Annotated in this window: 46 protein-coding genes; 7 read left to right on the top strand and 39 right to left on the bottom strand. The window is 45.2% G+C overall.

All coding sequences use genetic code 11. From position 1 onward, the window contains the following. Positions 1 to 149: 149 nt before the first annotated feature. The 36 genes from G476_RS0100295 to cspD all read right to left on the bottom strand — a co-directional run bounded on the left by G476_RS0100295 (position 150) and on the right by cspD (position 41,065). Positions 150 to 365 (bottom strand): helix-turn-helix domain-containing protein, encoded by a 216-nt coding sequence (locus tag G476_RS0100295; protein ID WP_026688346.1) that lies wholly within the window; start codon positions 363 to 365, stop codon positions 150 to 152. Between the two features lie 9 nt (positions 366 to 374). Beyond that, positions 375 to 851: a DUF2975 domain-containing protein gene (locus G476_RS0100290; protein WP_026688345.1), complete on the bottom strand. Its 477-nt coding sequence runs from the start codon at positions 849 to 851 to the stop codon at positions 375 to 377. A 396-nt stretch (positions 852 to 1,247) separates the two neighbouring features. Beyond that, positions 1,248 to 1,439, bottom strand: coding sequence for an SMI1/KNR4 family protein (locus tag G476_RS24140; protein WP_051314587.1), 192 nt, complete (start codon positions 1,437 to 1,439; stop codon positions 1,248 to 1,250). A gap of 95 nt (positions 1,440 to 1,534) precedes the next feature. Continuing rightward, positions 1,535 to 3,898, bottom strand: coding sequence for an RHS repeat domain-containing protein (locus G476_RS0100280; protein ID WP_026688344.1), 2,364 nt, complete (start codon positions 3,896 to 3,898; stop codon positions 1,535 to 1,537). Positions 3,899 to 4,169: 271 nt separating this feature from the next. Beyond that, positions 4,170 to 5,129, bottom strand: coding sequence for a thioredoxin-disulfide reductase (gene trxB, locus G476_RS0100275; RefSeq protein ID WP_026688343.1), 960 nt, complete (start codon positions 5,127 to 5,129; stop codon positions 4,170 to 4,172). Between the two features lie 171 nt (positions 5,130 to 5,300). Beyond that, a complete protein-coding gene (locus G476_RS0100270; protein ID WP_026688342.1) occupies positions 5,301 to 6,368 on the bottom strand; it encodes a tetratricopeptide repeat protein in 1,068 nt (355 codons plus the stop codon). A 162-nt stretch (positions 6,369 to 6,530) separates the two neighbouring features. Further along, on the bottom strand, positions 6,531 to 7,181 hold the full coding sequence (gene hisIE, locus G476_RS0100265) for a bifunctional phosphoribosyl-AMP cyclohydrolase/phosphoribosyl-ATP diphosphatase HisIE (protein WP_026688341.1): 651 nt from the start codon (positions 7,179 to 7,181) through the stop codon (positions 6,531 to 6,533). Then, a complete protein-coding gene (hisF, locus tag G476_RS0100260; protein ID WP_026688340.1) occupies positions 7,178 to 7,936 on the bottom strand; it encodes an imidazole glycerol phosphate synthase subunit HisF in 759 nt (252 codons plus the stop codon). Before hisF ends, hisIE begins: the two co-directional genes overlap by 4 nt. Continuing rightward, a complete protein-coding gene (gene hisA / locus G476_RS0100255) occupies positions 7,937 to 8,668 on the bottom strand; it encodes a 1-(5-phosphoribosyl)-5-[(5-phosphoribosylamino)methylideneamino]imidazole-4-carboxamide isomerase (protein WP_026688339.1) in 732 nt (243 codons plus the stop codon). It abuts the gene before it with no gap. Beyond that, the gene (gene hisH, locus G476_RS0100250) at positions 8,668 to 9,300 is read right to left on the bottom strand and encodes an imidazole glycerol phosphate synthase subunit HisH (RefSeq protein ID WP_026688338.1); all 633 of its coding nucleotides are present in this window, start codon (positions 9,298 to 9,300) and stop codon (positions 8,668 to 8,670) included. The genes hisA and hisH overlap by 1 nt, the downstream gene beginning before the upstream one ends. Continuing rightward, entirely contained in the window at positions 9,301 to 9,903 is a 603-nt protein-coding gene (hisB, locus tag G476_RS0100245) for an imidazoleglycerol-phosphate dehydratase HisB (RefSeq protein WP_026688337.1), read from the bottom strand. Beyond that, positions 9,900 to 11,177: a histidinol dehydrogenase gene (hisD, locus tag G476_RS0100240; RefSeq protein WP_026688336.1), complete on the bottom strand. Its 1,278-nt coding sequence runs from the start codon at positions 11,175 to 11,177 to the stop codon at positions 9,900 to 9,902. The genes hisB and hisD overlap by 4 nt, the downstream gene beginning before the upstream one ends. Continuing rightward, the gene (gene hisG, locus G476_RS0100235) at positions 11,174 to 11,839 is read right to left on the bottom strand and encodes an ATP phosphoribosyltransferase (RefSeq protein WP_245579617.1); all 666 of its coding nucleotides are present in this window, start codon (positions 11,837 to 11,839) and stop codon (positions 11,174 to 11,176) included. The genes hisD and hisG overlap by 4 nt, the downstream gene beginning before the upstream one ends. Beyond that, complete coding sequence (locus tag G476_RS0100230; protein WP_026688334.1) at positions 11,826 to 13,031, bottom strand: ATP phosphoribosyltransferase regulatory subunit; 1,206 nt, start codon at positions 13,029 to 13,031, stop codon at positions 11,826 to 11,828. Before G476_RS0100230 ends, hisG begins: the two co-directional genes overlap by 14 nt. Positions 13,032 to 13,724: 693 nt before the next feature. After that, positions 13,725 to 14,213, bottom strand: a complete 489-nt coding sequence (locus G476_RS0100225) for an acyltransferase (RefSeq protein ID WP_026688333.1) — start codon at positions 14,211 to 14,213, stop codon at positions 13,725 to 13,727. Between the two features lie 90 nt (positions 14,214 to 14,303). Then, positions 14,304 to 14,978: a pyrophosphatase PpaX gene (gene ppaX, locus G476_RS0100220; protein WP_245579616.1), complete on the bottom strand. Its 675-nt coding sequence runs from the start codon at positions 14,976 to 14,978 to the stop codon at positions 14,304 to 14,306. An 83-nt stretch (positions 14,979 to 15,061) separates the two neighbouring features. Beyond that, complete coding sequence (locus G476_RS20910) at positions 15,062 to 16,018, bottom strand: nucleoside recognition domain-containing protein (RefSeq protein ID WP_035185848.1); 957 nt, start codon at positions 16,016 to 16,018, stop codon at positions 15,062 to 15,064. Positions 16,019 to 16,167: 149 nt separating this feature from the next. Next, entirely contained in the window at positions 16,168 to 17,055 is an 888-nt protein-coding gene (gene lgt / locus G476_RS20905; protein ID WP_035185847.1) for a prolipoprotein diacylglyceryl transferase, read from the bottom strand. A 78-nt stretch (positions 17,056 to 17,133) separates the two neighbouring features. Then, positions 17,134 to 18,072, bottom strand: a complete 939-nt coding sequence (gene hprK / locus G476_RS0100205; protein ID WP_026688331.1) for an HPr(Ser) kinase/phosphatase — start codon at positions 18,070 to 18,072, stop codon at positions 17,134 to 17,136. A 260-nt stretch (positions 18,073 to 18,332) separates the two neighbouring features. Beyond that, entirely contained in the window at positions 18,333 to 18,689 is a 357-nt protein-coding gene (locus tag G476_RS0100200; RefSeq protein WP_026688330.1) for a phage holin family protein, read from the bottom strand. Continuing rightward, complete coding sequence (locus G476_RS0100195) at positions 18,689 to 18,886, bottom strand: PspC domain-containing protein (RefSeq protein WP_026688329.1); 198 nt, start codon at positions 18,884 to 18,886, stop codon at positions 18,689 to 18,691. Before G476_RS0100195 ends, G476_RS0100200 begins: the two co-directional genes overlap by 1 nt. Positions 18,887 to 19,222: 336 nt before the next feature. Continuing rightward, positions 19,223 to 20,335: a DUF4097 family beta strand repeat-containing protein gene (locus G476_RS0100190; RefSeq protein ID WP_026688328.1), complete on the bottom strand. Its 1,113-nt coding sequence runs from the start codon at positions 20,333 to 20,335 to the stop codon at positions 19,223 to 19,225. Positions 20,336 to 20,562: 227 nt separating this feature from the next. Then, entirely contained in the window at positions 20,563 to 23,439 is a 2,877-nt protein-coding gene (uvrA, locus tag G476_RS0100185) for an excinuclease ABC subunit UvrA (RefSeq protein ID WP_026688327.1), read from the bottom strand. Between the two features lie 8 nt (positions 23,440 to 23,447). Next, positions 23,448 to 25,451 (bottom strand): excinuclease ABC subunit UvrB, encoded by a 2,004-nt coding sequence (gene uvrB / locus G476_RS0100180; RefSeq protein ID WP_026688326.1) that lies wholly within the window; start codon positions 25,449 to 25,451, stop codon positions 23,448 to 23,450. A 294-nt stretch (positions 25,452 to 25,745) separates the two neighbouring features. Continuing rightward, complete coding sequence (locus G476_RS0100175) at positions 25,746 to 27,059, bottom strand: PDZ domain-containing protein (protein ID WP_026688325.1); 1,314 nt, start codon at positions 27,057 to 27,059, stop codon at positions 25,746 to 25,748. Between the two features lie 342 nt (positions 27,060 to 27,401). Continuing rightward, positions 27,402 to 28,919 carry a S41 family peptidase gene (locus G476_RS0100170; protein ID WP_026688324.1) on the bottom strand — a complete coding sequence of 506 codons (1,518 nt, stop codon included), beginning with the start codon at positions 28,917 to 28,919 and terminating at the stop codon, positions 27,402 to 27,404. A gap of 262 nt (positions 28,920 to 29,181) precedes the next feature. Continuing rightward, positions 29,182 to 29,565 carry a hypothetical protein gene (locus tag G476_RS0100160; protein ID WP_026688322.1) on the bottom strand — a complete coding sequence of 128 codons (384 nt, stop codon included), beginning with the start codon at positions 29,563 to 29,565 and terminating at the stop codon, positions 29,182 to 29,184. 167 nt (positions 29,566 to 29,732) lie between these two features. Beyond that, positions 29,733 to 31,208, bottom strand: a complete 1,476-nt coding sequence (locus tag G476_RS0100155; protein WP_026688321.1) for a murein hydrolase activator EnvC family protein — start codon at positions 31,206 to 31,208, stop codon at positions 29,733 to 29,735. A 230-nt stretch (positions 31,209 to 31,438) separates the two neighbouring features. Next, positions 31,439 to 32,332 (bottom strand): permease-like cell division protein FtsX, encoded by an 894-nt coding sequence (ftsX, locus tag G476_RS0100150; protein WP_026688320.1) that lies wholly within the window; start codon positions 32,330 to 32,332, stop codon positions 31,439 to 31,441. Then, complete coding sequence (gene ftsE / locus G476_RS0100145; protein ID WP_026688319.1) at positions 32,322 to 33,008, bottom strand: cell division ATP-binding protein FtsE; 687 nt, start codon at positions 33,006 to 33,008, stop codon at positions 32,322 to 32,324. Before ftsE ends, ftsX begins: the two co-directional genes overlap by 11 nt. A 481-nt stretch (positions 33,009 to 33,489) precedes the next feature. Beyond that, complete coding sequence (locus G476_RS0100140; RefSeq protein ID WP_026688318.1) at positions 33,490 to 33,855, bottom strand: c-type cytochrome; 366 nt, start codon at positions 33,853 to 33,855, stop codon at positions 33,490 to 33,492. Between the two features lie 73 nt (positions 33,856 to 33,928). Then, positions 33,929 to 34,786 carry a YitT family protein gene (locus G476_RS0100135; RefSeq protein ID WP_245579620.1) on the bottom strand — a complete coding sequence of 286 codons (858 nt, stop codon included), beginning with the start codon at positions 34,784 to 34,786 and terminating at the stop codon, positions 33,929 to 33,931. A 326-nt stretch (positions 34,787 to 35,112) separates the two neighbouring features. Beyond that, a protein-coding gene (gene prfB, locus G476_RS0100130; RefSeq protein WP_156906478.1) for a peptide chain release factor 2 occupies positions 35,113 to 36,217 on the bottom strand; the annotation gives its coding sequence in 2 pieces (ribosomal slippage) (positions 35,113 to 36,144 and positions 36,146 to 36,217; 1,104 coding nt in all). 126 nt (positions 36,218 to 36,343) lie between these two features. Then, the gene (gene secA / locus G476_RS0100125) at positions 36,344 to 38,878 is read right to left on the bottom strand and encodes a preprotein translocase subunit SecA (protein WP_026688315.1); all 2,535 of its coding nucleotides are present in this window, start codon (positions 38,876 to 38,878) and stop codon (positions 36,344 to 36,346) included. Positions 38,879 to 39,632: 754 nt separating this feature from the next. Further along, positions 39,633 to 40,202 (bottom strand): ribosome hibernation-promoting factor, HPF/YfiA family, encoded by a 570-nt coding sequence (gene hpf / locus G476_RS0100115; protein WP_026688313.1) that lies wholly within the window; start codon positions 40,200 to 40,202, stop codon positions 39,633 to 39,635. A gap of 665 nt (positions 40,203 to 40,867) precedes the next feature. After that, positions 40,868 to 41,065, bottom strand: a complete 198-nt coding sequence (cspD, locus tag G476_RS0100105) for a cold-shock protein CspD (RefSeq protein ID WP_026688312.1) — start codon at positions 41,063 to 41,065, stop codon at positions 40,868 to 40,870. Between the two features lie 364 nt (positions 41,066 to 41,429). Between cspD and asnB the strand changes: the two genes are divergently transcribed. The 4 genes from asnB (at position 41,430) to G476_RS0100080 (ending at position 45,255) form a co-directional block, all read left to right on the top strand. Then, a complete protein-coding gene (gene asnB / locus G476_RS0100100; RefSeq protein WP_026688311.1) occupies positions 41,430 to 43,325 on the top strand; it encodes an asparagine synthase (glutamine-hydrolyzing) in 1,896 nt (631 codons plus the stop codon). A gap of 611 nt (positions 43,326 to 43,936) precedes the next feature. Then, on the top strand, positions 43,937 to 44,596 hold the full coding sequence (locus G476_RS20900) for a transposase (RefSeq protein ID WP_051314586.1): 660 nt from the start codon (positions 43,937 to 43,939) through the stop codon (positions 44,594 to 44,596). Between the two features lie 15 nt (positions 44,597 to 44,611). After that, positions 44,612 to 44,974: a single-stranded DNA-binding protein gene (locus tag G476_RS20895; RefSeq protein ID WP_035185845.1), complete on the top strand. Its 363-nt coding sequence runs from the start codon at positions 44,612 to 44,614 to the stop codon at positions 44,972 to 44,974. After that, positions 44,971 to 45,255 carry a hypothetical protein gene (locus G476_RS0100080; RefSeq protein ID WP_026688309.1) on the top strand — a complete coding sequence of 95 codons (285 nt, stop codon included), beginning with the start codon at positions 44,971 to 44,973 and terminating at the stop codon, positions 45,253 to 45,255. The genes G476_RS20895 and G476_RS0100080 overlap by 4 nt, the downstream gene beginning before the upstream one ends. 126 nt (positions 45,256 to 45,381) lie before the next feature. On the opposite strand, the gene manA is transcribed toward G476_RS0100080, so the two are convergent. After that, positions 45,382 to 46,335, bottom strand: coding sequence for a mannose-6-phosphate isomerase, class I (manA, locus tag G476_RS0100075; protein WP_026688308.1), 954 nt, complete (start codon positions 46,333 to 46,335; stop codon positions 45,382 to 45,384). A gap of 236 nt (positions 46,336 to 46,571) precedes the next feature. Here manA and G476_RS0100070 point away from each other — a divergent pair, with 236 nt between their 5' ends. Continuing rightward, positions 46,572 to 48,353: an alpha-glycosidase gene (locus tag G476_RS0100070; RefSeq protein ID WP_026688307.1), complete on the top strand. Its 1,782-nt coding sequence runs from the start codon at positions 46,572 to 46,574 to the stop codon at positions 48,351 to 48,353. Between the two features lie 1,066 nt (positions 48,354 to 49,419). Then, complete coding sequence (locus G476_RS0100060; RefSeq protein WP_425387194.1) at positions 49,420 to 53,868, top strand: S8 family serine peptidase; 4,449 nt, start codon at positions 49,420 to 49,422, stop codon at positions 53,866 to 53,868. Positions 53,869 to 53,917: 49 nt separating this feature from the next. Here G476_RS0100060 and G476_RS0100055 read toward each other — a convergent pair whose 3' ends face one another. After that, on the bottom strand, positions 53,918 to 54,439 hold the full coding sequence (locus tag G476_RS0100055; protein ID WP_026688304.1) for an acyl-CoA thioesterase: 522 nt from the start codon (positions 54,437 to 54,439) through the stop codon (positions 53,918 to 53,920). Between the two features lie 46 nt (positions 54,440 to 54,485). Further along, a complete protein-coding gene (locus G476_RS0100050; protein ID WP_026688303.1) occupies positions 54,486 to 55,388 on the bottom strand; it encodes an ROK family protein in 903 nt (300 codons plus the stop codon). 627 nt (positions 55,389 to 56,015) lie between these two features. On the opposite strand from G476_RS0100050, the gene G476_RS0100040 reads away from it, so the two are divergent. Beyond that, positions 56,016 to 57,125, top strand: a complete 1,110-nt coding sequence (locus G476_RS0100040) for an IS110 family RNA-guided transposase (RefSeq protein ID WP_026688301.1) — start codon at positions 56,016 to 56,018, stop codon at positions 57,123 to 57,125. Positions 57,126 to 57,671 lie beyond the last annotated feature (546 nt).

Genomic DNA, 57,671 nt, shown 5'->3' with positions numbered 1-57,671 from the left:
AAATTAACAACAAATAGTAAAAGAGGAGACTATTTCTAATTCAGCATTAGCTCTCTTTATTCAACTCTTCTCCCCGTCAGCATCATAACGGACGGAACGGATTCTTCCACTATCTCCCCCCGTTAGTTCCATTGTATTTTTCAGAATGTTTATATTATGTCTTCATCTTCGTATTCTAAAATATCTCCAGGTTGGCATTCTAATGCCTTACATATTGCCTCTAATGTTGAAAACCTAATGGCTTTTGCTTTTCCATTTTTTAATATAGATAGGTTAGCCATTGTAATTCCGACTTTCTCTGATAATTCTGTAACACTCATTTTTCTTTTTGCTAACATTACATCAACATTAACTACTATTGGCATTCTATCACCTCAAACAGTTAAATCATTTTCTGATTTTATTTTAATAGCACTTATTAACAATTCTTGGAGAACAGCAGTAAAGACAGAAATAACAAGCGTTGCAAACACAATAACAATACCAATAATTGCTATTCCAGGGTGTAATGCATTTAAGAAAGCCAAAAAGAACATACCAATAACGTATAGGACAATTATAGAAATTGCACTATTTTTAATTTGTTTTAATGAATTCACAGCTAATTCCGTAAAAACACTTTTACTTTTAATGTAATTTAATAGTTTTAAGGCATGGAACAGAGAAAGGAAAAATGGTATCGCAGTAATGTATATACCAATTAACACAGGAAGTTCCAAAAATGCGTACTCCGGATTCATCTTTGCTGAGTAGTCTGCAAGAGACGGAAGAGCAAAAATACAAAAACAAATCATTATAATGCCAATGATAAAAACAGATACTTTTAAGAAGTTGATTGTTCCAATTTTCATAATTACCCCCCCATTAATTCCATATTAAAACATTTATTATTGAAATTCAATAAATTTTTATCGTTATTAATTATTGGAAACAAGTTTAACAAATAAAACCTCTTTAATATTGGCAATTGATTAAGTTGAAGTTTCCTTCACTAAACTCCCCAATACTTTAAGTACCTTTTTCACAAATTCCAAATTATCTAATTTCATTTTAATATTGAACTTGTAAATTTATCCACAATCAAAAAACAAGATGTATTTTTATGTTTATCTCATCATCTAAAAGTCTTAACTTTTAGACATTTGTATTTAGTTTAAAAAATAGATCCTTAAAAACTACTGAGACTGTCTGAATGCACGGAATCTAAAAATACCAGAGAATTAAAAGAATCCTCTGGTAAAAAAATATCATTTTAAATTCATAATCAAATCTGATAGATTTTGAGCTACCCACGAAGTGCTACTGCTATCATGATCCCAAAGGTATACATCATTATCAACAGCATCACCCATTAATTTAAAACACAATTGATCTCCAGTTCCATTTTGGGCAATGAATAGGCAATCCTCTTGGGATAATACTTCCTTATTTGCTCTCACAACATCATCCCATGTTCTTTTGTGGTTTTGCGGTCTTTATAGGATAAAATTCCCACTCCCCTATTTGAGGAGCATTTGTAAAGAGCATAAGTTCGCTATACTGTTGAGGAAAACATAAATTTAATCCCAACCGCATCATACGTGTACTCGAGCACATCTCCTGTTGGTCTTACTTCTTTTGTAAGCTGATTGCTTTTGTCATAAGTAAAGCTGGCCGTTCCGGATAGAGTTTTCTCCGAAGTCCGGTTTCCTTTCGCATCATAGCTGTAATCAAACGACTCAATGAGGGTGCCGTGAGGATGACTGGTTGCCACCCGAAGCACCTGACCCGCCCCATCATACCCGTAAAGGGTAAAAGTACCATTCTTGTTTCTTAAGCTGGCTAACTCATCGCTTTCGGTGTAGGTAAAGCCCACCTCGGCAGCCCCGCTGGAAATACTCGTTATTTGATCGTTTTTATCTACGGTAATCGCTGCTTCGACTTTATTGGTTCCAGATTGGTACACACTTGACATTAGGTTTCCGTTTTTATCGTATGAATAGGTCACTTTCTTACCTGCAGTATCGCTTTTTTCTTTCAACTTATCGTCCGCATCATAAGTAAAAGTAGAGGTGACCCCTGTTAAGAGATATTTCTCACTCAGTAAATTCCCGTTGGCATCGTATACAAACTCATACCGCTTTACCCCGTTGTAGAAGGCAGCGTTTTTACGATCAACTTTATTATAAGTTGTTTCTACGACACTCCCATTAGGTGAGATTGTTTTGACCGGGTTTCCAATAATGTCATATTCATAATGGATTTTTCTTTCCAGCGCGTCTGTATAGGACGTTTTATTATCCCTTTCATCGAATGTTGTAGAGGTAATATGTCCCAACGCATTTATCGTGGCCGTATGGTTGCCACTTTTATCATACTCAAACCTGGTCGTACGTCGGTGTTCATCAATTACTTTTACTAAATTGTCGTTTGAATTATATTCATAATTTCGTGTATCTCCACCAACGGTTTCCCCTGTCACGTTTCCAATCGCGTCATATGATTTAAAAACTGTATCCCCATTTGCATCCGTTTCATTTATCACATAATTCCCTTTAGGATCGTATGCGGACTTTGATCGGATTGAACCAATCTTCACTTTTGCCGAATCAAACCAAGCGGTACCAGTTTGGTCTTTGAATTGATAGTAAACCGTGAGACTACTGAAATCCTTCACGGGTGCGAACCTTAAGGAGACATGCTGCCAGTCATGAGATTTTGACTTATCAAAGTCTCCATTGACCCACTGTGTGGTTCCGTCTGTGTGGTTAATTGCAACATTCATTTGATAAGGTCCGGCGTTCGGTGTCGGATTATCCACCTTTGAGTAGCCGGAGACGGTGATTTTTTGACCCGCTTTTCCGTTGACTTGCACTTCTTGACGGACAAATTTATCGATGTTTCGCTGTCCGGTAAGCTTGACAGACTGCTTCCTAGCATAAGCGGTTGTCGTGTCTATACCATCTTTTGATGTTAATGTTCCTGGAAAATACCATTGTTCCGGCACGCCGTTTTTATCTTTATCCCATTCAAAATCGCTGTTTTCAATAAGATTATAGGCGCCGAAATATTCTTCTTCCAACTGAAGTCCGTCAAAGAAGAAGTCACCTGAACCACTTGTTGCGTACGCTTTTATCGTAATGTTTGTTGTGGTACTTGGTAAATCACCAGGGTTTACTACTAAATGAATACGTTCAACCCCCGTGGTTCCTGAAAGAGCAGGACTGCTGAGTTCTTTTGTGATCGTTCCGCCGGATGTTTTTCCGGTAACCACAATCTTACCTTGCGAAGATGCATTGGTTGTTTTGATGTAGCCGCTGGCGACATATTTTTTCTTATTGTCATACGGGATGGCATCACTTTCAATTGCAGCATTGGTAGAAGGATTTCTTACCCTTACTTGTTTGTTTCCGAGCTTGCCATTTTGCACTTGGGCGCCACCGTTTAGGTAGCTAAATGTGGCCGTACCAACCTTCCGCCAGTGATCCGGCCAATTATCTTGATTTTGATCAATCTCAAAGCTTCCATTAAGAATGAGGTTCTCTCCGATGCTCACACTGGAAGTGGATTCAATCACGTTCCCATTACTGTCATATTTCATTGCCGAAGACTTCGTAGCTGCGTCCGTTGAAGCAACATTGTTACTATTTATGTCATACTCTTCTGAAAACACATTGCCTTCTGCGTCGATGATTTGTACGGGATTATGATTTTCATCATACTCGAATGTCTCTACTTCACCTAAAGTTGTTGTAAAACTTGTTAGATTCCCTTCCAAGTCATAAGTATAATCGTAAGATGCATTACTCCCTGACTTGTTGGCATTTTCATCTTTCTCCTGAATAATGTTATTTTGATCATCATAGTTAAATGTCCGGGTATAGTTTAGACCACCGGCATCACTAATGGCTTTTATCACGTTTCCGTAAGCGTTATGATGATATTCGGTCTTAACCCCTCGGGCATCGGTTAATACAGTAATTCCTCGAGGTTTTAACGGCTTGCTTTTCTTTTTTCTACAGAACGAATGGGTAATTCACGGTTTCATCTCTTTTTATCACGGCTTCACTACTCCGATTTACGCCTTCCCGCCTCTAATTAACGGTTTGGCCCAAATCGCCCCTCCGCCCTTACCTTTCTGCAAACAAACAAAACGGCCCACCAAGATGATGGGCCGCAGCTAACTAGCATTAGTTATTCGCTTTTTCACTTTCTAGCTCTTCAATAAGGCTTTCAACGTAGTGTTGCACCGCTTGAGCAGCGATACTTCCGTCTCCTGTGGCTGTAACGATCTGACGCAATGTTTTTTCACGAACGTCTCCGGCTGCGTAAATACCAGGAATTTTCGTTTCCATTTCGTCATTCGTTTCAACGTAGCCGTCTTCGTTTGTAATGCCTAGATCCTTAAACGGCTCGTTAATTGGAAGCATACCGATGTAAATGAACACGCCGTCCGTTTTGAACTCGCGCTCCGATCCATCTTTCGTGCTCACTAGGGTCACGCTTCCGACTTTACCGTCCTTATCATTGATTTCTTTTACAACCGTATCCCAGATGAAATCAATTTTATCGTTAGCAAATGCGCGATCTTGGAGAATTTTTTGTGCACGTAACTTATCGCGACGGTGCACTACTGTTACTTTGCTGGCAAAACGAGTGAGGTACACTGCTTCTTCCACCGCAGAATCGCCCCCACCGACAACGACAAGCTCTTTATTTTTAAAGAACGCGCCGTCACATACAGCACAGTAAGATACACCGCGACCGCTCAGTTCTTTCTCCCCATCAACGCCAAGAGCTTTATATTTCGCACCTGTAGCAATGATAATGGAGCGGGTTTTGATTTCCCCGTTTCCTAGTACAATTCGCTTATATTCTTTTCCGTCGATGATTTCTTTAACATCGCCGTATTTGTATTCTGCACCGAATTTCTTTGAGTGCTCAAACATTTTATTAGACAAATCAGGACCGAGGATGCTGTCATATCCCGGGTAGTTTTCAACATCTTCTGTGTTTGCCATTTGTCCGCCCGGCATTCCACGCTCAATCATCACTGTAGATAAATTTGCACGAGACGTATAGACTGCCGCCGTCATCCCAGCTGGTCCTGCTCCGATAATTACAACATCATAAATTTTTTCTTCAGTCACTTTTGTCCACTCCCCTAATACAATAGGTTTGATTTATTCACATCTATATCCTATGAAAAAACAGTCGTTAAGTCCAAAGTTCTGCTCACCGTTTAGTGTTCGCTTCACAAAACCGTTTATACGACCGCAATGGAAAAGCCGAGATCCACCATGACCCCGGCTCCTTTTATCCTATTCTGACGCTAATTCCGGCATGCGGTAGTAAAACCACTCACGTTTTGGTTTAACATCTTCTACCAACTGGTCCATGCACCATTCGGCCAGCTTCTTTTGATGGTGATCAAACTTCGTCACACGCATCCAAAGTTGACGGGCTCTGTCCTTGTCCCCTGCCATCCAAGCAGCCAGTGCCATTTGATGATAAAAGCGAGGGCGTTTGGAGAACGTATGGCGCTGGTACAACCTTTTGAACCAATCGTATGCTTCGTCATAATCCCCTAAGAAGAACCACGTTTTAGCCAAGTGGTAGCCATACCAATCGTTCATCGGGCGCATCACTTTTAGTCGTGAAGCGAGCTGTTCCCACGTTTCATCCCCTGTTTCCTTCAAAAAAACAGCAGCGTTACACTGAGCTAGGAAGTTCTTTTCTTCTTTTTGCAAAAGATCAGCAACGACAGTAAGTGCTTGCTCTTTGTCTCCTTGATAAAATCTTGTTTCAGCCAAGTACGCATAGAGATCCCACTGTTTTGGCTCTTCCGATAACGAGGTGGTTACTTCTCGCTCTGCTTCATCAAACTGACCGCGATCAAGAAGGTCTGCCACTCTTTCTAGTCGACTATGAGCAAGTTGCTCTTCGGTTTCTTCCACGTCTTCCAGATCTTCTTCGTCATCTTCGAGCATTTCCAAGAGCATCTTCGCATCCTCAGCGAATTCACCTTTCGGATCAAGCTCCAAATACGTATTTAAGTGTTTCACTGCCTCTTCGAAGTCGCCTGCATGAGCTAGATTATTAGCCAGGAAAAAATAGCATTCGGCCATCTTGTCATCGATCTCGTTGATCACTTTTTCAAGCCATTCATTCGCTTCATCAAACTGTCCCTTTTCAGAAAGAACAATCGCTAGCTGACACAAAAAAACCGGCTCTTCCGGCTCCAAGCGGATCGCTCTGCGAATGTATTGTGCAGCCTGGTTGATGTTACGACTTTGGTAGGCTTCGACACCTTTTTTATAGTAATATGCACCGTCTTGTAAAAAAGGAATAACCTGTCCTTTTTTCTCTTTTGTATTTATATTACGCACGAATTGTGCCCCCAATCACGTTCACAAACTCAAAAAAACACATATATGCAGTATAACACGCACCACATCTACATTCTACACCATATTTCGCCACTCAAAACAAAGAAAAGGGGTCAGACCCTCTGTGAATTTTTCACAGAGGGTCTGACCCCTTTTTTTACGCTATTCCTTTAAGTGTTGCTTCCCGAATCGGTCTTCGAGTCTCTCAAGTATTCGATCGAGGGGTAGCTTTTGTTCCTCTAGTAGCACCATGAGGTGATACAGAAGATCTGCCGTCTCCCAAGTGAGCTCCTCAGAAGATCGGTTCTTAGAAGCGATGATCACTTCTGATGCTTCCTCTCCGACCTTTTTCAGGATTTTGTCGACGCCTTCATCAAACAAGTACGTCGTGTAAGACCCTTCAGGTCGCTCTTTTTCCCTGCTTCGAATGGTTCGCTCCAACTCTTCCAAAATGGCGAATCGGTTTTGTTCATCCTTGTCTGGCCCGTTCTCACTTTTATAAAGAGTGTCTGAAAAACAGCTCACATCCCCTTTATGACAAGCAGGTCCGTTAGGGGTTACAAGTACTACCAAGGCATCTTGATCACAGTCGTATCGGATTTCCTCGATTCTCTGTGTATTGCCGGAGGTGCCACCTTTGTGCCATAGCTCCTCACGAGAGCGACTGTAAAACCATGTCTCTTTTGTATCCAGGCTCTTTTGGAGGGATTCTTCGTTCATATACGCCACTGTGAGCACTTCTTTCGTAGAAGCATCTTGTACGACAGCGGGAATCAGACCTTTTTCATCAAACGTTAAGTCTTGGATATTCATCGGATGTTCAGACCCCTCTCTTTTAACCAATCTTTCACTTCCGCGACACTCGTCTCTTTATAATGGAATATAGACGCAGCTAGTGCCGCATCTGCTTTACCGGCTGTAAAAGCTTCATAGAAGTGCTCTTTTGACCCGGCACCACCGGACGCAATAACCGGAACGCTAACCGCTTCACTCACGGCACTGGTAAGAGAAATATGAAAGCCTGACTTTGCACCGTCTTGATCCATACTTGTGAGTAAAATTTCTCCGGCCCCAAGCTCTACTGCTCTTTTTGCCCATGAAACAGCGTCCAAGTCCGTTGCCTTTCGACCGCCGTGAGTATAGACACGCCACGATTTCATCCCTTCATCCCACTTCGCATCAATGGCTACGACGATGCATTGTGACCCGAAGTAGTCCGCTCCTTCCGAGATCAGTTCTGGGCGTAAAACGGCAGCTGTGTTTAAGCTCACTTTATCGGCTCCTGCTCGAAGTACCCGTTTCATATCAGCCAAGGCGTTAATGCCGCCTCCGACCGTAAAAGGAATCGCCAATTCGCCGGCAACCTGTTCAATCACGTCAACCATCGTTTTTCGACCTTCATGAGAAGCAGAGATGTCTAGAAACACCAGTTCATCAGCTCCTTGTTCATCGTAAAAAGCCGCGAGTTCTACCGGGTCCCCCGCATCACGAAGGTCCACAAACTGAACGCCTTTTACGACGCGGCCTTCTTTTACATCCAGGCACGGAATAATTCGTTTCGTGAGCATTCAGTCACTCACCTCCGCCAATGCTTCTTGTAAAGTGAATCGCCCTTCGTATAGGGCTTTCCCTACGATTGCGCCTTCAATTCCTTCCCCGCTTCTCTCTTTTAAGCGAGCAAGGTCTTCAAGGCTACTTACGCCACCAGAGGCTACCACTTGTTTTCCTGTGGTGCTACCTAAATGAGCGATTGCATCCACGTTCGGTCCGTTTAACATTCCGTCACGGGCAATGTCTGTCATCACAAACCATTTGGCGCCGTGTTCAACAAGCTCCAAAGCCAGCTCTTCCGCTTTGACCGTTGACGTTTCAAGCCACCCATGAGTGGCTACGTAACCGTCTCTCGCATCAATTCCGATTACAACACGATCTCCTCCATATGTACGAAGCATCTCCTGTACAAAAGCAGGGTCACTGATCGCGGAGCTACCGAGAATCACACGGTCCACCCCTTCATCAAGGTAAGCTGCCGCTGCTTCCAACGTTCGAATACCGCCACCGACTTGTACGCGGGCATCGAGTTCTTTTGCCGTACGAATCACGTGCTCGTGATTGACCGGGGCTCCTTCTTTTGCTCCGTCCAAATCAACCATATGAATCCAGCGAGCACCTTCTTCAGCAAAGGTTTTTGCCATATCAAACGGGCTATCCCCGTAAACCGTTTCTTTATCGTAATCGCCTTGAAGAAGACGTACGCATTTTCCGCCACGCATATCAATGGCAGGGTAAATGGTAAACATTACTTTTCCCCCTCTACTTGTTCGGCAAAATTTCGGAGCATTGCCATGCCGACCGTACTGCTCTTTTCTGGGTGAAACTGCGTGCCCCAGACGTTATCCCGAGTGACCACAGCAGGAATTTGCTCGTGGTAATCAGCGTAAGCCACAAGGTCTGTTTCATCACTCACTCTAACAGCGTAGGAATGGACAAAGTACACATGCCCTTTAGGAACACCGGCGAGGATCGGATGATCAGGCTTTCCGTAACGAAGCTCGTTCCACCCCATGTGAGGTACCTTGTATCGCTCGCCCGTAGGCGATACACCTGTGAGCTTTTCCACACTCCCTTTTAGGAGGGTCAGACCCCTTGTCGTTCCGTTCTCTTCGCTTTTTTCAAATAAAAGCTGCATCCCGAGACAAATACCGAGGAGAGGCTTGCCCGACTGGGCCCATTCTTGGATAAAAGGAATCAGATCGGCTTTTTCAAGTTCAGTCATGCCGTCTCGAAAGGAGCCCACTCCGGGTAAAAGAAGCCCATCAGCTTTTTGAAGTTCTGAGATATTACCTGAGATAAAATACGGATACTCAAGGCGCTCAAGAGCTTTTGACACACTGTGAAGATTGCCCATCCCGTAGTCGATGATTCCAATCATTTATAAACGCCCCTTTGTGGATGGAACCCCTTTTACTCGAGGATCAATCTGTGTGGCTTCGTCCAAGGCGCGACCGAGCGCTTTGAAGATCGCTTCAATGATATGGTGCGTGTTCGTCCCGTATGGAACGTTTACGTGCAAGTTCATGCGGGCTTCGAGAGCCAGCTTCCACAAGAATTCGTGAACGAGTTCTGTATCAAAGGTACCGACTTTTTCACTCGGAAGCTCGACGCGGTATTCCAAGTGTGGACGGTTGCTCAAGTCAACAGTCACTTGGGCGAGGGCTTCGTCCATTGGCACGAACGCATTGCCGTAGCGGCGAATTCCTTTTTTGTCTCCGAGAGCGTCTTTTAAGGCTTCCCCAAGGACGATACCGATGTCTTCAGTCGTGTGGTGATCGTCAATCTCAGTATCACCATCTGCTTGAACACTCAGGTCAAACAATCCGTGACGGGTAAACAGGTCGAGCATATGTGTTAAAAACGGTACGCCTGTCTCAAGGGCAGACTGGCCTTCTCCGTCGATGTTGAGTGAAAGGTTGATCTTCGTTTCATTGGTGTTTCGTTTTATGGTGGCCGATCGGTTACTTGTTTGAGTTGTCATTGTTTTTTCTCCTCCAAACGTTTTTCTACGGCGCGGGCGTGGGCTTCTAATCCTTCGAGGCGCGCAAATGCCGCAATTTTCGCCCCGTGGCGCTCTGCCGAAGCCTTACTGTAGGATAAGATGCTGGACTTCTTCGTGAAATCGTCCACATTCAGCGGGCTCGAAAAACGAGCGGTACCGTTCGTTGGTAATACGTGGTTGGGTCCCGCGAAATAATCGCCTACGGGCTCCGAACTATTTTCCCCAAGAAAGATGGCGCCCGCATGTCGAATGGATCCGAGGAGTTCAAATGGCGCTTCGGTTTGCACTTCCAAGTGCTCAGGTGCCAGTTCGTTTACGGCATCGATGGCTTCGTTCATGTCTTTTGTTACATAGATGGCGCCGAAATCGCGGATGGATGCTTCGGCGATGTCTTTTTTCGGAAGGGTGGCCAGTTGTTTCTCCACTTCTTCGGCTACATTCTCGGCTAATGTTCGGTCAGGTGTGACAAGGACGGCGGATGCCATCGGGTCGTGTTCGGCCTGGGACAGCATATCGGCAGCGATATAATCGGCTTTTCCTGTGCTGTCGGCAAGGACGACGATTTCGCTCGGTCCTGCGAACATATCGATATCGACGGTGCCATAAACAAGTTGTTTGGCGAGGGCCACGTAGATGTTGCCTGGCCCCACTATTTTGTCCACTGGGTCGATCGTTTCTGTTCCGTACGCTAGAGCGGCAACAGCTTGAGCGCCACCGACTTTATAGATTTCGTCAATGCCGAGCTCGTGGGCGGTCACTAGAACGACGTCATTTAGGGTCCCGTCCGACTGTGGAGGGGATACCATGACGATGCGCCCAACACCTGCCACTTGAGCAGGGATCGTGTTCATGAGAATTGTTGATGGGTAAGAGGCCCGGCCTCCAGGAACGTATACGCCGACCGCATCGAGTGGGGTGATTTTTTGACCCAGGATGGTGCCGTCTTCTTCGGTCGTCATCCACGACTGGCGTTGCTGGCGTTCGTGGAAGCGTGTGATGTTTGCTTTCGCTTCACGAAGAATGGCAAGGGTATCGTCGTCTACGTTTTTATAGGCTTGGTCGATTTCGTCTTGTGCGACTCTTATTTGGCGGAGTGTCGCACCGTCGAATTTGGCTGTGTAGGCTTGGACGGCTTGATCTTTGTCTTGTTTCACTTGTTGAAGGATCTCTTCTACTGCTTTTCGCTGATCGCCGGTGCCTTGGTCGACGGAGCGTTTAATGCTGATGTCTTTGGAGTAGTCTTGGATCTTCACTCGTCGCCGCCTCCTTCCACGACTTTAGCGAGGCGTTCGACCATGTCGTCGATTTGCGTTGCTTTCATTCTGTAGCTCACCGGGTTGACGATGAAGCGTGATGTAATGGACATCATCGTCTCTGTTTCTACGAGGCCGTTTTCTTTTAACGTTCGGCCGGTTGACACGATGTCCACGATTCGATCGGCTAGCCCTACGAGTGGGGCGAGTTCAATGGACCCGTTCAGTTTGATGATCTCTACTTGTTCTCCTTGCTCGCGGAAATATTCAGCTGCGAGTTTTGGATATTTCGTTGCGATTTTCGGTGCGATGTCCGCCTTTGAATCGTAGCTTGGAAGGGCTGCTACGGCCATGTAGCATGCGCTGATTTTAAGGTCGAGCACTTCATAGACATCACGTTTTTCCTCGATCATCACGTCTTTCCCCGCTACCCCAACGTCTGCCACACCGTGTTCGACATAGGTGGGCACGTCCATTGGCTTTGATAAAATAAAGCGCATGTTGGCTCTTGGAACGTCTAAAATGAGTTTCCTGGAGTCGTCAAACTCAGGTGGTAGGTCGTAGCCTGCTTGTCTGAGAAGAGATACGGCTTCTTCAAAGATCCGTCCTTTTGGCATGGCGACGGTGAGCATGTTTTCGGTTTGTGTGTTAGACGTTGTCATTGTCGCCACCTCCGTTCGCTTGGCCGTTTTTTCCTATAAGATAGTGTACGTCGTCAAATTGCGTAGAATAAGCGTCTAAATCGGTAATGCCTTGAACGTCTTGCATGACGACGGACTGACCTTCGTTTCTTAGGCAATCTGCTGTTTGCATCGCTTCTTTTCTTCGTTCGTTTGAGTAAATGATCGCGTGACTCACGGTCACTTGTTCTTTCGATTTGCCGAGTGCCTCCGTTAAGAGGTCGAGACGGACGGCGAATCCGGTTGCCGGTTCGGCTCGGTGAAACTTGGACAACAATTCGTCGTAACGTCCTCCACCACCAAGTGGAAAGCCAAGTTCATCGCTGTATGCTTCAAAGACCATCCCAGTGTAGTAGCTCATATGCATGACGAGATTCAAGTCGATAATGACTGCATCTTCCAAGTCGTACGCGGCGAGAACGTCCACAAGCTTGTAGAGGTCTTGTAAAGAGCGGCGTCCTTCTTCAGTTTCTACTAAGGCTTCGGCGTTTTGGAGGATGTCGAAGCCTCCTCTTAGTTTCAGCAAGCTGTGAAGCCTTCTCCGGTCGATGGACGAGAGAGGAAGCTGGTCAACTTCTCGTTTAAAACCGACGTAGTTTTTCTCATATAAATAGCGGCGGAATGTTCCGGCCCTCTCTTCGTTTCCTAAAATTTCGGTGAGAAGCGTGTTCACAAAACCGATGTGACCGATCGCTACTTTAAAGTTGGAGAGCCCCGCTTTTCTAAGGGCGGAGATCATAAGGGCGATTACTTCTCCATCGGCACTGGCTGTTCCGTCTCCGATCAGCTCGACACCCACTTGTTCAAATTCTGCAGGCTTTCCTCCCTCGCGTTGCTGGGAGCGAAAGACGTTTGCGTCATAAGTGAGCCTTGCCGGGCGCTCGGTGCCTTTTAGTGTAGATGCGGCAATTCTCGCAATCGGTGCTGTCATGTCCGGGCGAAGAACAAGGGTATTTCCTTGTTGGTCCAACAACTTAAACAATTGCGTGTCCGATGTGGCGGACGCGGTTCCGATCGTATCGTAAAATTCTAGCGTTGGTGTTTCAATGGGCGCGTAGCCCCATTTGGCAACTTCAGTGGCGATGGTACTTCTCACTTGCTGCTTCAATGAATACAATTCAGGCAGCGTATCTCGCATTCCCATCGGCTTTTCAAACATAAACGGCTTCGTCATCTCATGTCACACCTTTATCAAAAATTGTGCGGGGTCTGTCCCCGTAACTTTTCAAAAAAAGAAGGAATTTTAATAAGTGCTGGTTGGGTACAAGTTTTATGGATGTTTATTTTGATAGCCTGCTTCTTTTTATTTTAGTTTTGCTTTAGTTCGCTAATGTGATGTCGCAATAAAGTTATACGTAGTAGTCTACAAGTCTTTTTGGTTAGCGTCAACCGATTTGTGTTGATTTTCTTACTATTCTGTTCTTACTTTAATTAAGAGGCATTCCCTCCCCTTACAAAGATTCGACTTTAGTGTTTGTTTTCCCTATGAACAGACACAATAAGAGTGATTTCATCATGTAAAGATGAATTGACTGTGCTATTCAGATGGGTTCCTCGAATTTTAGTTGGAGCGAGAATTTCACTTATTACATTGGACTGGTTTGGCTGGGATGTGAACTGTTATTTGCCCTTTCCGTCCTAACGATTGTCAGGCTCGCTGTATACAAGGAACGGGAGACAGAGAAGGGATCGATTCACGTAGGTTCTTGGGTAGGTGGAAGCTTAAACGCCACCTTTAGCAATGCTGTTGAACGAATCATCACTATCTTTTCCTTAAAAGCAAGATTCATCACGAGCGGAGGGAAGGTTGGGTTGTTTTTGTCAATGGGGAACGAAAAAAGTTCGGGGGACAGACCCCCGAACTTTTTCAGTCTTCTTTTTGTTTGATGATTTGCATGGGGTTGCCTCCGACGAAGGCGCCTGCTGGGACGTCTTTATGAACGAGTGTGGCAGCCCCTACGATAGCGCCGTCTCCGATTGTGACTCCGGGGAGGATGGTGGAATTCGCCCCAATGAGGACGTTGTCTCCGATGACTACATCGCCAAGGCGGTATTCTTTGATCAAATATTCGTGTGCAAGAATCGTTGTGTTGTAGCCAATAACCGTGTTCTGCCCGATTTTAATCTTTTCGGGGAACATGACGTCTAGCATCACCATTAGAGCGACACTCGTTTCTTTTCCAACATCCATCTTAAGAAACGTTCTGTACAGCCAATTTTTCATGCCGAGAAAAGGTGTGTATCTGGCCATTTGAATGACAACGAAGTTTTTGACTACTTTTAAAAAAGGGACAGTTTTATAAACGTGCCAAAGGGAATTCGCTGTTTTTACGGGATAACGTGTCGTATTTCTCATACTCTTCGCTCCTCATCTTATGTAGAACGAAAGGCTGGTAGCATTCATGATTCGTCAACGCACCAGCCTTCTTCTTTTTAATGATATCTGTTATTTTTTCGCGCGTACGCCTAACACTTCAAGAAGATCGCTCATGGAATCGAGCATCACATCAGGCTCAAACGTTTCAAGGTACTCGCGGCCTTTGATGGACCAAGCCACCCCGGCTGTTTTCGTACCTGTGTTTTTCCCACCTAAAATGTCGTGCTGGCTGTCGCCAATCATGATCGCTTCTTCCGGACGACTTCCGAGCTGTTTGAGTGCTTTTTCTAAAGGCTCGGGATGAGGCTTGTAGTTTTCCACGTGATCAAGGGCTACCACCACATCAAAGAAGCGGTCCAAGCCCATAAGCTTCATCCCTTTGATCGCCGTGTCGCTTCGTTTTGTTGTAACGATAGCGAGCTTGTACCCTTGGTCGTGAAGGGTTTCGACCGTTTCATAAACCCCTTCGTATTCCTTGACGAGGTCGTCGTGTTTTTCATGATTGAATGTGCGGTACGTGTGCGTCATTTCTTCCACACGAGCGGGATCTAGCTTTTCAAACGTTTCAGAAAGAGGGGGTCCGATGAAATGGATCACATCTTTTTGTACGTACTCTCCTGGATAATACTCTTCCATCGTATGAAGAAAAGAGGACACAATCAAGTCGATTGTGTTGATTAACGTACCGTCAAGATCGAATAATACCGTATTTACATTCTCCATTGTTTTCGTGGTGTTTGTCATAATCAGACTTCCTTCCGTTAAGCAAAATTGTGCGGGGTCTGTCCCCCGAAATTTTTGTGCGGGGACAGACCCCGCACAATTTTTTATGAGATGTTTTCTTTGTATGTTTGGTCGGTGTTTTGTTGCTTTTCTAGGCGGTTCCAGATGATGGCTACGGCGATCGTTAAGAGCACCGCTGTGACGAGCCTGATTAAAAGAAGCGGCCATAATGGAATACCGAGTGGTGCGAAGATGAGCGTATCTTCAATCACAGCGTGACAGGCAACGAGGAAAATGAAAACCAAGTATAAGTCTTTTTTCCGAACGCCGTCTTCTTTGGCAGCTTGAATCATCACTCCGGCTCCGTATGCGAGTCCAAACACGAGCCCTGCTGCCAGTGTGGTTGATGTATTTTCCCGGACGCCCAGCACTTTCGTGAACGGAGCCATCCATTTTGAAAACACGTTTAGCCATTTTAGATCTTTCATGATTTGAATAAAAATCATAATTGGAATCACGATCGCTGCCAGCTGAATGACGCCGAAAAAGGCACTTTGTAAACCTTGCAGGGCAATCGCGCCCCAGCCTGTGAGCTCTTGTTCAGTAGGCCCTGCCACGAATCCGTATCTGGCCGTTTCTTGGCCTCCTTGCCAAGCGAGGTTAATCACCCAAGCAGAAGCTAAGGCCAAACCAATGCGGACGACGAGGACGACCCATATTTTAAGGCCGATCTGTTTGGCTACTGCGCTTTCTACAAACAAGTTGTGAGAAAACGATAGCATAACGGCCAATATGAACACTTCTTTTACAGTCAAATCGAGTGTGAGAATGGCACCGATGGCGGCATATAGGTTGAGCACGTTTCCTAAAACAAGAGGAATCGCCGCTTCTCCCGAGAGACCGATGGCACCCATGAGTGGCGTGAGCATTCGCACGAGCCAATCCATCACCGGGGTATGACTGAGTATCGTTACGATCAGTGTGATCGGAAATATAATTTTCCCGAGGGTCCACGTGGTTGAGAGCCCCACTTTCAGACCTTCTTTTAACGTCTTTAGCATCCCCACTCCTCCTGACTGTTTCAAAAACGTTCCTTTTTACCTCATCTAAGATTATCACAATCCTAGGTGTACATAAAGAACAGCCCCTCTTTATCGAAACATAAAAAAGGTGCCCGGGGAGAGGCTTCGTCTTCCCAGGCACGACTCATCTATTTCTTTTTTCTTTTCTTGTTGTTCCCTGGACGAGATTGTCCGCTTGTTTTTTTATCCGAAACGGTCTTGTCATCGTCAAGGTAGTGTTTATCTGCTAGGCCTTGTTGGCGACGATAGACGATCAGAGCTACAGCTCCTACGACGAGCACGATGGAGATGACTTGTGCGGTACGAAGGAGGTCAAAGATCATCAGGCTGTCCGTTCTGAGTCCTTCAATAAAGAAGCGGCCTACAGAGTACCAGATTACGTAGGTGAGGAACAGTTCGCCTCGTCGCATGTTCACACGGCGCAAGTATAGAAGAAGGGCCACTCCAGCGAAGCTCCAAAGAGATTCATAGAGAAACGTTGGGTGGTAATAGGCTCCGTTAATGTACATGCCGTTAATGATAAATTCAGGGATCATCAGGCTTTCAAGAAACTGACGGGACACTTCGCCGCCGTGGGCTTCTTGGTTTACAAAGTTGCCCCAGCGTCCGATTGCTTGTCCGAGGAGAATGCTCGGGGCAGTAATGTCGGCCACTTTCCAAAAGGAAACACCTCGTTTTTTACAAAAGATTAAGGCGGTGATGACGGCTCCGATGAGTCCGCCGTGTATGGCGAGTCCCCCTTCCCAAATCGCGATGATTTGTCCGGGGTTTTGGGAGTAATACTCCCACCTGAAGATCACGTAATAGAGTCTTGCACTGATGATGGCAATAGGAATGGCGTATAATAGCAAATCTGCAATGAGGTCTTTTGGAAGGCCTCGTTTTTTTCCTTCATGATTGGCCAAGAGGTACCCTAAAAAGGCACCAAAAGCAATGATAAGGCCGTACCAGGCGACGGTAATCGGCCCCAGTTCAAAGGCAACGGGATTTAGTGGTTGCGCGGCAGCTTCTAACATCGTTTCACCTCATCTATAATATGATGTTCAGGCGAGCGCGGAGCTCTTAATGTTCAAGATCCACGCCCGGGAACAGGTTTAATATTCTTCTTTGTCTCCGTCTTCAATCACGTCATTCAAGCGTTCCGTAAATTGCTGAGCAGCGTTAATGCCCATGCGCTTGAGTCTAAAATTCATAGCAGCTACTTCAATGATAACGGCCAAGTTTCGTCCTGGACGAACCGGGATCGTAAGCTTAGGCACAGCTGTATCAAAAATCGTCATCGTGTCTTCATCAAGGCCCAGACGATCGTATTGTTTCTTTTGGTCCCAAAGTTCGAGATGAATGACCATGCCAATGCGTTTGTAGTTACGAACGGCACCGGCTCCGAAAAGAGTCATGACGTTGATGATGCCAAGACCTCGAATTTCAAGAAGGTGCTTGATTAAATCAGGGGCGGCTCCTACGAGAACGCCGTCGTGCTCTTGTTTGATTTCCACACTGTCATCGGCTACAAGTCTGTGCCCACGGCGTACGAGGTCCAAGGCTGTTTCACTTTTACCTACACCGCTCGATCCCGTAATCATGACACCAATTCCGTAGATATCAATCAAAACGCCGTGTATGGCGGTCATTGGAGCTAGTTCTGTTTCCAAGTAGTTCGTCAGCTGAGAACTGAGTCGCGTTGTCGTCATGCTCGATACAAGGATCGGAACGCCGACCTTGTTGGCTGCTTCAATCAGTTCCGGTGGTGCTTCATTGTCTCGAGACAAGATGATCCCCGGTGTATCGTATGTAGACAAACGGTCCATTCGGTCTTTTTTCTCGTCGTCCGTTAGCTGGCTAAAAAACGTAAGCTCTGTTTTTCCAAGGAGTTGAAGACGTTTTGCCGGGTAGTATGTAAAGTAGCCGGCCATCTCCATTCCAGGTCTTGAGATGTCACTCGTTGTGATGGCTCGAAAGACCACATCTTCTTCATCATTCACTAGTTCTAAATCGAATTCTTCCATTAACTCTTTTGCTGTCACTTTTGCCATTCAAATTCCTCCTACTGCATTCACGTACTTACTAGTTTATACAAAACGCCGTCGTTTGCATCCATTCAGCGTGTCGAAACTCAAAACCATATATAACTTCCTCATTTTATCACAACTCCCCCAAGAGCAGAAACAAACCTCCCCTTAAAGCAGGTGTCAAGATGAAAGAGAGAAAGTTCGGGGGTCTGTCCCCGTACAATTTGCGGCTAGGGAGACGCAAAAAAACCACCGGTTTGGGCCGATGGTTTTCAGATCGATCTTTATCTTTTCGTTATTGGATCCACAATAAAGGAGTGGATAAGCGCGCTTAAGATGGCGAAGATAATGGCTGCTATAATTGCCAGTCCGAATCCGTCAATGTTAAAGGCACTTCCCATTAGCGCTTGTGTGAGCATCAATACGATCGCATTGATCACAAAAAGGAACAAGCCGAGTGAAAGGATCGTAATCGGTAGCGTCAAAACGACCAGAATTGGTTTAACGATCAAGTTTACGATCGCCAAAATGAAACTGGCCAAAAGGGCTGCCATAAATCCATCCACTTCAAATCCGGAGAAGAACCTTGCAATAATGAGAAGGACGACGGCATTCACGAGTATTTGTATGAGCCAACCCATTAACGCCTCACATCCGATTCACTTGGGATTACGAAAATACAAATAATGTACGCCAAGAAAGTTGCAATATTACCAAAAATTAACCCGATAATCGCCAAGAGGCGGACAAGTGTGGAATCCACATTAAAGTAGTCGGCGATACCTCCGCATACTCCAGAGATTTTTCGGTCATGTTCCGTACGATATAATCGTTTCATTTATCTCACACCCTTTCATTCACTGGTAGGAATCAAGTCACGAATCCTAGTTTAACGTTAGCTGGTACATATGATTAGATAGGGACTAACTTTGCACTATTAATGTTGCCTATCTCTGATTTTTTACCCGTTTTAGAAGCCTCCTAAACAGTGCCCGAAGTCACCTTCATCAAGGCCTTTTTAAGCATTGAATGGAACGGTTGCACGTTTTAAAAGCCTGTTACGAATGAGAGTGTCGTAACAGGCAGGCAACCTAGTGGACCTACTGCCAATGATACAAAAGGTTTCGGAAAAGTTCAGTTGTACTATTTAGTGGTCTCCGTGAGTGAGAAGGGGTTATTTAGCTTTCACCGTAATCGATCCGGTCGTCGCTTCCGCTTCGATGTACATAGATGTTTCTCCTTCTTTATTTGCCAAAAAGGACATTCGTTTGTTCGCCCAATCCTTTTTCTCGTCAATGATCGTCAGCTTCTCGAGATCGCAGTTCATCCCACCAACGGTCGTTTTCAAGTCCCCTTCTACTTTCATCGTTTCAGGTACTTGAACGACCACACTTCCTGTTGTGGTTTTAAAATAAGCGCGAGTAGCTTCCTCATGAAGCAACGTATAGTTAATCGTTCCGTTCAGCGTTTCTACGTCTACTTCCCCTTTTTCTACATTGAGGTCAATCGTGCCATTAATCGTTTTGGCGTCACAATGTGTAGAAGAAAGCTTTTCAACACTAATCGTCCCGTTCACTGTCTCAAACCGAGCATCTTTACAAGTGACTGTATCAAAACCGATTCGACCGTTTACTGTTTGTGCTTCAAACATGGTTGTGTGCACTGCTTCTCCGGTCACTTTTCCATTAAACGCGTACAGTTTAATTTTTTCTAGGCTTTTCTCTGGTACGTACACTACCGTATTCACTTTCATGGATTTGGAAGGTGACTTTAAGCGAAGCTTCTGTTCTTTCACATCAAAAATCACTTCATCCAAGAAGAAACGGCGAGCTTCGTCGGCGTCCTTCACTTTATACACCTTGACGCTACACTCTACGCGAATGTCCGACTCTTCCCAAGGGCGAAACGTAATGCCACCATTCTCTACACTAACATCTACATCACGAATATCCGCCCCTACGTGTTGAAAAGTGTGCTGAATTTCAACAGAAGAACCGAAATTAAAGTCGAGATCGAATTCCTTGATCTTTTGGACTGCATCTTCAATAAAGTCCGTAAATCGGCTCGCAAAGGATGGCTGTTTGTAGCTTGCACGATTGCGATAGTCATCCCCCTTTTCCCAGTTTACATCTGTCGATACTTCTTGAGGGGCTTCCCTACGTATTGGTGACTCTTGCTTTGAAGGACCATTGTCATCCTTTAAAGCATTCAACAACTGCAACCCTTCTTCAGCTGAAATCTTCCCGTCCTCAATCATCTTCAATATCATTTTACGTTCTTCTTGCATCCGAATCCCTCCACAGAATACAAAGTTAACTCCATCATAATACGTATTTACGAAACCAGAAAGAAAAAGTTTCACCAGGTGGCGCTTGCTCACTCATGAACAGGGGGGACTGACCCCTGAACAATTGTGTAAAATGTGATGGTGGGGAGGAAGCTTAACCCTGCCCAAACAAAAAACCATCTACATCGGGCCTCCCCTCTGTAGATGGTTTTCAATTGATCCATTTATTATCTTGTTGCGAGAGATTCTTTTTCTTTCATCCGTTTTTCCATTCTTGCTCGGTCACGCTCGAGGACCGGTTTCAAATATTCACCTGTATACGATCCTTTCACCTTTGCTACCTCTTCCGGTGTACCGGCAGCAACGAGCTTTCCGCCTTTGTCTCCCCCTTCAGGTCCAAGGTCGACGATGTGGTCCACGGTCTTAATCACGTCAAGATTGTGCTCAATGACAAGCACTGTATCTCCGTTCTCCACAAGTCGTTGAAGCACTTTAAGAAGGCGATCAATATCATGGACGTGTAAGCCGGTAGTCGGTTCATCCAAAATGTAAAGCGTCCGACCATTTGATCGGCGGTGAAGCTGCGATGCCAGTTTCACCCGTTGCGCTTCCCCACCAGATAAGGTCGTCGCCGGCTGACCAAGAGTCATATAACTTAATCCAACGTCGTACAACGTTTGGATCTTTCGCTTGATTTTCGGGATGTTTTCAAAGAATGCGACCGCATCTTCTACCGTCATAGCGAGCACATCTGAAATGGTCTTCCCTTTGTACTTCACTTCCAATGTTTCACGGTTGTATCGCTTACCATCGCACTGTTCGCAAGGGACGTATACGTCAGGTAAAAAGTGCATCTCGATTTTAATGATTCCGTCTCCGCGACACGCTTCGCAACGACCACCTTTGACATTAAAGCTGAAACGCCCTTTTTTATATCCGCGCACTTTCGCTTCATTCGTCATAGCAAACACGTCACGAATATCGTCAAACACACTCGTGTATGTGGCTGCATTAGAACGTGGCGTTCGACCAATCGGACTTTGATCGATCTCAACCACTTTGTCCAAATGGTCAATTCCTTTAATCGATTTGTGAGCACCGGGCTTGTCCTTGGCTACCGTAAGCTTTTGAGCCAACGATTTATACAAGATATCATTGATCATCGTACTTTTACCAGAACCACTAACCCCGGTTACCGCTACGAACACACCAAGAGGAATGTCGATGGACGTGTTCTTCAAATTGTTCTCCGTTGCCCCTTTAATAGAAATCATGCGCCCGTCGGACTTACGGCGCTCCACAGGCAACGGAATGAATTTTTTCCCGCTCAGATACTCTCCAGTAAGAGACTTAGGGTCGTCCATGATTTGTGACGGTGATCCGGCTGCCGTGATTTCTCCACCATGGGCACCGGCACCAGGGCCGATATCAATAATGTGATCAGCAGCAAGCATCGTATCTTCGTCATGCTCTACCACAATCAACGTGTTTCCAAGATCGCGCATCCGCTCAAGCGTGCGAATGAGCCTCGTGTTATCTCGTTGGTGAAGACCGATGGACGGCTCGTCAAGGATGTACAGTACACCCATCAAAGAAGAACCGATCTGAGTAGCCAGTCGAATTCGCTGAGCTTCCCCACCGGATAAGGTTCCAGCTGAACGAGCAAGGGTCAAATATTCCAGACCTACGTTGATTAAAAAGCCGAGTCGCTCTTCGATTTCACGAAGAATCAAGCGAGCGATCGTCATGTCCTTCTCCGAGAGCTCAAGGGTTTCAAAAAACGTCTTTGCGTCTTTTACCGAATAGCTTGTGACTTCTCCAATGTGCTTTTCACCGATCAAGACGCTAAGACTCTCTTTGCGGAGGCGGTACCCTTTACACGCTGGGCACGGCTTTTGCGTCATATAGCCTTCCATTTGCTCACGAATATAATCAGAACTTGTTTCGTGATAACGACGAGAGATATTCGTGATGACACCTTCAAAATAAATCTCTTTTTCTCTTACGTTTCCGAATTCATTTTCATAGCGGAAATAAATCTTTTCTTTTCCGCTTCCATAAAGAATTTTATCCATTTGATGCTTCGGCAATTTTTCAACCGGCGCATCCATATCAATTCCGTAATGCTCGCAAACACTCTGCAGCAACGAAGGATAATATTGCGAGCTTGTGGGCTCCCACGGGGCAATTGCATGCTCTCGCAGAGACTTTTCCCAATTCGGGATAACTAGATCCGAATCGACTTCAAGCTTGCTTCCAAGCCCGTCACACGATGTACAGGCACCAAAAGGACTATTAAAAGAAAACATCCGTGGTTCCAATTCACCGATGGAAAAGCCACAGTGAGGACACGCATGCATTTGGGTAAATAACAGTTCTTCTTCTCCAATTACATCGGCGATCACACGGCCATCTGCCAAATTCAGCGCTGTTTCCAAAGAATCGGCCAGACGAGACTCCACCCCTTCTTTGATCACAATACGATCAATCACAACTTCAATCGAGTGCTTTTTATTTTTATCCAAATCAAATTCTTCTGCCGCTTCTCGCATCTCTCCGTCCACACGCACACGGACATACCCTTGCTTTTTAATATCCTCAAGCACTTTAGCATGTGTACCTTTTCGACCGGACACAATCGGCGCTAAGATTTGCATCTTTGTACGCTCGGGATAGGCGAGCATACGATCAGCCATTTGCTGTACCGTTTGGGAGCTGATTTCAATTCCGTGATTCGGACATACCGGTTTCCCCACACGAGCAAACAATAAACGTAAGTAGTCATAAATTTCCGTTACAGTACCAACGGTGGATCTTGGATTTCGACTCGTCGTTTTTTGATCAATCGAGATCGCCGGGCTCAATCCTTCAATGGCATCCACATCAGGTTTGTCCATTTGTCCGAGGAACTGTCTCGCATATGCCGAGAGCGACTCTACGTAACGTCTTTGACCTTCGGCGTAAATCGTATCAAAAGCAAGGGAGGATTTCCCCGATCCCGACAATCCCGTTAACACAACTAGCTTATTACGAGGGATCGTTGCGTCAATGTTCTTTAGGTTGTGGGAACGGGCTCCCTTTACTTCAATGTTATCTAATGCCATACGGTTTCTCACCCTTCCGCTTTCAGTTCAATAATCACATCACGAAGCTCTGCCGCCCGTTCGAAATCAAGGGCTTTGGCTGCCTCTTTCATTTCTGTTTCCATACGATCGATCACTTTTTCACGTTCTTTTTTGCTCATCTTCTGTTTAGGCGGAATCGCATCGGTTCCTTTTTCACCGTACTCTTCCCCTTCTTCAGCTGCATAGGTTGCTTGGATGAGCTCTGGAATTGCTTTTTGAATCGTCTGAGGTGTAATGCCGTGTTTTTCGTTAAACTCTTTTTGGACTTGGCGACGACGTTTGGTTTCTTCTATAGCAATTTCCATTGATTTCGTCATTTTATCTGCGTACATAATCACGTGCCCGTTCGAGTTACGAGCCGCACGTCCCATCGTTTGAATCAGAGACCGCTCGGCGCGCAGGAATCCCTCTTTATCGGCATCGAGAATGGCGACCAAGGACACTTCGGGAATATCAAGCCCTTCACGAAGAAGGTTAATTCCGACAAGAACGTCAAATTCACCTCGGCGCAAATCACGGAGGATTTGAATTCGCTCCAGGGTCTTGATGTCCGAGTGGAGGTATTTCACACGAATGCCCAGCTCTTTAAAATAGTTGGTCAAATCTTCACTCATTTTTTTTGTGAGAGTCGTTACGAGCACACGCTCATTACGCTCTTTTCGAACATGGATTTCCTCCATGATGTCGTCGATTTGTCCTTCAATTGGGCGCACATCTACCGTTGGATCGAGTAAGCCTGTCGGTCGAATGATCTGTTCAATCATTTCCGGACAGTGTTCAAGCTCATATGGACCTGGTGTAGCCGATACGAAAATCGCTTGGTTGATATGTTTTTCAAACTCATCGAACTTTAAAGGACGATTGTCTTTTGCCGATGGTAGTCGAAATCCGTGATCCACTAGAACCCCTTTACGCGCTTGGTCTCCGTTGTACATCCCTCTTACTTGCGGCAGTGTTACATGGGACTCGTCTACTACCAGAAGGAAGTCGTCAGGGAAAAAGTCGATCAAGGTGTACGGCGTTGCACCCGGCTCTCTGAATGTAAGGTGACGAGAGTAGTTCTCAATCCCAGAGCAAAAGCCCATCTCCTGCATCATTTCGATATCGTAACGGGTGCGCTGTTCAAGGCGTTGAGCTTCAAGGAGCTTCCCTTTTTCATTCATATCGTCCAAGACTTCTTCCAGTTCTTTTTCAATATTTACAATCGCACGCTTCAGCTTTTCCTCTCGCGTAACGAAGTGGGAAGCCGGGAAAATTGCGACATGATTTCGCTCACCGAGAATTTCCCCTGTAAGAGCATCAACCTCGGTAATCCGGTCAATTTCATCACCAAACATCTCAATACGGAGGCAGTGTTCATCCCTTGACGCCGGAAAGATTTCAACAACATCCCCTCTTACACGGAACGTTCCACGGGTAAAGTTAATGTCATTTCGCTCGTACTGAATGTCTACCAGCTCACGAAGAAGAGTATTTCTCTCCATTTCCATTCCCGTTCGCAATGAAACAACGAGATCACGGTATTCCGTTGGTGAACCAAGACCGTAGATACACGATACACTAGCAACAATGATCACGTCATTTCGCTCAAATAAAGAACTTGTGGCTGAGTGACGAAGCTTATCGATTTCATCATTGATGCTAGCATCTTTTTCGATAAACGTATCCGATTGGGGAATATAGGCTTCAGGCTGATAGTAGTCATAATAACTGACAAAATACTCTACTGCATTGTTCGGGAAAAATTCTTTAAACTCGCTATAAAGTTGACCCGCCAACGTTTTATTGTGGGCGATCACAAGCGTAGGTTTATTTATTTCTTTAATCACATTGGAAACGGTAAATGTTTTTCCTGTTCCCGTTGCACCGAGCAACGTTTGCATTTTCTTATTTTCCTTAACACCTTTAACGAGCGCTTCAATCGCTTTGGGCTGATCTCCTTGCGGGTCGTATTTCGAAACCAATTCAAACGTATTTATGCTTTGATCCATTGCGAGTAACCTCCTTCACCCAATCGTTCTATCGACTTTTATATAAAACGAAGAACCCTTTTTAGGTTCTTTTTTGTTCTATTTATTATTTCATTACCCATTCTTAACATATGTACATCATTATATCACAAAAACCGCTCAAAATACCCAAAAACAAGAACACACGTTCCTTTATATCTATCATAGCAACGTTGTCAACCCTTTTCCAACATTTGTGCGGGGTCAGACCCCCGAACTTTTTAGTACCATTAGTTACAAAAAGACGGAGGACCTTGTTGGTCCTCCGCCTTGTTCTTATTCCCGTTCCTTAGTCGCTGCCGCTTCCGTTTCATGTTCGTGTTCTTCCGTACCTGCTTGATGAATTTTTTCCCGGTCTTGCTGTAACAAGAAGGTATAGCGAAGTCCTTCTGTCGATAGATTTCCGATATCATCGTCTGGTACAAATTGAAGACCGAGCTGATAATGATCATCTTCATAAACAGAGGATTGAGTAAACCTAAGCTCCCCTTGTTCATCAAGAACTTGCAGCTTACAAAAAGCCCCTTTTTTCTGAAGTGCCTCGTACAATTCCATCTGTGTCGACACTGGTTGTCCATTTACTTTCATTACTTTCTCCCCTACTTTGATTCCCATCTCGTCTCCAACGGAACGAGGAATCACACCTAGGACCACCAAGCCTTCTTTAGCGCTTCTGAACATACTTTGCGACTTGCTTTCTCGTTTATGATGAATGAAAAAGATCAGTTCACGGCCAACAAGAATAATCAATGGCACTACCGAAGCTAGAACATTTACAAACACCCCGGCTATAGTCGTAATCAAGGCTATAGATGCTACGATAAGAAGCTTGCTCCCTAGTCTTCTATAAATATCTTCAGGATAGCCTGATCGCACTACCGCACGAAAACCAAGAATGACCGGAACAAACATGAGCCCTGCCGTTTCCAATGACATCCCTATAGCCGTCTGTCCAAACGGCCAAATTCCCATCTCACTTACGGCCAATCCTCCTGCAGGGAGCAAGAGGATACTTGGAACCAGCCACAGACGATTGACTTCATGGGCTCCAACTGTCTTTCCTCGTTTACTTTTTTCAAGTTTTGGCCCTGAACCTTTTCTTCCATTAACTAAAATAAGCAAAGCCTCCGCGAAAAAGATCGATCCTAAAAACCACGCAACGTGAATGCCTTCCATTGCACTAATGACCGTGAGCTGTTGGTCGAGCCAGCCCCAGCCACTACCTGACGAAGGGAATACCATCGTTAAAAGATAGGCAATGCTACCTGTAAACGAAAAACTTAGTAGCCTCGCATTTTTAAAGGGTAGGAAAAACACCCAAACAACGGTCATAAGTAAAAACATGGCAAAGGGAATCGTCACACCGACGACCACAAACACCACAGTAAGAATAAGTCCGGTTACGAATGCCACCCCTAGAGGAGATAATAAATCGGACACAACATCATTGATCCTTGTATGAAAATCGCGACGCTCTCGCTTCACTCTGCTAATACCAAACCATAAACACGCAAATAGGAACAGGTACAAAGCTGGATGAAGGAAGAAACGTCCAACTGCCTGAAGCATTTCCCACAAAACCGCTTCCATCGTCCGCCTCCTTGGTCAAATACGTTTATCGATCTGACCTCCGTTATTTCCTTATCACACTACTTTCATTTTAATTGATCTGGAAGAAAAGGGCACCCTTTTTTAAAAATGAATCATATAAATCACGAGCATAGTAGAAAGTACTGCCCTATATCCAAGAAACCTCCGATCCGCTAATCGTTTTTCACGAATCTTCACGAACTGATATCGCCCTTTTTCAGCCTCATCAAAGCCGTTCTGCCATTACCCTACTTTCCCCACCATCATCACGACATTCGCACACCTGCTTTCACTTTTTCCCTGCACAAAAAACCCGCTCAACAACGAGCGGGTCTTTTACACTTACTGATCTTCAATTAGCAATTCAACAGCACGTTTGAATTGGTTGTCATTCTCTCGATCTCGTACAGCTTCTACAACGCGATCTTGAAGTGCAAATGCCGTATCTTCATCAACCTCACCGGTTACATCCATGCTTTCATCTTCTTGGAACGCCCTCACCGCATCTTCCGTTTCTCTACTGAAATACCCGTCCGTTCGCTGTGGATCGTAGCCTAATCCTTCAAGCATGAGCTGGGCGTTCTTAACCTGTTCGCTGTTCGTATCAAATGTTAGTGGATCTTCCGCTTGTACAGGAGATACGTAGAAGAAGTCAGGTTGACGAACGTGCTCGGTCGGTTCTACTCCTGATTCATTAATATCATTCCCTGCAGACGTTAACCATCTGAATAGAGTAAGCTTCAAATCACTACCGTCTCCAAGTGGGATGGTTTGTTGTACAGTCCCTTTACCAAACGTTGTTTCACCAACGACATGGTGACCTCCTGCTTCTTTTAAAGCAGCAGCTAAAATCTCGGAAGCTGAAGCACTTCCTTCATTGATCAAGGTAGCAATCGGATACTCTTTTTCCTCTTCCAAATTGGAAACATGGCGAATTCGTTCACCGCTACGGTTTTCAATTTGCACGATCGGCTCCCCGCCAGGGACAAGAAGCTTCCCGATATCCTCAACGCTTTGCAGAAGTCCGCCAGGATTTCCGCGAACGTCAATAATTAGACCATCAATCCCGTCTTCTTCAAGTTCAAAAAGCTTTTCCTCAAAGTCTCTAGCGGTACTTTCCGCAAATGACCTGATCTCTAAGACCCCAATGGTTGCTCCGTCTTGTTCAATCACTTCGCTTGTAACCGTCTCGATTGGAATCGTGTCTCGAATAACATCAATTTTCAAATCATCACTTACACCAGGACGTTCAATGGTTAATGTCACCGTTGTCCCTTTTTCACCTCTGATTTGTAAAACGGCCTCATAAAGGGAGAGCCCTTCGATACTATCTCCATCGATACCAACGATTTGGTCGTTTGGACGCAAACCGGCTTTTTCAGCAGGTGAATCCCTGAACGGTGCTACAATTGTCACCTTTCCATTAGTCATGCTAACTTCCGCACCAATTCCTTCAAATGAGGAATCCAAAGAATCCATGAATTCACGGGCGGTTGCTTCGTCCATGTAAACGGAATACGGATCATCAAGCACTTCCAACATGCCATTAATGGCGCCTTCCATCAGCTCGTCCTCATCCAGCTCTTCTACATATCGATCTTTAATGATCGAGTAGGCTTTATGGAACTTCTCGGCTTTGTCGTCCGACAGTTGTGAGCCCGAGGTTTCAATGGCCTCCTCGGTACCTTGTTCATCTTCTTCAACCGCATCATTTGCCAGCTCTGTCTCAGCTTCACTGTTATTTAATACCGGCTCGGCAGACGAACCATCCGCAACCTCCATTACAATAAACATGACAACAGCACCAAAAATCACGGACAGCGATACTATAAGCGGCAAAAACCTCTTATCGATGTTCATTTACTCACCTCATTACGGAAACCACTAGGCTGATCCCCCGTTTAGTCTTTCTCTTTATCTTTGCTTCCTACTTACTTGGCCCAACTACCTGTGTTTATGTAAGGGACATCGCCAACACCTTCTAACAACAAAGGAATCACAACGTCACCTCGCACATTACGAAACATGTTACTTCCTATCTTACCAAATATGGAATCCATATTAAATTGTTCTACTTCATTTCTCTTAAAAACTCTTTTTATTATGCGTGCAAAAGAAAGAATCATGTATTCGTATTTCTCTTTTTTTCATTATTCTTCACCTTTAAATACACCAGATTTGTCCCTTTCATTGGATAATACCTTCTAAGATATTTCCTAAGAAAAGGAGCGATCACAACATAAGCAATAACGATAAATGAAGCAGAATCAATGAATGCTTCCAATAACACCTCTTTTCTCCCTCGCTCACGAAGACCATTAAACACAAAACCGTTAACCGTTATGTACGTCACCCCATACATCAACCAAGTAAACATAAGGTTTGGAAAGTGAAGGACAACTAACGTTTTCTCCCTTTGGCGATAGACTCTTTCAATGAGCACATGTATATAGACCATGAGAATCATACTTAAAAGCCCGATCACTCCTGGGATAACGATTGACACCTCAACCCTCCCCTTTCCGTTACCATCATCCTAATATAATATAGATTGTTCTATTTGCCCTTTCTTCATAAAACAAAAACCACATCCTTGCTAGCTTGTCCTAGCAAAGATGTGGTTACTTAGATTTAATTGGAGTTTTCTATCGACTCACATTGATTGGGTTGTGTTTAAAAGTTTACGTATTTTCTCGGATCAACCGAGTTTGATTTCGCAGCGTTCCATCCGCCTTCGTGCACTTCAAAGTGAAGGTGAGGACCAGTTGAAACTCCTGTGTTCCCCATAATCCCTACCTGTTGTCCACGACTAACAGACTGACCAGCTGAAACATTTATTGAATCCAAGTGCGCGTATAACGTAGTAATCGTTTGACCATTAACGTTATGAGTGACCATAACCGTATTTCCGTATCCGTTCATATAGCGAGCAGAGATGACTGTCCCTGAGTCGGCCGCCACAATAGGTACGTTTGAACGACCACCTTGTCCGATATCAATACCGTGGTGTACGCGTCCCCAACGCGGGCCGTATTCACTCGTCACTCGTCCAGTAGCCGGTCTCATCATCGTTCCACCTGAATCGCTCGGTGCTGCAGCTGATGGAGAACTTGATCGATCCGGACTGCTTCCAGAACTAGAATTACTCGAAGTTGAGCTTCCTGAAGAGCTGCTTGAGCTATTTGAGCTATTTGAACTGCTTGAGCTGTTCGAGTTTGAAGAGGCCGAAGCAGCTGCGGCTGCAGCTTTTTCTTTTTCTTCTTCTTCTGCGGCTTTGCGATCTGCTTCTTCTTGACGCTTACGCTCTTCTTCAGCTTTACGTTGACGTTCCTCTTCCGCTTTTCGCTCTTCTTCAAGACGGCGCTGTTCTTCTTCCCAATCTACAAGCTCTTCTTTCGCGGCCGCTTCTTGTGCGGCTAAAATAGACTGCTCTTCTTCAAGAGAAACAATCTCGTCTTTTAGCTGAGCACCTTTTTCTTCAAGAGAGCCCACAAGACGATCTTTTTCTTTTGATTGAGCTTCAAGTTCCGCTCGAAGGTTTTCAAGCTCAGCCATCTGGTTTTCCAGGTTTTCAAGCTCCGTTTCAAGCTCGATCTTTGCATCTTCCAACGCTTGCTTATCTGCAATATGTTGCTCTAAGATGTTTCGATCTTGACGAGAAATAGTACTTAACGCGTTGATACGCTCAATAAGGTCTCCGAAGTTTTGAGCTCCCAATAGAACATCAAGGTAGTTTACCGTTCCGCCGTTTTTATACATAGAGTTCACACGATCTTTTAGCAATTCATCACGTTCTTCAATACGTTCTTGAAGTTCAATGATATCATCTCGAAGATCCTCAATGTTTTCATTCGTTTGATCGATTTCACCTTGTTTATTATTGATTTTTTCATTTGTTTTTTGCGTTTCTTCATCCAACTCACGAATTTCTTCATGAAGTTCGTTGATTTCCTCTTCAACTTCAGCAAGTTCTTCTTCTGTTTCCTCTGCTTGACCTTGCTTTTCTTCTTGCTCACGCTGACTTTGTTCAATACGTTCTTTTAATTCGTCACCTGTATTTGCTTCAGCTACCGTCCACATGTTTTGACCGAATAATGTCGACGCCGCAAGCAAACATGCTAATGAAACGAGTCCCAATCTGCGATTCATCGAAAAAACTCCCCCTCAACCCTGCTATCTCGTTTTATTTCCACGGAAATAGACAATAATTTTCTGTTTCTTTTACTCTATTAAACTTCATTTCATCAATTTTCTATCAAATACAAGGAAATGATTGAACCCTGCGCGCCCAAACTTTCCGTGGTTGCCACAGAAGTTTTAAGCACGCGGCTTCATTTCTTTTTTTAAAGTAAGACCAGTTAGCTAAAAAGTAGCCTTTGCTAAACTTTAAGGAACTTACGTACGCTCATCATGCTTCCCCATATCCCAATGAAAGCTCCGATCCCAAGAAGCAAACCGCCCATTTGTAGAATTAGCGGATTAGGTGGGGTCATGGTCAGGAAAGAAAGTTCTGGTGTACCTTGTACAACTTCCACTAGCTTTACGTAGCCGTAACTTAAAGCACTGATCGGGATGATTGCACCTAAGACACCGAGCAGTAGGCCTTCCACAAAGAACGGCCAACGGATAAATCCGTTTGTAGCTCCTACTAATTTCATAATCTGTATTTCTCTTTTTCTTGCAATAATGGTAATTTTAATTGTATTCGCAATGAGGAACATGGCTGTGAACATTAATCCTACAATTAGGACAATGCCTGCATATCGCATAATGTTCGTCACTGAGAACAATTGCTCTACAATATCAGCCCCGTACTCTACGTCATCCACGTAACTCAAGGTCTGAATCTCTTCTGCAAGTACCTGTGTTTGTTGAGGGTCTTGCGCTTGCACAACAAACACGTCATTCAACGGGTTCTCTTCTCTTAACGATTCAAGGTAAGTCCCTTGATCACCGAAGCTTGTAATAAGGCTCTCTAAACCGTCTTCTTTCGCTACAAAGTCGACCGTCTGAACCATATCAATATCTTGGATCTCCGTCTCCAGTTCCGACTGATTTTCTTCGTCGGCTGTCAGATCAATAAAGACCCGTACTTCTACATCATCTTCCAAAGAATCCGCAAATTCGTTAATATTCATGATGAGAAGTAAGAATGCCCCTACTACGAAAAGCATGATCGTTACAGCACTAATAGACGCAAACGTCATCCAACCGTTTCTTACTAAGTTCTTTCCGCCTTCTTTTACATGACGGCCAAGGGTTCTACCTTTCATAACCGTAGCCCCCCTTTGCATCGTCACGAGCAACTCGTCCGCCTTCAATGGCAATGACTCGTTTTCGCATGGTGTTTACAATTTCTTTATTGTGGGTAGCCATGACTATAGTGGTTCCACGATCATTGATTTCTTCGAGAATTTTCATGATTTCCCAAGAAGTTTCCGGATCGAGGTTTCCCGTAGGCTCATCAGCAATTAAAACAGATGGGTTGTTCACAATCGCCCTTGCAATCGCAACACGCTGTTGTTCCCCTCCTGAGAGTTCGTGAGGAAGAAATCGTGCTTTGTTTTTAAGACGAACAATATCGAGAACTTGCATCACACGTTTGCGAATATTCGCCTTGCTTTCTTCAATAACTTCAAGTGCAAATGCAACATTTTCATACACGCTAAGGGAGGGAAGAAGCTTGAAATCTTGAAAGACCACGCCGATCTTTCTTCTTAGGAGCGGTATGTGCCGCTCTTTTATTTTCGAAAGTTCTTCATCACCGATCTTGATTGTGCCGCGTGTCGGCTTTTCTTCTCTGTACATCAGTTTAATAAAAGTGGATTTACCCGCACCACTCGGTCCAACTACATAAACAAATTCACTTTTGTCGATATGTATGTCAATGCCATTAATGGCCATCACGCCGTTAGGATAGGTCTTCCACACTTCTTTCATCGTAATCAAAATATCACTTCCCAGATTAAAAATTCTCTATGGTGTCAGACAAGCTCGTCTTCATTTAGTAGCCCTGTATAATAGTGTCGAATTATTTGTGAATTTATTGTCATATTCAAAACTTTAGTCAAAAATCGTTCTAGTTCTACAATTAAACATTATATCATCTTAATTATCACTTTTAAGTTAATTTAGGTTACAGTTTTGTTTCAAATCCTGTCGTAAACCGTCATATGAGATATTCATATGAATAAGACCTAGTGCCTCCTCTCTTGTTTTTTTACAACGGTGTTGAGTATACGTAAGATCTTTTCAATAAGAAAGACCTTTCCGAACTTTCTTAAAAACAATTCAAAATAACTAGGTATAAGAGGATGTTTTTAAGGTATTTTTAGGTAATAAGTGAACTTCGTGTAAGTTGAAATCACGCCGACCGTTCATTTTGCTCAAACAAAAAACAGCTGAGGGAATCAGCTGTTTTTGTTATGTTTTATTGATCGGCAACCCATGCAGATACGTTATCTGCTTCGTCACCATCTACAAGTCCATCTGGCATGCTACCTGGACCTTCTTCAATGGCCGTTCTTACAGAATCAATATCCATTCCTGCAATTCCTGGCCCGGATGCACCTTCACCGTTTTGCCCATGACAGGATAAACAGTTCTGCTCGTACACTTCTTCTCCAGCAGCAAGGTCATACTCTCCATCTCCTGCTGTTTCTTCTGTATCATCTTCTTCAACTTCTTCTACATCGTCGTCTCCGCCCTCATCTACCGGTGTCGTGTCGTCATCTCCGCCACCACATGCTGATAGAACCATGACAGCACCTAATGTTGCAATAAGCCATTTCTTCATGTAAACCCTCCTGCTCTGCTGAATGTAATATGGTAGGTTTTTCTAGATAACCTTCCTAGATATTATAACCGAATTACCCCTTATTGAAACCCTCCCCAAGTACCTCCGACGCATTGCTTACAATCACAAATGCATGGGGGTCAATGGTTTGAACCGTTTGTTTCAATTTTGTGACTTCGTTACGTCCCACCACACACATCAAAACCGGGCGCTCATGGTTCGTATAACCACCGTATCCATGGAGTTTTGTCACTCCCCGGTCCACTTGAGTGAGAAGACCTTGACGCACTTCTTCTTCGTAATCGGAAATAATAATCGCCATTTTTGAATATCCGATGCCCGTTTGAACAAGGTCAATCGTTTTCCCTGTGGCAAATAAACCGATTAACGCATATAAAGCAAATTCAAAACCAAATACAACGGCAGCAGACAAAACAACGAGACCATCCATCAAAAACACACATGCTCCAAGGGTCAAGCCTGTGTACTTATTGACAATTTGTGCCGCAAGATCAGTCCCTCCGGTTGAAGAATTCGATCTGAACACGATTCCCAAGCCAAGACCCACACCGATTCCACCAAAAATCGCTGCTAAAAGGGGATCTAGTGTTGCTGGCTCCCAGTGTCTTGTCATCAAGACGACTGCGGGTAAAAAAATCGTTCCAGTTAATGTCTTGAGGCCATAAAGTAAACTTCCGGTAATACTTCCGCCCAATAGAAGTACACCCGCTATAAATAAAGGAATGTTAAAAGCCCACTGTGTAAATGCCGGTTCAAAACCGAATGTCGCTTCTACCAAGGTGGAGATACCTGCTACCCCACCAGAAGCGATACGGTTTGGTAGTAGAAAAATGTTAAAGCTAATTGCTACAATCGCCGATCCAACAAGCACGTGCGCGAATTCATAAAGAATTCTGCTAATTGGATTCATAGGCTGCTGATCTTTTCTCCGTTTCATGGCTTTCATCATTGTGTTCACCTGTTTCTAATAAATTGAGCTATCATGACTTTAAAAGAGGAAAGTATGTATGTCATTTAGCTTTCACTGAGCCCGACTTCCGTATCCACACCATTTGTGAACCATGTATCAAGCAAAGACTCAAGTAGTATATCACCGGTTCCAAAGGCTGTAAACGAGACTGCGGTGACGCTTTAACGAGGCGCATTAAATGAATGTCAAAGTCTCAGCACATGGTAAAACAGCATACAAAAACGACCTCGGAAGATCGAGTCTTCCAAGGTCGCATGAGAATGTGATTAATCGATTTTCGAACGCAAATAAGCATCGATGAACGTACCAAGATCTCCATCCATTACCGCTTGGGTATTTCCGGTTTCATGGTTCGTACGGTGATCTTTCACCATGTTATACGGGTGGAACACGTATGAACGGATTTGGCTTCCCCAGCCGATATCCGATTGTTCACCACGAATTTCATCGAGTTCTTTTTGTTGCTGCTCAATCTTCAACTGCAACAATTTCCCTTTAAGCATTTTCATCGCCTGGTCCCGGTTCTTGATTTGCGAACGTTCCGATTGACACGTTACGACGGTATTCGTCGGCAAGTGCGTAATCCTTACAGCCGAGTCCGTTGTGTTAATATGCTGACCACCGGCACCACTAGCACGATACGTATCGATCTTTAATTCGTCTGGGCTCACGCTTACTTCACTTACATCATCATTTAATTCCGGTACAACATCACAGGATACAAACGACGTGTGACGGCGTCCCGATGAATCGAATGGAGAAATACGGACTAAACGGTGGACACCTTTTTCAGCTTTCAGGTAACCATATGCGTTATGACCTTTAATTAAAAGGGTCACGCTTTTCACACCAGCTTCCTCACCTGGGAGGTAGTCCATCGTTTCAACCTTGAATCCATTTCCTTCTGCCCAACGGGTGTACATACGAAGGAGCATAGAAGCCCAGTCTTGAGATTCGGTCCCCCCTGCACCCGGGTGCAATTCCAGAATGGCGTTGTTCTTGTCGTAAGGTTCACTTAATAGAAGTTGAAGTTCGAATTGGTTCAATTTTTCACCAAGATCTTTTACCCCATCTACCAAGTCATCCAACAACTCATCGTCGCCTTCTTCTTTTACCAGCTCATAGGATACTTCAAGATCTTCAAATATCCCTTCCAGCTTCCGGTATGTTTCTACACCTTCTTTAAGCTGGTTACTTTCATCAATCACTTTTTGGGCTTCATTTTGACTATCCCAAAAGCCTGGCTCAGACATAAGTTCGTCAAGTTCGGCTACGCGAGTCTCTTTGTTTTCCAGGTCAAAGAGACCCCCTGAAGTCCGCTAATCGCTTAGCCATAGTTGAAAGTTCGTTTCTGATATCTGACATTTCCATGTACGAACACCTCATTAGTATAGGCAGCCGGTGATCATTGTGAGCACCGGCTGCCTTATTTTTATTGCTTTGGTTTGTTACCATTGATGGGTTTCTATTTAAAGCGTAGAGAAAAGGACTACTTTCTTATCCTAATTCTTTTTGACAGCAGTTCTTGTACTTTTTACCCGATCCACAAGGACATGAATCATTACGTCCGACTTCAGGTGACTTTTTGAACGGAACTTTTTTCTGCTTTTCTTTTTGGGTTGGGCTACTTGCACTTCGGTGGACCGGTTTCCCTTCAGCCACTGGCTTACGTTCAAGGTTCGCTTCCACTTGAGCATTCATCACATAGCGCGTGACGTTCTCTTCAATAGAAGCAACCATTTGTTCAAACATCTCGAACCCTTCAAATTTGTATTCGCGAAGAGGATCGTTTTGTCCATACGCACGTAGGTGAATTCCTTGACGAAGCTGATCCATTTGGTCAATGTGACTTGTCCACTTCGAATCAACCGTACGAAGGAGAATAACTTTTTCAAATTCACGCATACGTTCAGGTGTGAACTCCGCTTCACGCTTGTCGTACTCTTCTTTTGCACGATCTACAATCAGTTCAACCATCTCTTCAGGCTCGAGAGGCTTTAGGTCTTTCAGTTCAATTTCATTGTCGTTTAACACAGTCGCGTTAATGTAATCGACAATTCCTTGAAGGTTCCAGTCCTCAGGCACCTCATCCGCCGGCGTGTAAAGTTGAACGTTACGTTCAATTGTGGATTCGATCATTTTTTCAACAACTTCACGCAAGTTCTCTGAATCAAGTACTTGGTTTCGTTGTTCATAAATGATGTCACGTTGCTCACGCATTACATCGTCATATTGAAGCAACTGCTTACGAGCATCGAAGTTGTTTCCTTCTACTCGTTTTTGCGCCTGCTCAACAGCACGGGATACAAGTTTACTTTCAATCGGTTGATCCTCTTCAAGACCGATTTTGTCCATAAGGTTACGCATGTTTTCACTACCAAATCGGCGCATCAACACGTCTTCCAAGGACAAGTAAAACTGAGACATACCTGGGTCACCTTGACGACCGGAACGTCCACGAAGCTGGTTGTCGATACGGCGAGACTCGTGGCGTTCTGTACCGAGTACGTAAAGTCCCCCAAGTTCTTTTACACCTTGACCTAGTTTAATGTCCGTACCACGACCGGCCATGTTGGTGGCAATTGTAACACCTTTTGGCTGACCGGCATTCTCAATGATCTCCGCTTCTCGAGCGTGGTTTTTCGCGTTCAATACGTTGTGTCGAACGCCTCGCTTTGTGAGTAGACGTGAAATAAGTTCAGACGTATCCACGCTCACGGTACCCACAAGAACAGGCTGTCCTTTTTCATGTAGCTCTTTAATCTTTTCAACAATCGCTTTGTACTTCGCGTCCATCGTCTTGTAGATCAAATCAGACTTGTCTTCACGAGCGATCGGCTCGTTTGTAGGCATAGCAATGACATTCATGTTGTAAATGTTACGGAACTCTTCTTCCTCTGTTTTCGCCGTACCAGTCATACCGGCAAGCTTATTGTACATACGGAAGTAGTTCTGGAACGTAATGGAGGCCATCGTCATGCTTTCCCGCTTGATTTCAAGGCCTTCCTTCGCTTCAATCGCTTGGTGAAGACCGTCACTGTATCGGCGGCCCTTCATCATACGACCTGTAAATTGGTCGATAATCGCCACGTCACCATCATCTACCACATAATCTTCATCACGTTTCATCACAACGTGGGCCTTTAGTGCTTGATTAATGTGGTGATTCAATTGTACGTGAGACTGATCAAACAAGTTATTGATGTTAAAGGAACGTTCGGCTTTACTAACACCGTCATCCGTCATTTGTACATTCTTTGTTTTTTCATCGTACGTGTAGTCTTCTTCCTCTTTAAGCATGCGCACAAAGGAGTTCGCTACTGTATAAAGCTGCGTTGATTTCTCTGCAGAACCAGAGATGATCAACGGCGTACGGGCTTCATCAATTAAAATGGAGTCCACTTCATCGACAATGGCAAAGTGCAGCGGACGTTGAACCATCTGCTTCTTGTAAAGAACCATGTTGTCTCTAAGATAGTCAAAGCCTAGTTCGTTGTTTGTTGCGTAAAGGACATCACATTGGTATGCTTCACGCTTTTCGTCTTTACTCATGCCGTTTACGTTAAGACCGACCGTAAGACCAAGAAACTCGTAAAGTTTACCCATCTCTGTGGAGTCACGGCGAGCAAGGTATTCGTTTACCGTTACAACGTGAACGCCTTTTCCAGTAATCGCATTTAAATAAACAGGTAGTGTCGCCACAAGCGTTTTACCTTCACCGGTTTTCATCTCAGCGATGTCCCCTTGGTGAAGACATACGCCTCCAAGGAGCTGCACACGGAAGTGACGCATACCGAGGGCACGGGTAGATCCTTCGCGCACTACAGCAAATGCTTCTGGTAACAAGTCATCGAGAGATTCACCATCTTCTTGATGGCGCTTTTTAAATTCATCTGTTTTTCTTCGTAAATCCTCGTCCGAAAGCTTTTTCATACTTTCGCCGAGCTCTTCAATTTGGTCAACCGTCTTCTGCCACTTTTTAATTTGGCGTGCATCAGTATCACCGATTACTTTTTTCAGTAAGCCTAGCATTGGACATTGCTCCCTTTTCGTATATTCCAATGGGATATCCCATGATGTTATCGTCAGGATTCTGATCGTACAAGTCTTCTGACAGTTATCATTCATTTTATCAGTTTCCAAGACCCCTTACAAGAAGATCCCCCGACAGACCAGGATTGTGAAAGGAGTAACAGAGGGTCAGACCCCAGAAAATGTTTTCCAAATGCATTGGAAAAGTTCAATCTTTACTTTTTTCAGTGCTTTTAAAGCTATGTGTGAAACGATTATTACTTTTAAGCTATTTTCGGAAGTATTGTTGCTTTTATACAAGAAAAATTGAAGCAGAAGGGCTCGAGACTACTGTTTGCATCGTGAGTTTTCTGCGAGTTGCTTCGACGCAGATCACTACGAAGCGTTACTTGCAGAGGAAGAAGCAGGATATTTCTACCGGCTTGCTAGCACCGCCACGGAAAGCGAAGGGCCCGTATGCTTCAACAAAAATTCTAAGTGATGAAGAAAATAATAAAAAGCAACAATCTATACGAAAACACCCTACTTTTAAAAGACTGATACAAGTTGGTTTCTCAAAACATGCTTGTATCCGAGTGGAGACATTCGCATTCAATTTAACCACTTAATTTAACCACTTAAAAAGTCGTGTGCTGCTTTTTTAGTAGTCTCATTCTTTCACATAGGTCCCCTCTAAAAGACGTGAAAAAGCCGACGTCCCGATCAATCAAGGACGCCGGCTTTCGATTTATTTATTTTAAAGAGTCAATCCTGATTATTCTGCTTCAATCAGGCCGTACTTTCCGTCTTTACGTTTGTATACAACATTGGTACCGCCGTTTACAGAGTTTGAGAATACGAAGAAATTGTGTCCAAGCATGTCCATCTGAAGAACGGCCTCTTCAGCGTCCATCGGCTTCAAATCAAAACGCTTTGTACGGACAATATCAATATCGTCATCTTCAAATTGCGGCTCATCTGGTACTGGGTTTTCTCCAAGAGTTGGCTCGAGTTCATTTTTGAACATGTACTTCAAGCTGTCGTCTTGTCGGAACTTGCGGTTTACTTTTGTTTTATGCTTACGGATTTGACGCTCGAGTTTTTCAAGAACGAGGTCAATAGCCGCGTACATGTCATTGTGAGTTTCCTCTGCACGAAGCAAGAGCTTTGGCATTGGAATCGTTACCTCGACACGTTGGTCATTGTTGAGAACTTGGAGTTTTACGTGTACATCTGATGATGGAGTCTGATCAAAATATCGTTCAAGTTTGCCTACCTTTTTTTCTACGTATTCCCTTAGTGCGGGAGTCACCTCTACGTTTTCACCACGAATGTTGTAATTCATAAGCAAACTCCTCCTTTCGGTTATGTGTGTAATATTCTTCATCCCCGATTCAATATCCTTCTAAAGTGACAGAAAAAATATAAAACTTTTTGTCAAACTCCGTCGGATTTCATTTGTACTTACAATCAGGTCATGAATACGTCAATTGCCCAAGCGACCTCGATTACCTCAACCGTTCGTAAACGCTCTTTCTCTCATAACGTTAAAGGTCCATTGGTTCGATCTAGCAATGACGGAATCAATGGAGAAAGAGTACAGTGACTTTACCTCTTCAGAAGAGAAGTTAAACACCCGATCTTCAAACTTCTTTAAGACGGCAACGCGCAACGCCCAAGCTGTTCGAACGCTTTCGCCTCCCTCAAATATGTCATCACGTACTACAAATAAGGGAATAAGAAAAGAGGGGCGAGAGTGGACACCCCACTCCCCGCCTCACCTCTCAACTTATTATTCATCAATCTAACAAAATTGTGCGGGGTCTGACCCCGCACAATTTTGTGAACATATGTATTTCTGTGAAAGACACTTTTATGGACACAGAAAAATCCCGCCACAAAGCGTTTAGGCTTCATGACGGGATTGTGTTCGCTTACATTTTACCCCTTACTGACGTAAACAAAATCATATGATTTGATGCACGTTCTATTTCAGGGAAGTGCGAAGCATTACAGTTTGGTTACGTTCGCCGCTTGCGGGCCACGAGCACCTTCTACGATTTCGAATTCAACGTCTTGACCTTCTTCAAGAGATTTGAACCCATCTTGTTCGATCGCAGAGAAGTGAACGAATACGTCGTCTCCACCTTCGCGCTCGATAAAACCAAAACCTTTTTCAGCGTTGAACCATTTCACTTTTCCTTGCATGTTTCTAACACATTCCCTTCGTATTAAAAATCTTGTGGCTTGACCACACTTATAATATAGCAACGCCCAAAACCTCAGTCAAATTCTTTCGAACGCCTAATTTCGACAAAGGGGTCTGACCCCGCACAATATTGTGACATATTGTCCTAGGCGGTTTGACCTGGTTGTTTTTGGGTAATCGAAGCTATTTTCACACACCATATATCGTGTGTGGTTTATTCAATATATATGACATTTTTGTAAAAATATTCACCTGATGAAACTTTTTCCATGTATTCTTAAGTTACATAGTTACACGAAACATTCACCTGCTCGACAAAAGTCGCATAGGTGACACAGAAATTAAAGGAGTGTTCACACAATTATGTGCGGATTTACAGCAATAATCTCAACCAATCAAGACCGATTAAAACGATACCCACTCGATAAAATGACCAACGTAATTACTCACCGGGGACCAGACGACAGTGGCTTTTTCACAAATACAGGAGTGCGTTTCGGATTCCGACGCTTAAGCATTATTGACCTTGAGCACGGCCACCAACCGATGCAATATGAGGGAGACCGTTACACCATCGTGTTTAATGGTGAAATCTACAACGCACCCGAATTGAGGGACCGCTTGAAAAAAAGAGGCGTCACCTTCAACACCACCTCTGACACAGAGGTCATTCTCGCTTCGTACATACACGAAGGCAAAAAAAGCTTCTCCCGTTTTCGCGGGATGTTCGCCTTTTTGATTTGGGACAAAAACACAAGCACCCTCACCGGTGCACGGGACCCTTTTGGCATCAAACCGTTATATATGAAGAAAGACGATGACGCCGTTCTTTTTGCATCCGAGAAGAAAAGTCTCATTTACGCAAACTTGAAGGGACCTATGTCCATAAATAAAGAAGTATTACCAGCTTACTTAACCTTTCAATATGTTCCGGAACCGCTCACGAGCTATCACGACATTACAAAGGTTCCACCGGGGCATATCATTGAAGCCAAGTTGAAGACAGGCAAAGTAACCATGAAAAGGTTCACTCAGCTCGATTTTCAACCGACCGCTCAACCGAAAAAAGAAGCATTGTCATTAATACGAGAGACGATCGAAGAGTCCGTCGCCTTTCACCTGCGTAGCGAAGTACCGGTTTCCACCTTCTTGTCAGGAGGAATCGACTCCACCGCGATCACGGCTCTCGTCAAACAAATGAAGCCGGACGTAAAGTCGTTCACCGTTGAATTTAACGACGCACGCTACAGTGAAGCGGACGTAGCCAGACAAACCGCCGAGCATCTCGACCTAGACCACACCGTCGTGACCATCACAGCGGAACAAGTCATGAAAGAACTGCCCAAAATTATCTGGCACATGGACGAGCCCGTTGCCGACCCAGCAGCGATTCCCCTTTATTTTGTGGCAAAAGAAGCTAGTAAACATTCGAAAGTCGTCTTATCAGGTGAAGGAGCAGATGAACTTTTCGGGGGATATAACATTTACAGAGAGCCCGGCTCCTTGCGTTTGTTTGACTTTTTACCTGAGGAAGCGAAGAAGAAGATCCACACCTTCGCACAGAAACTGCCTCACGGGGTGAAAGGGAGAAGCTTTCTGTTAAGAGGCTCAACGCCAATTGAGAAACGATTCGTAGGGAACGCACGTATCTTCAACCCTGAAGAAACAGAAGCCTACCTTAACGAACATAGCGGTGTGACGGCGCACGACTTTACAGCTCCGTTGTACGAGTACGCCAAACAAAAAGGTTGGGATCCAATCACAACGATGCAGTATGTGGATATGAACACATGGCTAAGAGGCGATATTCTAGCAAAAGCCGACAAGATGACGATGGCACACTCCTTAGAGCTTCGCGTGCCATTTCTCGACAAAAACGTGTTTGATGTAGCCTCCACCCTCCCGTCAATCGGAAAGATCCAAGGGACTCAAACAAAAGTATGGTTGCGAGAAGCCTTGGCTGACGTGGTACCTTCACACGTTGTCGAGCGAAAGAAGCTGGGATTCCCTGTGCCAATCCGAGTCTGGTTAAAAGACGAGTTGTACGAATGGGCACGAAACATTCTACTAACAAGCCCGGCATCAGACACATTGTTCAATAGCCAATCCGCTCTTCTTCTATTAGAAGAACACCGAGTAGGCAAGTACGACCATTCAAGAAAAATATGGACGCTGCTCACATTCATGCTTTGGCACAAACAAGCAACCCAAACCGAACGTCACCAACAGAGCACCATCAACATCGAAGACATCATCTAAATTGTGCGGGGTCTGTCCCCGCACAATTTTTATGGATTATTTTTGTATATTTTGTAAATTAGTGCTTGAAATTGTCCGAATTATTGAATAAAATGGAAATCAAGAAGAGACACCATTTCACGTCTTTTCTCCTCTAAAGATCCCGAGTTGTTCACTTTGTAGAACGATATCTCACATCGGGCCAATCCTCTTTCACCAGTATTCATAGAAGGGTAATCCTCGTCACCCTCAAATGATACTGAAACGCTTATTGCACCCTCGCCACCACCTTGACGAGGCTTGCCCTTTCGTTTTAAAACGGCAAACTTGTGCAATGAGAACACACTCTCCGCACGAAATTGGTCAAATCGTTTTAACAGAATAGAACATCTTCGCGCCAATCTCTAGTTTGCGCACCTTTTTTTGGCCAATTTCTCATATTTGCTGCGGATTTTTTTAGCACCACAGGATTTTGCTGTTTCGTCACAAACGTCACGTTTCACCCGGTCGTACGTGAAGTATCCCCTAGGGCAAACTTCACGTACGGCAAAAAAATGCTTTAAGTAAAGGAGGATCGTTCGACCACTCACTCTCCCCAAAAAATTGAAATTTCCACTAAAGGAGCTACCTATATGGCTCGAAAACCCCGCCAGTGGTTTCCTGGTGCCATCTACCACATTACTTGCCGCGGAAACCACCGAAGTAACTTGTTTTTTGAACGAAAAGATTACTTCAAGTATGTTTCACTGCTCGATGATGCTTATCATTATTCAACTTTTCATCTTCATGCTTTCTGCTTGATGACCAACCATGTCCATCTCTTGATCGGAACAAAAAGCGATCCACCTCATAAGGTGATGCAGCCGCTCAACTCCATGTACGCCAGATACATCAATAAAAAGTACGACTTAAAAGGTCATCTGTTTCAAGACCGCTACTATTCAACTCCGGTCCCGTCATCACACGCCTTAATGAAGACGAGTGCTTACATCCATAACAATCCGCGAGCGGCGGGTATGGTAAAAAATCCGGAAGACTATCCTTGGAGTAGTTATTATCACTACATTCAATCACAAGTAAAACTCGAAACAACTCGCCAAAAAGCACACTCACTAACAAGAGAAACATCTGTAACATTTTTAGATCAACACCCATCCCCTCCTGCACCATTGTCACTTTCAACCGAAAAACTCACGTCCCTGTTTCCGGTGCCAAGTCATATTCATTACCAGACGTATGTCGAGCGCGAATGGAAATTGTCTTGTTTGTTAAAAGAAGCTTTTCAAAACTAAGGAGCGTGATTCCCCATGTTGAACCAAGTAAATTTAATCGGACGAATCGTTAAAGACCCCGAACTTGTCTACACAAAGGATGGTGTGCCACTATCAAGATTTTCACTAGCTGTGAAGAGGAGCTACAAAAACCAAAGCGGCAACTACGACGCCGATTTTATTCCGTGCACGATCTTTCGAAACAATGCAGAAAAGATAGCCGAACATTGCGGCAAAGGATCGATGGTCGCAGTTTCGGGCCGATTGCAGTCAAAAGTATACGAAAACAGTGATAACAAACGGATTTTCAGAATGGACATGATCGCAGAAGACGTCCAATTCCTTCAACTTAAAAAAACAGAATCCTCCACTTTACAGGAAGCAGGTGCCGAACAATGACAACCGCCTTAAAATCGTCCTCAACCGTTACAGAAATGGACTTACTCAAATCCGTCCTTCATAAACTCGCTCACATAGAGCGTGCCATGGTAAAAAAAGAAGACCTCACCTTCTTAAACAAAGGAATGGGTGAGGCCATAGAACAGATGGCTTTTCTTCAAGAAGACATCCTCGAGTTTAAACGAAGCGTGGAAGCGAAGCACATCGAAAACATCAACTCAGACGAAGTCATCCTCCGCTCCTTCTTGGAAATGTCCCACCAACGTCCTTCACACTATTAACCCCATCTAAAACAACCCCTCCTTCGGTCAGGATCATATACCTGAAAAATGGAGGGGTTCTTTGTTTGATTGATGGCGTGAGCCCTGATGATCATGCGTTCATGCGTCTCTCGGCTTTTTTTACCCTTACGAACTTGTTGTATGGGCAGCCATGAGGGTCATGTTGCCGTTGAGTTCATAGCGATCTGCGGTTGACGGGATGATAAAATGGCTTCCTTTTTCAAGCTGATGGGTATGGTTTCCGATTGTGATCTGCCCTTCTCCATCGACGACGCTTACGAGCATGTATTCGTTCACGTCACGGGTCACTGTTCCGTTTAGTGTCCAGTGGTAGACTGTGAAATAGTTTTCTTCAATGAAACGTGTAACCGTGAGATCTTGTTCGGTCCATTCCTTTTGATCCGAGCGCGCGTCTTTGTGGGGCACCATGGAACAGGCGATGGAATCGGCGATATGCAAGTCCCGTGTGTTTCCTGCATCGTCTGTTCGGTCGTAGTCGTAAAAACGGTACGTAATATCGGAGCTTTGTTGAATTTCCAGAATGACGATTCCCTTTCCGATGGCGTGCACGGTCCCACTTGGTACGTAGTAGAAGTCCCCCTTCTTCACTGGAACTTCCCGAAAGAGGCGATCCCACTCCCCATTGTCGACCATTCCACGGAGTTCGTCGCGGTTCTTTGCATTATGGCCGAGGATAAGTCGAGCGTCCGGTTCGTGATCGAGAATGTACCAGCATTCTGATTTTCCGAATGCATAGCCTTCATGCTCTTTTGCATAAGTGTCATCCGGGTGGACTTGGACGCTCAAGTCATCTTGGGCATCGATGATTTTTACGAGTAGGGGGAACTCGTCTCCTGGTTCGTTGTTGAATAGGTCACGGTGGTTATTCCACAGATCGCGCAAGGTTTGGCCTTGGTGGGGACCGTTTACCACAACGTTTGTGCCGTTTTCATGCCCAGATATCCCCCAGCACTCTCCTGTGCGGCTGGACGGCGTGTCGTATCCGAACTGTTCGGCAAGCTTCTTCCCGCCCCATATTTTTTCTTTTAACACGGGTTCAAATAATAAGATGTTGTTCATCGTTATTCCTCCTTATATGGCCTGTCCAATCTGAAATGGACACGCTTTCACGGTCGTGCTATACTGAAAATGTCAAAAAGTAGAGCGTTTGTGAAGTGCTTGTGCAAACGCTTGCATTACTCACTTTTACTCAATATGTAAAGTACTATTTTATCATTGTATATCCACCGGTACCACAGGGGTCTGACCCCGCACAATTTTGTGTGAAATTATGGAATTAGCAGGAGGGACTATTGATGTTATTAGAGGCTATTCTTCACCAACCGAAGTCGCACTATGCGTATGCGTACGACCATGAGACCCTTCATATCCGCCTTCGAACGAAGAGAAACGATATGGACAATGTGTTTTTAATTCACGGCGACAAGTACCGCTTTACTCAGGACTACATTCAGACGACGAAAATGAACAAATTTGCGAGCGACCGTTTATTTGATTATTACGAAGCTGCTGTGAAACCTGAATTTCGTCGTTTCGCTTATGCCTTTCGACTTGAGAGCGGTAAAGAAACGCTCTATTACAATGAAGTCGGTTTTCAAGAAGAAGGCGCCCAGTCTACATCCGGGATCGGTATGCTTGAGAGTCCGTCAGGCATGTTCGAGTTTCCGTTCTTGAATACTGCAGACGTAAATGCACCTCCTGCTTGGGTCAAAAATGCGGTTTTTTATCAAATTTTCCCTGAACGTTTTGCCAACGGGGACGCATCATTGAATCCTGAGGGCGTTGAAGAATGGCATGCCGATGCCGTTCCGACCCGCGACAACTTTTTCGGCGGCGACTTACAAGGAGTCATCGATAACCTCGACTACCTTCAAGACCTCGGGATTACGTGTATTTATTTCACACCGTTTTTTGAAGCGAAATCAAATCATAAATACGATACGATTGACTATTTAAAGGTCGACCCTCAATTTGGAGACAACGAAACGGCCAAGCGCTTAGTAGATGAAGCCCACAAGCGTGGCATTAAAATTATGCTCGATGCGGTCTTCAACCATAGCGGCTACTACTTCCCACCGTTCCAAGATGTGTTGAAAAACGGTCGCCAATCTCGTTTTGCCAAGTGGTTCCACCTTCGTGAAAACGAAGTGAAAACAGAACCGTTGCCAAACTATGACACGTTCGGATTCGTAGCATCCATGCCAAAGCTTAACACAGAAAACCGTGAAGTAAGAGCGTACCTTCTTGAGGTGGCCCGTTATTGGGTAGAAGATATCGGCGTGGACGGCTGGCGTTTGGATGTCGCAAATGAGATCGACCACGCATTTTGGCGCGACTTCCGTGATGTGGTGAAAAAAGCCAATCCTGAAGCGTACATTCTCGGTGAAATTTGGCACAATTCCATGGCTTGGCTTGGTGGTGACCAGTTCGATGCGGTCATGAACTACCCGGTCACAAACAGCATTCTTGAATTTTTCGCTAAGAAAACGATTGATGCTGAAAGCTTCATGGGACGTTTGGACGCCATGCAAGTCGCTTATCCAAAGCAAGCAAACGAAGTCGCGTTCAACTTGCTCGATTCCCATGACACCCCTCGCCTCCTAACCATCGCGGACGGAGATAAAGCACGAATGAAGCTGGCCGCCACGTTCCAGCTTACGTACACCGGTGCACCTTGCATCTACTACGGAGATGAAATTGGGATGGACGGGGGCAACGACCCGGATTGCCGCAAACCAATGGTGTGGGAAGAAGATCGCCAGGACAAAGAGCTGTTTGCTTTCTATAAGCAATTGATCGCTCTTCGAAAAGACTATCGCGCGTTTCGTGACGGATCGTTTCGCTTTCTTTCTGCTGAAAAAGGCGAACAATCCGTTGCCTATGAGCGAACCGATGACACCAACCGATTTATTGTCATCCTAAACGGAGACGACAACGAGCAAACAGTGACCCTCGAAGGACTTGCCCAAGGAACATTCCGACCAATGTTCAAAGACGGTGAAGCACTAAAAGTAAAGAAAGAAAAACTGTCCATAACCGTCGGAGCATACGAATCTCTCATTTTGAAGGAACAATAAAAGACCTAGAGCCGGGGGCGGCCGCATTTACCGCTCCCAGCTCTTTTTTTGTAGTATCCGCACCATGTGCACGCTTTCACATAGGGTCAGACCCCATGTGAAGTGGTGAACGTGGGTCTATCCACCCCTGGGTATCTATGTTCCTATCGTTTCGACTTTCTTTTGTTTCTTGTATGAGGTAAGGACCCTTTTATCTAGATTAGACCCAGGACTCATGAACGTCTTCCCTCTCCCTACCCCTAATTTGGCTCAATACTTTCGTACCGTAGGCCTCCTCCTTGATCCGACATATTTCCTCACTTCTTTCGAACCAAATCTTTACAATTATCAGTCTTTAGTGGAAAAATACTACAAATCCCACACCAATCTCACATTTTACCAAACTTCTTTACTAGTTTTACAAATTTTCAGAATTCTTTTGGCTTATTTTGGCTAAAAGCTAGTGATTTATTCCAAATTGTTCTATAAAATCCAGTTTAACAACACGAGACTCCCAGATCAGACAGTCCCAAATTACTGAAAGGAGGATCGAAGCCCACTTAAACTTCTGAAAAGGTTCGAGACGTTCGTTACGTATGGAACATGATGAATGTCCCTTGTTTCCGGATCTACCAACTTACCCGACACGAAACCTAAAATGGCCCGGGCAAGCTGCATTCTATCACCTATCATAGTATGAACGCTCACAAACGAGTCAACATCCTCTGTCATTCCTCCCAGTGACAAAGGATCACACTACCCTTTTCAGTGCATGCGCTCAGTGGTCAAAAAGATTGGCAGTCCCCCCTCTAAGGTTGCCTACCCTTTTGTATCCCTGAGCCCGTCACGGGAAACGAAGGAACCCGCATCACGACCACACAACAAAGCTATCCGTAAAGTCCAAAACAATGTAGCAGACAATCAAGTGTTAGCGGCCACCCGTACATATGCATCATAGCTCGTGCGGAAAAGCCTCAAGAACAAGCATTCACGTTTTATGAACATCCATCCGCAAAATGTTCGGGGGTCTGTCCCCAAAACATTTTGTGCGGGGTCTGTCCCCCGACATTTTCATAAAAAAGAAGGAGTGGTTGATTTGCCGAGGAAACGAACGATGCGACAGTGGATCATCTTCACGATGATTTTCGCTTTAATGATCCCATTATTATTACCACAACATGCTGGTGCCCAAAATGTGAGCGCCGGAGACCAAGCTTCGATCTCTTATTTACAAGAAACGAATAAAGATGCGGCTGTTGAGATTAGTAGTAAAGTAGTCAACGAGTTTAAAGAAGACAAATACGTCTCTTTCCTAGTAAAAATGAAAGACCAAGTAGACACGGAACAAGTAGCAGCAGACGTGGCGAGCAATAAAATCCAAATCGCCAACACGTCTGACGTAACACTCGCTCAGCGTACGGCGATCGTTTCCGAACTTCGCTCAGCGCAAATGGAGTCCCAAAAGGAACTTAAAGCATTCCTTGAAAAAGAACAAGCTGCCGGTAACGTAGAAAGCTTCCAATCTTTCTACATCGTTAACGGACTTGAAGTAACAGCGACAAAAGAAGTCCTTGAATCTTTAAAAGGATTTTCAGAGATCGCTGAAATTACGCCAAACGAAACCTTCCAAATTTTAAGTGCAGGCGGTCCTGACCTTAAAGCAGAAGGCGCTCCAACTTCTACTCCTGAAACGCAAAACGAAAACGTGGAGTGGAACATCGAGCAAGTTGGCGCTCATGAAGTATGGGATATGGGAATCGACGGTTCAGGTATCGTCGTTGCCAACATGGACACAGGTGTTCAGTGGGATCACCCAGCCCTAAAAGAACAGTACCGCGGATATGATGCAGCATCCGACTCTGTTGATCACACGTTCAACTTCTTTGATGCTGTAAACGGTCAAGAAGCTTCGTATGATGATCACGGACACGGAACGCACGTAAACGGTACAACTCTTGGTGCTGAACCAAACGGCACGAACAAAATCGGTGTCGCTCCTGGCGCTGAGTGGATCGCAGTTAAGATCCTTGCTGCTTCCGGTGGCGGATCTCAAGCGAACATCCTAGCCGGTGGTGAGTGGGTACTAGCGCCAACTGACGCTGATGGTAATCCTCACCCTGAAATGGCTCCAGACGTTGTAAACAACTCTTGGGGTGGCGCAGGTGGACTGAACGAATGGTTCCGCCCGATGGTACAAAACTGGCAAGCAGCCGGAATCTTCCCGGTTTTCGCTTCTGGTAACACTGCAGGTCCTGGAACAGTCGGTGTTCCTGCAAATTACCCTGAATCCTACGCTGTAGGTGCGACAGATTCAAGCATGAACCTTGCAAGCTTCTCATCTCAAGGGCCATCTCCTTATGGTGAAATGAAGCCTGATGTTAGTGCTCCTGGTGTAAACATCCGTTCATCAACTCCAGGATCCACATACACTGGCGGCTGGAATGGTACGTCCATGGCATCGCCACACGTAGCTGGTTTAGTAGCTTTAATCAAACAAGTAAACTCTGACCTTTCCCATGACGATATCTCTGAAATCATGGAAGAAACTGCAACACCACGTACAAACAGTCAGTACCCAGAAGCACCAAACAACGGATTTGGACACGGAATCATTAACGCTTATGACGCCGTAGCCGGTATCCTTGACGGACTTGGAAGCCTAACAGGTAGCGTGCTTCAAGACGGAGAAGACACTGAAGCTCCGACTTACCAGCACACAGCACCAGAAGAAACATACGAAGGTCTTAACCTTCCACTTGAAATTCACGTTCAAGATAACGTAAGCATCACAGACGTAACGCTTTCGTTTGAAAAAGACGGCGAATGGCACGAGCTTGACGCATCTCGCTCAAGCGGAAACTACCGTGACGCTACGTACACGGTTTCTATTCCGGGCTCAGACATTGACGCACCGGCAGTAGAATACTTCTTTACGATCGACGACTTCGGTGGTAACACCGTTGAAACAGAAGTATACGAAGTGGCTGTAAACGAAGCGATCTCCACAGGCTATTACCAAGACTTCTCTAGCACACCAATCGGCTGGATGAGCTTTGGTGAAAACGACAGCTGGGAGTGGGGCGCGCCAACATCCGGTCCTGGTGAAGCCTACACTGGCGACAACGTGTACGCTACAAACCTTGGCGGTGACTACGGCAACAACATGAACGCTACACTCATCTTGCCTCCGGTACAAGTTCCTGATGAAGGCGACTTCTACCTTGAGTACAAAGAGTGGTTCAACTTTGAGAACAACTACGACTACGGCTACCTTGTTGTTTCAACAGACGGTATGGACACGTGGGAAACCCTTCACACCGTAACCAATCAATCTGGTGGGTGGGTTGACGCATCCATCGACTTGAGCGACTACGCTGGTGAGCGCATCGTTGTCGGCTATAACGCTTACTCCGACTTCATCATCGTCCGCCCAGGCTGGTACATCGACCACGTTTCTCTAACAGACGAAGCAACAGGCACTGACGATTTCGGTGGATCTGTTGGCATCATCGACTCTGGAACAAGCTTTAGCTCTATGAACACAATGATGGCACCAATGAACCGTGGCATCGGCAACATCCAAGCTCCTGGTTTGGCTAAAAAACAAACAGATCCTTCCGTACACGTTGCTCCATCAGGTAAAGACGCATCCTTCACCCCACCTGGACATCGCGACGGTCACCCAGGTAAAGGCAAAGGCCGCGACGGAAACTCTGATAATGAAGAGCCTGTAGTAGAAGACAATGGCGGACTTCCAATTCACGCTACAGTATCTGTTCTTGAATCCGGACGTTCCGTGCAAACGAACCCGGCTGACGGAAGCTTCGGCATGATTCACCCTGCTGGTGACTTCACAGTCCGCGCAGAAGCATACGGATTCCAAACTGAACACCAAGACGTTGTAGTAGAAGCAGACGAAACAACCGAAGTTCACTTTGTCCTTGACGAGTTGGACAGCGGAACCGTTTCAGGTACAGTAACAAATGCAGCAACAGATGAGCCAATTGAAGGCGCGACCCTTCTATTAAAAGAAGACCCACGCGTGTCACCTGCTCACACGGATGAAAACGGTGAATTCTCAATTGACGCTTACGAAGGAACGTACACGTTACAAGTATTTGCTCCTTCTTTCTACAGTGACGAAACTGAAGTATCAATCACTGGCGACGAAGTAACCGTTGCTGACTTCAGCCTTACACCATTCATCGGATTCCCTGGTGAAATCGGCTACGATGACGGTACTGCTGAAAACGCACGTGCATTCTTTGACGCTGGCAACGGATGGGCTGTACGCATGAGCCTTGAAGACGGTCAGGACAGTGCCCTTATCACAGGCGGATTGTTCCGATTCTGGGATACTGAATGGCCTGTACCAGGTGGAACTGAGTTCCAAGTTGCTGTTTATGACGCAACAGGCACAAACGGCGCTCCTGGAAACATGATCGCTGGACCGGTCGACGCTGAAGCAAACCGTGACGGTACGTGGACGCAAGTAGACCTTTCAAGTGAAGGCGTTGTAGTAGAAGGGGACTTCTACATGATGTACATCCAGACTCAACCAAATCCTTACGCTCCAGGTCTTGGAACCGATGAAGACGGTCCTAACGCTGAGCGTAGCTGGCAATATGTAGGTGGATCGTTCAGCCAAGCTCCGGCAGCTGAAGGAAACTACATGATTCGTGCCCTTGTGAACTATGAAGTAACCGTTCCTGAAATCACGTCTCCTGAAGACGGAACATTCACGAACGAAGACAGTGTCACTGTTGAAGGACAAGCGTCTCCTGGCGTTGACGTCCACGTTTCCAACAACGGTGAAGAAGTCGCTCACACGACTGCAGATGACAACGGTCATTTTGCAACTGACGTATCTCTTACTTCAGGTGAGAACGTTCTGACTGCTGCTGCAAGCACAGAAAACGGACGCACTGGTGAATCTGCACCGGTAACTGTCATCCTTGATCAAGAAGGTCCAGAGCTTGTTGTGACAAGCCCAGCTGACGGCGACCGCGTAAACACAGAAACGGTTCGCGTTCAAGGTCAAGCGATTGACGAGAACCTTCAACGTGTGAACATTAACGGTCAACGTGCCGACATTGACGGCGAAGGTAACTTCAACCACCGTCTCCTCCTTGACGAAGGTGCAAACGACATCCGCGTCGTTGCCATCGACAAAGCAGGAAACCGCACAGTTGAAAACATGACCATCTATGCAAACTTCGGTGACTATGAAATCACAAACTTGAAGCCTGACGAAGACAGAGATTTGGCTCCCGGCCAAACAGTTGAAATCAGCTTCAATGCTGAAGAAGGACTCGACGCATCATTCGTGATCTTGATGCCTCTGACTAACCTTGGTGTTCAAAACGCAACTGAACTTCCAATTCGCGAACAGTCTCCTGGCTACTACGTGGGTTACTACACAGCAACCTCAAACGTAGAAGCACCAGGTGCTGAAGTGGAAGTCATCGTCCGCGACGACTTTGGTAACGAAGTCCGCGAACGTGCTGCAGGTAAACTTAACATCAACGTACAGTAATCTTTAAAAACAAAAAGGATGCGTGCCAACCCTGGCGCGCATCCTTTTTTTATCCCTGCTCCCACAACCGCTTCGTCGTCAAATGAGCAGCCAGCTCCTTACTCTCCTGCCGACGCTTCTTTCGCGCCTCAAGCCTAACCGGCGCCGTTTCATACAGCTTTTTCTCCTCATCCGTTTCCGGCACGATCTTCGGTACCGGTACCGGCTGTTTATCCTCGTTCAACGCCACGAAACTTAAGAATGCCGTAGCCGCAATCCTACGATCTCCATTCAGCAAATTCTCTGCCACCACTTTCACGAACACTTCCATCGAACTTTTCCCCGTCCACGTCACAAACGACTCCAAACACACAGAATCTGACGGGACGATCGGTGTCAAAAAGTCCACCGAATCCGTGCTCGCCGTCACAACAGGCATCCGCGCATGACGAATCGCCGAGAGAGACGCCACGTCATCAATAAAACTCATCAATTTCCCACCAAAAAGGGTATCATGATTATTCGTATCGCTCGGAAACACATGAGCCGTCTTCACGACCCACGATTCCTTACATGTTTTTGTGTCTGCCATCCTATATCCTCCTTCATGCTCGTTCATTACTATGTACCCACTCACCCTATTTTAAACGCTTCACCCCAGGTAGCAGCGCCGCGCCAATCACACCAGCATTCGTTCCGAGCCCCGCTTTCTTCATCTTCAAATGGGCTTTCATGCTTGGGTAAAGAAAACCGGAGACCTTCTCCTGCAATAGTGGCAACACCGACTTTTGTTCCATCACACCGCCACCGAAGACGAACACGCTGGGGTTAAACGCGTTCGACAAATTTGCCACGCCGATAGCGAGATAGCCGATTGCCTCACCAATGATCTCCACCGCTTCCTTCTCCCCTTGATCCGCACGCTCAAACACCTCGATCGCCCCGCCTGTTACACCTAGCCGTTCTCGCCCTACACGACCAATCGCCGTACCCGACGCCAACGCTTCCAAGGCTCCCGGGTTCAAATCCCCGTGTTGATAGCCCCCGGGCTCTACTATCATATTGCCGATTTCTCCAGCATTTCCTTGAGCACCGAGAAAGAGCTGGCCATCAATCACAATCCCTGCTCCAACACCGGTACTAACTGTTATGTACACCACGCTCGCCTCACCTCGGCCCGCTCCGAAGCGCGCTTCCGCTAAAGCAGCCGCATTCGCATCATTATCAAGGGTCACAGGAAGACCCGTGCGCTCTTCGAGTAGCTTAGTAATCGGCACGTTCTGCCACCCAGGTAAATTCGGCGGATCCAAAATCAACCCGTTAAACGGATCAAGTGGACCAGGCGCCCCTAAACCAATCCCACCAACCGGATTACTTCCTTTTACACGCTCAACCATTGCGCACACCTTATTCAAAAACGCCTCCACGCCTCGCTCCGGCTCAGACGGCGCCTTTTCATGAACCTCCATCTCTCCACGGTCACTTACAAGAGCCACTCTCACACTCGTACCACCCAAATCAATCCCAATAGTATGCCCCATCCCACACACTCCCCACCATTCAAAGTCCTCCCCATTATACAATGTTTCACAAAACCGTGCGGGAACCAGTTACCCCATAAGCCATCAACTAAAGGATTGAGTGTAGCAAATAAGTTGAATAAAGGTGTAGCCGGAATGTTCTTCGCTTTCCGCGGCGGTGCCGGCAAGCCTCCTCGGGCAAAGCCCTTGCGGGGTCTCGCCTGGCTCCCACTGCCGCAGGAGTCTTCGAACATTCCGGCTACACCTAATCACAGGTCGAAGTTTATATCGTTTGTGATAAACAATAGCTTACTGGTTCACCCTGTCAGGTATCTTCCCTTTACAAGGTTAAAGGAGGTATATCTTATGATGAAAAACACTTTAAAGAAATCCATAGACGCACTTCATTTCGCTTTTCCTAAAGGTATTTTAGATTAGGTAGTTTTGTTAATGGAAAAATGGAGTGAAAGGTGGCGACTCCAGCGGGAATAGCATCAGCTGAAGACCCCGCAGGGCGTCTTTCCCGAGTTATCATGAACGAAACTAGCCCCTTACACGTAAAGTCGTAGGTTAATTTGGTAAGAATGTTTATTGACTAAATAAAACAAAAACCAAATTAGAGCTACATTACGGAAGGAGCTAGTTATTATGAAGGATACCTTAAAATTTGTAGGTTTAGACGTGTCAAAAGATAAAATTGCAGTCGCAATTGCCGATGAGGGACGAGAATTGCCGAGATATTATGGCATGATTCCTCATACACCTGAAGCAATTAAAAAGTTAATTAAGTCAATAGGAGATCCCCACACGTTGCGTATGTGCTACGAAGCAGGCCCAACAGGTTACTCGCTTCAAAGGCTACTTCAATCTCTAGATATACAGTGTGAAGTTATTGCGCCGTCTTTGATTCCTCAAAAACCAGGTGAGCGTATTAAAACAGATAGGCGGGACTCGATCCGTCTTGCACAATTATATCGAGCTGGAGAATTGACTCCGGTATACATCCCGAATTCAGATGATGAGGCTCTTCGTGATTTGGTGAGAGCACGTGAAGACGCCAAAGAAGATGAATTACGTGCCAAACACCGGTTATCTAAATTCTTGTTGCGTAATGATATTAAGCCACCTAAAGGTGTAAACAAGTGGACGAAGAAATACCGCGATTGGCTCGACAAATTAACATTTGAACGTTCTTCATTACGAGTTGTTTTTCAAGAGTATTATCATCAAATTAAAGAGTTGGAACAACGAATCCTTAGATATGAAGAAGAGGTGAAAGTTCAAGCGAACGAAGGTGTCCATGCCCCAATGATTCAATCGTTACAAGCATTAAGAGGTATTGCACTGATTACTGCGACAAGCCTAGTAGCTGAAGTTGGTTCCTTTAGGCGATTCCCTACCGCAGGTCACTTTATGTCCTACGTAGGTTTAATTCCGAGTGAATACTCTAGTGGCGACAGAAGGCAACAGGGGGAAATTACGAAAACAGGAAATCGTCATGTTCGTCGTTTGTTAGTTGAGTCTGCATGGAGTTATCGATATAAGCCTGCGGTGAAAGGAGAATTGAAGAAGAGACAAAATGGACTTTCTCCAGCCATTCAGGGCATTTCATGGAAGGCTCAAAACAGGCTGCACAATAAGTATTTTAGGTTACTATCTAGAGGGAAAGAAAGTGGAAAAGCCATCACTGCAGTAGCTAGAGAACTGGCTGGGTTTATATGGGCTGTTACTCAAGAAGATAAAAACGCTCTTAAGTAGAGTTCGTTGAGATAAGAGTCGTAAGACTGTAGAGAAATGATTTTGGTGTTGATATGCAATAAAAAAAGATGGCTGAGAATAGGGCTCGAAGGCAAAGAGTAATACCGGGAAGGAAAACCCACGTGCCTCCTCTGTGCTACCCTTGTCAAAGGTTAACGCACGCTCCGAGTTAGTGGAAATGTCCTTCATACGGAAAGATAAAATGTGAAAACCCACGAATATCAGAATGCTAACCGCAGTAGAGTTTTTGCCTTCGTGCCGTGTTCTCAACATCTAATCAAAAGGAGGTAGGGTATCTAAGAATATTTCCACCCTTTAGCTTTATAAGAGTCTCAACCCTTTGAATGGCAGTCAAGGAGAGCACTTGACAACCATTCAAAGGGTTGAGGAAGAATGATTAGCTAAAGGGGGACAAAATCAGACTGAATATAAAGGACAACCAAGTCAAGAAGCCCAGAATAGCTTTCCTTCTTAAAGTTGCCCAAAAACAGGATCATAATCAATATTTCAGCGGGGCCTTGAAAGTTTCGTTCATATCAGGAGGCT

The sequence above is a fragment of the Alteribacter aurantiacus DSM 18675 genome (assembly GCF_000429705.1).
In the GTDB taxonomy this organism is placed as follows: domain Bacteria; phylum Bacillota; class Bacilli; order Bacillales; family Salisediminibacteriaceae; genus Alteribacter; species Alteribacter aurantiacus.
The sequence above is the reverse complement of the archived record's forward strand: the minus strand, read 5'-3'. Positions and strand labels throughout refer to the sequence as shown.

Bases quoted from the DNA above. Each gene is read 5' to 3' on its own strand.
- G476_RS0100295 (WP_026688346.1), bottom strand. From the start codon at position 365: ATGCCAATAGTAGTTAATGTTGATGTAATGTTAGCAAAAAGAAAAATG.
- G476_RS0100290 (WP_026688345.1), bottom strand. From the start codon at position 851: ATGAAAATTGGAACAATCAACTTCTTAAAAGTATCTGTTTTTATCATT.
- hisIE (WP_026688341.1), bottom strand. From the start codon at position 7,181: ATGAATATCCAAGACTTAACGTTTGATGAAAAAGGTCTGATTCCCGCT.
- hisF (WP_026688340.1), bottom strand. From the start codon at position 7,936: ATGCTCACGAAACGAATTATTCCGTGCCTGGATGTAAAAGAAGGCCGC.
- hisA (WP_026688339.1), bottom strand. From the start codon at position 8,668: ATGTTTACCATTTACCCTGCCATTGATATGCGTGGCGGAAAATGCGTA.
- hisH (WP_026688338.1), bottom strand. From the start codon at position 9,300: ATGATTGGAATCATCGACTACGGGATGGGCAATCTTCACAGTGTGTCA.
- hisB (WP_026688337.1), bottom strand. From the start codon at position 9,903: ATGACAACTCAAACAAGTAACCGATCGGCCACCATAAAACGAAACACC.
- hisG (WP_245579617.1), bottom strand. From the start codon at position 11,839: ATGACAACGTCTAACACACAAACCGAAAACATGCTCACCGTCGCCATG.
- G476_RS0100230 (WP_026688334.1), bottom strand. From the start codon at position 13,031: ATGACGAAGCCGTTTATGTTTGAAAAGCCGATGGGAATGCGAGATACG.
- G476_RS0100225 (WP_026688333.1), bottom strand. From the start codon at position 14,213: ATGAGAAATACGACACGTTATCCCGTAAAAACAGCGAATTCCCTTTGG.
- ppaX (WP_245579616.1), bottom strand. From the start codon at position 14,978: ATGACAAACACCACGAAAACAATGGAGAATGTAAATACGGTATTATTC.
- G476_RS20910 (WP_035185848.1), bottom strand. From the start codon at position 16,018: ATGCTAAAGACGTTAAAAGAAGGTCTGAAAGTGGGGCTCTCAACCACG.
- lgt (WP_035185847.1), bottom strand. From the start codon at position 17,055: ATGTTAGAAGCTGCCGCGCAACCACTAAATCCCGTTGCCTTTGAACTG.
- hprK (WP_026688331.1), bottom strand. From the start codon at position 18,072: ATGGCAAAAGTGACAGCAAAAGAGTTAATGGAAGAATTCGATTTAGAA.
- G476_RS0100200 (WP_026688330.1), bottom strand. From the start codon at position 18,689: ATGGGTTGGCTCATACAAATACTCGTGAATGCCGTCGTCCTTCTCATT.
- G476_RS0100195 (WP_026688329.1), bottom strand. From the start codon at position 18,886: ATGAAACGATTATATCGTACGGAACATGACCGAAAAATCTCTGGAGTA.
- G476_RS0100190 (WP_026688328.1), bottom strand. From the start codon at position 20,335: ATGCAAGAAGAACGTAAAATGATATTGAAGATGATTGAGGACGGGAAG.
- uvrA (WP_026688327.1), bottom strand. From the start codon at position 23,439: ATGGCATTAGATAACATTGAAGTAAAGGGAGCCCGTTCCCACAACCTA.
- uvrB (WP_026688326.1), bottom strand. From the start codon at position 25,451: ATGGATCAAAGCATAAATACGTTTGAATTGGTTTCGAAATACGACCCG.
- G476_RS0100175 (WP_026688325.1), bottom strand. From the start codon at position 27,059: ATGGAAGCGGTTTTGTGGGAAATGCTTCAGGCAGTTGGACGTTTCTTC.
- G476_RS0100170 (WP_026688324.1), bottom strand. From the start codon at position 28,919: ATGAACATCGATAAGAGGTTTTTGCCGCTTATAGTATCGCTGTCCGTG.
- G476_RS0100155 (WP_026688321.1), bottom strand. From the start codon at position 31,208: ATGAATCGCAGATTGGGACTCGTTTCATTAGCATGTTTGCTTGCGGCG.
- ftsX (WP_026688320.1), bottom strand. From the start codon at position 32,332: ATGAAAGGTAGAACCCTTGGCCGTCATGTAAAAGAAGGCGGAAAGAAC.
- G476_RS0100140 (WP_026688318.1), bottom strand. From the start codon at position 33,855: ATGAAGAAATGGCTTATTGCAACATTAGGTGCTGTCATGGTTCTATCA.
- G476_RS0100135 (WP_245579620.1), bottom strand. From the start codon at position 34,786: ATGAATCCAATTAGCAGAATTCTTTATGAATTCGCGCACGTGCTTGTT.
- secA (WP_026688315.1), bottom strand. From the start codon at position 38,878: ATGCTAGGCTTACTGAAAAAAGTAATCGGTGATACTGATGCACGCCAA.
- hpf (WP_026688313.1), bottom strand. From the start codon at position 40,202: ATGAATTACAACATTCGTGGTGAAAACGTAGAGGTGACTCCCGCACTA.
- cspD (WP_026688312.1), bottom strand. From the start codon at position 41,065: ATGCAAGGAAAAGTGAAATGGTTCAACGCTGAAAAAGGTTTTGGTTTT.
- asnB (WP_026688311.1), top strand. From the start codon at position 41,430: ATGTGCGGATTTACAGCAATAATCTCAACCAATCAAGACCGATTAAAA.
- G476_RS20900 (WP_051314586.1), top strand. From the start codon at position 43,937: ATGGCTCGAAAACCCCGCCAGTGGTTTCCTGGTGCCATCTACCACATT.
- G476_RS20895 (WP_035185845.1), top strand. From the start codon at position 44,612: ATGTTGAACCAAGTAAATTTAATCGGACGAATCGTTAAAGACCCCGAA.
- G476_RS0100080 (WP_026688309.1), top strand. From the start codon at position 44,971: ATGACAACCGCCTTAAAATCGTCCTCAACCGTTACAGAAATGGACTTA.
- manA (WP_026688308.1), bottom strand. From the start codon at position 46,335: ATGAACAACATCTTATTATTTGAACCCGTGTTAAAAGAAAAAATATGG.
- G476_RS0100070 (WP_026688307.1), top strand. From the start codon at position 46,572: ATGTTATTAGAGGCTATTCTTCACCAACCGAAGTCGCACTATGCGTAT.
- G476_RS0100055 (WP_026688304.1), bottom strand. From the start codon at position 54,439: ATGGCAGACACAAAAACATGTAAGGAATCGTGGGTCGTGAAGACGGCT.
- G476_RS0100050 (WP_026688303.1), bottom strand. From the start codon at position 55,388: ATGGGGCATACTATTGGGATTGATTTGGGTGGTACGAGTGTGAGAGTG.
- G476_RS0100040 (WP_026688301.1), top strand. From the start codon at position 56,016: ATGAAGGATACCTTAAAATTTGTAGGTTTAGACGTGTCAAAAGATAAA.